General features: G+C 67.7%; 57 protein-coding genes, 2 tRNA genes and 2 pseudogenes (2 of these 61 cut by a window edge). 29 read left to right on the top strand and 32 right to left on the bottom strand.

What is annotated here, in order from left to right; all coding sequences use genetic code 11:
* From ABFX55_RS40915 to ABFX55_RS40905, 3 genes are all read left to right on the top strand, one after another.
* Positions 1 to 1,583, top strand: the 3' portion of a protein-coding gene (locus ABFX55_RS40915) for a dolichyl-phosphate-mannose--protein mannosyltransferase (protein WP_346128761.1). Its footprint begins 25 nt before the window's first position; the window shows 1,583 of its 1,608 coding nt (coding positions 26-1,608); the start codon falls outside the window, past its left edge; the stop codon is at positions 1,581 to 1,583.
* Between the two features lie 114 nt (positions 1,584 to 1,697).
* Positions 1,698 to 2,870 carry a hypothetical protein gene (locus ABFX55_RS40910; RefSeq protein WP_346128759.1) on the top strand — a complete coding sequence of 391 codons (1,173 nt, stop codon included), beginning with the start codon at positions 1,698 to 1,700 and terminating at the stop codon, positions 2,868 to 2,870.
* A 208-nt stretch (positions 2,871 to 3,078) separates the two neighbouring features.
* On the top strand, positions 3,079 to 4,056 hold the full coding sequence (locus tag ABFX55_RS40905) for an AI-2E family transporter (protein ID WP_346128757.1): 978 nt from the start codon (positions 3,079 to 3,081) through the stop codon (positions 4,054 to 4,056).
* Here ABFX55_RS40905 and ABFX55_RS40900 read toward each other — a convergent pair.
* Positions 4,016 to 4,669: a class F sortase gene (locus tag ABFX55_RS40900; RefSeq protein ID WP_346128756.1), complete on the bottom strand. Its 654-nt coding sequence runs from the start codon at positions 4,667 to 4,669 to the stop codon at positions 4,016 to 4,018. The two genes, ABFX55_RS40905 and ABFX55_RS40900, sit on opposite strands and share 41 nt — an antisense overlap.
* On the bottom strand, positions 4,656 to 5,129 hold the full coding sequence (locus ABFX55_RS40895) for a hypothetical protein (RefSeq protein ID WP_346128754.1): 474 nt from the start codon (positions 5,127 to 5,129) through the stop codon (positions 4,656 to 4,658). Before ABFX55_RS40895 ends, ABFX55_RS40900 begins: the two co-directional genes overlap by 14 nt.
* 187 nt (positions 5,130 to 5,316) lie before the next feature.
* Here ABFX55_RS40895 and ABFX55_RS40890 point away from each other — a divergent pair, with 187 nt between their 5' ends.
* Positions 5,317 to 5,895 carry a hypothetical protein gene (locus ABFX55_RS40890; protein ID WP_346128753.1) on the top strand — a complete coding sequence of 193 codons (579 nt, stop codon included), beginning with the start codon at positions 5,317 to 5,319 and terminating at the stop codon, positions 5,893 to 5,895.
* Here ABFX55_RS40890 and ABFX55_RS40885 read toward each other — a convergent pair.
* A complete protein-coding gene (locus ABFX55_RS40885) occupies positions 5,872 to 6,756 on the bottom strand; it encodes a DMT family transporter (RefSeq protein ID WP_346128752.1) in 885 nt (294 codons plus the stop codon). The two genes, ABFX55_RS40890 and ABFX55_RS40885, sit on opposite strands and share 24 nt — an antisense overlap.
* A 113-nt stretch (positions 6,757 to 6,869) precedes the next feature.
* On the opposite strand from ABFX55_RS40885, the gene ABFX55_RS40880 reads away from it, so the two are divergent.
* Positions 6,870 to 8,066, top strand: a complete 1,197-nt coding sequence (locus ABFX55_RS40880; RefSeq protein WP_346128750.1) for an FAD-dependent monooxygenase — start codon at positions 6,870 to 6,872, stop codon at positions 8,064 to 8,066.
* Here the strand turns inward: ABFX55_RS40880 and ABFX55_RS40875 are convergent.
* The 3 genes from ABFX55_RS40875 to ABFX55_RS40865 form a co-directional block, all read right to left on the bottom strand.
* A complete protein-coding gene (locus ABFX55_RS40875; protein ID WP_346128749.1) occupies positions 8,032 to 9,012 on the bottom strand; it encodes a class I SAM-dependent methyltransferase in 981 nt (326 codons plus the stop codon). The genes ABFX55_RS40880 and ABFX55_RS40875 overlap by 35 nt on opposite strands.
* An 80-nt stretch (positions 9,013 to 9,092) precedes the next feature.
* The gene (locus ABFX55_RS40870) at positions 9,093 to 11,528 is read right to left on the bottom strand and encodes a DUF4132 domain-containing protein (RefSeq protein WP_346128747.1); all 2,436 of its coding nucleotides are present in this window, start codon (positions 11,526 to 11,528) and stop codon (positions 9,093 to 9,095) included.
* A gap of 1 nt (position 11,529) precedes the next feature.
* Positions 11,530 to 11,922 carry a hypothetical protein gene (locus tag ABFX55_RS40865; RefSeq protein WP_346128745.1) on the bottom strand — a complete coding sequence of 131 codons (393 nt, stop codon included), beginning with the start codon at positions 11,920 to 11,922 and terminating at the stop codon, positions 11,530 to 11,532.
* Between the two features lie 257 nt (positions 11,923 to 12,179).
* Here ABFX55_RS40865 and ABFX55_RS40860 point away from each other — a divergent pair, with 257 nt between their 5' ends.
* On the top strand, positions 12,180 to 13,061 hold the full coding sequence (locus ABFX55_RS40860; protein WP_346128743.1) for a tetratricopeptide repeat protein: 882 nt from the start codon (positions 12,180 to 12,182) through the stop codon (positions 13,059 to 13,061).
* 26 nt (positions 13,062 to 13,087) lie between these two features.
* Positions 13,088 to 14,011, top strand: a complete 924-nt coding sequence (locus tag ABFX55_RS40855; protein ID WP_346128741.1) for a hypothetical protein — start codon at positions 13,088 to 13,090, stop codon at positions 14,009 to 14,011.
* A 336-nt stretch (positions 14,012 to 14,347) separates the two neighbouring features.
* Here ABFX55_RS40855 and ABFX55_RS40845 read toward each other — a convergent pair whose 3' ends face one another.
* The 4 genes from ABFX55_RS40845 to ABFX55_RS40830 all read right to left on the bottom strand — a co-directional run bounded on the left by ABFX55_RS40845 (position 14,348) and on the right by ABFX55_RS40830 (position 16,873).
* Positions 14,348 to 14,494 (bottom strand): hypothetical protein, encoded by a 147-nt coding sequence (locus ABFX55_RS40845; RefSeq protein WP_183654990.1) that lies wholly within the window; start codon positions 14,492 to 14,494, stop codon positions 14,348 to 14,350.
* A 236-nt stretch (positions 14,495 to 14,730) separates the two neighbouring features.
* Positions 14,731 to 15,225 (bottom strand): SMI1/KNR4 family protein, encoded by a 495-nt coding sequence (locus ABFX55_RS40840; protein WP_346128740.1) that lies wholly within the window; start codon positions 15,223 to 15,225, stop codon positions 14,731 to 14,733.
* Between the two features lie 101 nt (positions 15,226 to 15,326).
* Complete coding sequence (locus tag ABFX55_RS40835; RefSeq protein WP_346128739.1) at positions 15,327 to 16,214, bottom strand: NmrA family NAD(P)-binding protein; 888 nt, start codon at positions 16,212 to 16,214, stop codon at positions 15,327 to 15,329.
* Between the two features lie 50 nt (positions 16,215 to 16,264).
* The gene (locus ABFX55_RS40830) at positions 16,265 to 16,873 is read right to left on the bottom strand and encodes a TetR/AcrR family transcriptional regulator (protein WP_346128738.1); all 609 of its coding nucleotides are present in this window, start codon (positions 16,871 to 16,873) and stop codon (positions 16,265 to 16,267) included.
* 516 nt (positions 16,874 to 17,389) lie between these two features.
* Between ABFX55_RS40830 and ABFX55_RS40825 the strand changes: the two genes are divergently transcribed.
* Positions 17,390 to 18,463 (top strand): CAP domain-containing protein, encoded by a 1,074-nt coding sequence (locus ABFX55_RS40825; protein WP_346128736.1) that lies wholly within the window; start codon positions 17,390 to 17,392, stop codon positions 18,461 to 18,463.
* A gap of 505 nt (positions 18,464 to 18,968) precedes the next feature.
* Here ABFX55_RS40825 and ABFX55_RS40820 read toward each other — a convergent pair.
* Positions 18,969 to 19,542: pseudogene (locus ABFX55_RS40820) on the bottom strand (TetR/AcrR family transcriptional regulator).
* Positions 19,543 to 19,614: 72 nt separating this feature from the next.
* Here ABFX55_RS40820 and ABFX55_RS40815 point away from each other — a divergent pair.
* From ABFX55_RS40815 to ABFX55_RS40800, 4 genes are all read left to right on the top strand, one after another.
* A complete protein-coding gene (locus ABFX55_RS40815; protein WP_346128734.1) occupies positions 19,615 to 20,187 on the top strand; it encodes a dihydrofolate reductase family protein in 573 nt (190 codons plus the stop codon).
* Between the two features lie 17 nt (positions 20,188 to 20,204).
* Positions 20,205 to 20,363 (top strand): hypothetical protein, encoded by a 159-nt coding sequence (locus ABFX55_RS40810; protein WP_183654975.1) that lies wholly within the window; start codon positions 20,205 to 20,207, stop codon positions 20,361 to 20,363.
* A gap of 256 nt (positions 20,364 to 20,619) precedes the next feature.
* Positions 20,620 to 21,204, top strand: coding sequence for a hypothetical protein (locus tag ABFX55_RS40805; protein WP_346128732.1), 585 nt, complete (start codon positions 20,620 to 20,622; stop codon positions 21,202 to 21,204).
* A 430-nt stretch (positions 21,205 to 21,634) separates the two neighbouring features.
* A complete protein-coding gene (locus ABFX55_RS40800) occupies positions 21,635 to 22,297 on the top strand; it encodes a hypothetical protein (protein WP_346128731.1) in 663 nt (220 codons plus the stop codon).
* A gap of 945 nt (positions 22,298 to 23,242) precedes the next feature.
* Here the strand turns inward: ABFX55_RS40800 and ABFX55_RS50065 are convergent.
* From ABFX55_RS50065 to galU, 9 genes are all read right to left on the bottom strand, one after another.
* Positions 23,243 to 23,389, bottom strand: a complete 147-nt coding sequence (locus tag ABFX55_RS50065; protein ID WP_379479070.1) for a GntR family transcriptional regulator — start codon at positions 23,387 to 23,389, stop codon at positions 23,243 to 23,245.
* Positions 23,390 to 23,448: 59 nt separating this feature from the next.
* Positions 23,449 to 24,339 carry a hypothetical protein gene (locus ABFX55_RS40795; protein WP_346128729.1) on the bottom strand — a complete coding sequence of 297 codons (891 nt, stop codon included), beginning with the start codon at positions 24,337 to 24,339 and terminating at the stop codon, positions 23,449 to 23,451.
* Positions 24,340 to 24,723: 384 nt separating this feature from the next.
* Positions 24,724 to 24,800: transfer RNA gene (locus tag ABFX55_RS40790), tRNA-Ala, on the bottom strand.
* Between the two features lie 54 nt (positions 24,801 to 24,854).
* Complete coding sequence (gene sepX, locus ABFX55_RS40785; protein ID WP_346128728.1) at positions 24,855 to 25,481, bottom strand: divisome protein SepX/GlpR; 627 nt, start codon at positions 25,479 to 25,481, stop codon at positions 24,855 to 24,857.
* A 178-nt stretch (positions 25,482 to 25,659) separates the two neighbouring features.
* The gene (locus ABFX55_RS40780; RefSeq protein WP_183654962.1) at positions 25,660 to 26,283 is read right to left on the bottom strand and encodes a GNAT family N-acetyltransferase; all 624 of its coding nucleotides are present in this window, start codon (positions 26,281 to 26,283) and stop codon (positions 25,660 to 25,662) included.
* A 51-nt stretch (positions 26,284 to 26,334) separates the two neighbouring features.
* A complete protein-coding gene (locus ABFX55_RS40775) occupies positions 26,335 to 26,811 on the bottom strand; it encodes a MogA/MoaB family molybdenum cofactor biosynthesis protein (RefSeq protein WP_346128727.1) in 477 nt (158 codons plus the stop codon).
* A complete protein-coding gene (moaC, locus tag ABFX55_RS40770) occupies positions 26,808 to 27,278 on the bottom strand; it encodes a cyclic pyranopterin monophosphate synthase MoaC (RefSeq protein ID WP_346128726.1) in 471 nt (156 codons plus the stop codon). Before moaC ends, ABFX55_RS40775 begins: the two co-directional genes overlap by 4 nt.
* The gene (glp, locus tag ABFX55_RS40765; protein ID WP_346128724.1) at positions 27,275 to 28,462 is read right to left on the bottom strand and encodes a molybdotransferase-like divisome protein Glp; all 1,188 of its coding nucleotides are present in this window, start codon (positions 28,460 to 28,462) and stop codon (positions 27,275 to 27,277) included. Before glp ends, moaC begins: the two co-directional genes overlap by 4 nt.
* Positions 28,449 to 29,351 carry a UTP--glucose-1-phosphate uridylyltransferase GalU gene (gene galU / locus ABFX55_RS40760; RefSeq protein WP_346128723.1) on the bottom strand — a complete coding sequence of 301 codons (903 nt, stop codon included), beginning with the start codon at positions 29,349 to 29,351 and terminating at the stop codon, positions 28,449 to 28,451. Before galU ends, glp begins: the two co-directional genes overlap by 14 nt.
* Before the next feature lie 25 nt (positions 29,352 to 29,376).
* On the opposite strand from galU, the gene ABFX55_RS40755 reads away from it, so the two are divergent.
* Positions 29,377 to 29,964, top strand: coding sequence for a 5-formyltetrahydrofolate cyclo-ligase (locus ABFX55_RS40755; RefSeq protein WP_346128722.1), 588 nt, complete (start codon positions 29,377 to 29,379; stop codon positions 29,962 to 29,964).
* Here the strand turns inward: ABFX55_RS40755 and ABFX55_RS40750 are convergent.
* A complete protein-coding gene (locus ABFX55_RS40750) occupies positions 29,939 to 30,889 on the bottom strand; it encodes an LCP family protein (RefSeq protein ID WP_346128720.1) in 951 nt (316 codons plus the stop codon). The two genes, ABFX55_RS40755 and ABFX55_RS40750, sit on opposite strands and share 26 nt — an antisense overlap.
* A gap of 84 nt (positions 30,890 to 30,973) precedes the next feature.
* On the opposite strand from ABFX55_RS40750, the gene ABFX55_RS40745 reads away from it, so the two are divergent.
* Positions 30,974 to 32,479: a potassium/proton antiporter gene (locus ABFX55_RS40745; protein WP_346128719.1), complete on the top strand. Its 1,506-nt coding sequence runs from the start codon at positions 30,974 to 30,976 to the stop codon at positions 32,477 to 32,479.
* A 66-nt stretch (positions 32,480 to 32,545) separates the two neighbouring features.
* The gene (locus ABFX55_RS40740; RefSeq protein WP_346128717.1) at positions 32,546 to 32,842 is read left to right on the top strand and encodes an FmdB family zinc ribbon protein; all 297 of its coding nucleotides are present in this window, start codon (positions 32,546 to 32,548) and stop codon (positions 32,840 to 32,842) included.
* On the opposite strand, the gene ABFX55_RS40735 is transcribed toward ABFX55_RS40740, so the two are convergent.
* Positions 32,835 to 34,808, bottom strand: coding sequence for an MDR family MFS transporter (locus ABFX55_RS40735; RefSeq protein WP_346128716.1), 1,974 nt, complete (start codon positions 34,806 to 34,808; stop codon positions 32,835 to 32,837). The genes ABFX55_RS40740 and ABFX55_RS40735 overlap by 8 nt on opposite strands.
* Positions 34,809 to 34,972: 164 nt before the next feature.
* Between ABFX55_RS40735 and ABFX55_RS40730 the strand changes: the two genes are divergently transcribed.
* The 3 genes from ABFX55_RS40730 to mscL are packed head-to-tail and all read left to right on the top strand — an operon-like array spanning position 34,973 to position 36,834.
* On the top strand, positions 34,973 to 35,779 hold the full coding sequence (locus ABFX55_RS40730) for an S-methyl-5'-thioadenosine phosphorylase (RefSeq protein ID WP_346128715.1): 807 nt from the start codon (positions 34,973 to 34,975) through the stop codon (positions 35,777 to 35,779).
* 39 nt (positions 35,780 to 35,818) lie between these two features.
* Positions 35,819 to 36,406, top strand: a complete 588-nt coding sequence (locus tag ABFX55_RS40725; protein WP_346128714.1) for an SAF domain-containing protein — start codon at positions 35,819 to 35,821, stop codon at positions 36,404 to 36,406.
* A 29-nt stretch (positions 36,407 to 36,435) separates the two neighbouring features.
* Positions 36,436 to 36,834 carry a large conductance mechanosensitive channel protein MscL gene (gene mscL, locus ABFX55_RS40720; RefSeq protein ID WP_346128712.1) on the top strand — a complete coding sequence of 133 codons (399 nt, stop codon included), beginning with the start codon at positions 36,436 to 36,438 and terminating at the stop codon, positions 36,832 to 36,834.
* Position 36,835: 1 nt separating this feature from the next.
* On the opposite strand, the gene ABFX55_RS40715 is transcribed toward mscL, so the two are convergent.
* A complete protein-coding gene (locus ABFX55_RS40715; protein WP_346128711.1) occupies positions 36,836 to 37,906 on the bottom strand; it encodes a D-alanyl-D-alanine carboxypeptidase family protein in 1,071 nt (356 codons plus the stop codon).
* Positions 37,907 to 39,711: 1,805 nt separating this feature from the next.
* On the opposite strand from ABFX55_RS40715, the gene ABFX55_RS40710 reads away from it, so the two are divergent.
* Both ABFX55_RS40710 and ABFX55_RS40705 read left to right on the top strand, forming a co-directional pair.
* Positions 39,712 to 39,784, top strand: a tRNA-Arg gene (locus ABFX55_RS40710).
* Between the two features lie 171 nt (positions 39,785 to 39,955).
* Positions 39,956 to 40,615: an HAD family hydrolase gene (locus ABFX55_RS40705; protein WP_346128710.1), complete on the top strand. Its 660-nt coding sequence runs from the start codon at positions 39,956 to 39,958 to the stop codon at positions 40,613 to 40,615.
* Between the two features lie 30 nt (positions 40,616 to 40,645).
* On the opposite strand, the gene ABFX55_RS40700 is transcribed toward ABFX55_RS40705, so the two are convergent.
* The 8 genes from ABFX55_RS40700 to ABFX55_RS40665 all read right to left on the bottom strand — a co-directional run bounded on the left by ABFX55_RS40700 (position 40,646) and on the right by ABFX55_RS40665 (position 46,311).
* Positions 40,646 to 42,016, bottom strand: coding sequence for a tyrosine-type recombinase/integrase (locus ABFX55_RS40700; RefSeq protein WP_346128708.1), 1,371 nt, complete (start codon positions 42,014 to 42,016; stop codon positions 40,646 to 40,648).
* Positions 42,013 to 42,204 (bottom strand): helix-turn-helix transcriptional regulator, encoded by a 192-nt coding sequence (locus tag ABFX55_RS40695; RefSeq protein WP_346128706.1) that lies wholly within the window; start codon positions 42,202 to 42,204, stop codon positions 42,013 to 42,015. The genes ABFX55_RS40700 and ABFX55_RS40695 overlap by 4 nt, the downstream gene beginning before the upstream one ends.
* Positions 42,197 to 43,549, bottom strand: a complete 1,353-nt coding sequence (locus tag ABFX55_RS40690) for a replication initiator (protein WP_346128705.1) — start codon at positions 43,547 to 43,549, stop codon at positions 42,197 to 42,199. The genes ABFX55_RS40695 and ABFX55_RS40690 overlap by 8 nt, the downstream gene beginning before the upstream one ends.
* Positions 43,550 to 43,651: 102 nt before the next feature.
* The gene (locus tag ABFX55_RS40685) at positions 43,652 to 43,774 is read right to left on the bottom strand and encodes a hypothetical protein (protein ID WP_346128703.1); all 123 of its coding nucleotides are present in this window, start codon (positions 43,772 to 43,774) and stop codon (positions 43,652 to 43,654) included.
* On the bottom strand, positions 43,771 to 43,947 hold the full coding sequence (locus tag ABFX55_RS40680; RefSeq protein ID WP_346128702.1) for a hypothetical protein: 177 nt from the start codon (positions 43,945 to 43,947) through the stop codon (positions 43,771 to 43,773). Before ABFX55_RS40680 ends, ABFX55_RS40685 begins: the two co-directional genes overlap by 4 nt.
* Before the next feature lie 17 nt (positions 43,948 to 43,964).
* Positions 43,965 to 44,582, bottom strand: a complete 618-nt coding sequence (locus ABFX55_RS40675) for a DUF2637 domain-containing protein (protein WP_346128701.1) — start codon at positions 44,580 to 44,582, stop codon at positions 43,965 to 43,967.
* Between the two features lie 14 nt (positions 44,583 to 44,596).
* Positions 44,597 to 45,976 carry an FtsK/SpoIIIE domain-containing protein gene (locus ABFX55_RS40670; protein WP_346128699.1) on the bottom strand — a complete coding sequence of 460 codons (1,380 nt, stop codon included), beginning with the start codon at positions 45,974 to 45,976 and terminating at the stop codon, positions 44,597 to 44,599.
* Entirely contained in the window at positions 45,973 to 46,311 is a 339-nt protein-coding gene (locus tag ABFX55_RS40665) for an SCO3933 family regulatory protein (protein ID WP_183650181.1), read from the bottom strand. The genes ABFX55_RS40670 and ABFX55_RS40665 overlap by 4 nt, the downstream gene beginning before the upstream one ends.
* A gap of 123 nt (positions 46,312 to 46,434) precedes the next feature.
* Between ABFX55_RS40665 and ABFX55_RS40660 the strand changes: the two genes are divergently transcribed.
* From ABFX55_RS40660 to ABFX55_RS40640, 5 genes are all read left to right on the top strand, one after another.
* Positions 46,435 to 46,803, top strand: coding sequence for a GntR family transcriptional regulator (locus tag ABFX55_RS40660; protein ID WP_346128697.1), 369 nt, complete (start codon positions 46,435 to 46,437; stop codon positions 46,801 to 46,803).
* Between the two features lie 259 nt (positions 46,804 to 47,062).
* A complete protein-coding gene (locus tag ABFX55_RS40655; protein WP_346128695.1) occupies positions 47,063 to 48,100 on the top strand; it encodes a P-loop nucleotide/nucleoside kinase family protein in 1,038 nt (345 codons plus the stop codon).
* Positions 48,097 to 48,690, top strand: coding sequence for a nucleoside/nucleotide kinase family protein (locus tag ABFX55_RS40650; protein ID WP_346128694.1), 594 nt, complete (start codon positions 48,097 to 48,099; stop codon positions 48,688 to 48,690). The genes ABFX55_RS40655 and ABFX55_RS40650 overlap by 4 nt, the downstream gene beginning before the upstream one ends.
* 971 nt (positions 48,691 to 49,661) lie before the next feature.
* Positions 49,662 to 49,901 carry a GntR family transcriptional regulator gene (locus ABFX55_RS40645; protein WP_346128692.1) on the top strand — a complete coding sequence of 80 codons (240 nt, stop codon included), beginning with the start codon at positions 49,662 to 49,664 and terminating at the stop codon, positions 49,899 to 49,901.
* A gap of 11 nt (positions 49,902 to 49,912) precedes the next feature.
* Positions 49,913 to 50,386: an NUDIX hydrolase gene (locus ABFX55_RS40640; RefSeq protein ID WP_346128691.1), complete on the top strand. Its 474-nt coding sequence runs from the start codon at positions 49,913 to 49,915 to the stop codon at positions 50,384 to 50,386.
* A gap of 69 nt (positions 50,387 to 50,455) precedes the next feature.
* Here the strand turns inward: ABFX55_RS40640 and ABFX55_RS40635 are convergent.
* Positions 50,456 to 52,215 (bottom strand): annotated as a pseudogene (locus ABFX55_RS40635) (IS481 family transposase).
* Between the two features lie 145 nt (positions 52,216 to 52,360).
* On the opposite strand from ABFX55_RS40635, the gene ABFX55_RS40625 reads away from it, so the two are divergent.
* The 4 genes from ABFX55_RS40625 to ABFX55_RS40610 all read left to right on the top strand — a co-directional run.
* The gene (locus ABFX55_RS40625) at positions 52,361 to 52,489 is read left to right on the top strand and encodes a hypothetical protein (RefSeq protein ID WP_346128689.1); all 129 of its coding nucleotides are present in this window, start codon (positions 52,361 to 52,363) and stop codon (positions 52,487 to 52,489) included.
* An 885-nt stretch (positions 52,490 to 53,374) separates the two neighbouring features.
* Entirely contained in the window at positions 53,375 to 53,884 is a 510-nt protein-coding gene (locus ABFX55_RS40620) for a TIR domain-containing protein (RefSeq protein ID WP_346128688.1), read from the top strand.
* Positions 53,881 to 54,741, top strand: a complete 861-nt coding sequence (locus ABFX55_RS40615) for a macro domain-containing protein (RefSeq protein ID WP_346128686.1) — start codon at positions 53,881 to 53,883, stop codon at positions 54,739 to 54,741. Before ABFX55_RS40620 ends, ABFX55_RS40615 begins: the two co-directional genes overlap by 4 nt.
* On the top strand, positions 54,738 to 55,090 hold the 5' portion of the coding sequence (locus ABFX55_RS40610) for an HIT family protein (RefSeq protein WP_346128684.1). It continues 103 nt past the right edge of the window; only the first 353 of its 456 coding nucleotides appear in the window; the start codon lies at positions 54,738 to 54,740; its stop codon lies beyond the right edge, outside the window. Before ABFX55_RS40615 ends, ABFX55_RS40610 begins: the two co-directional genes overlap by 4 nt.

Raw genomic sequence — 55,090 nt, 5'->3', positions numbered from 1 at the left:
AGGCCTTCTCCGAGCCGGAGGGCGAGCCCGAGCGTTCCCTACGCGACAGGCTGATCCCCGCCATGCCCGGCAGCGCCCTGTGGGGATGGGTCGGACCGCTGCTCGTGGCCCTGTTCGGGGCGGTGCTGCGCTTCGTCGACCTCGGCAGGCCCAAGGCCGTGGTCTTCGACGAGACCTATTACATGAAGGACGCCTACTCCCTGCTCACCTGGGGGGTCGAGCGCGTCACGGTCAAGGACGCCGACAAGCTCATCCTCGCCGGCGACAGCGGCGGCATCTGGAAGCAGTGCGCGGCCGACAAGATCGGCGAGTGCGCCTCCTACGTCGTCCACCCGCCGCTGGGCAAGTGGATGATCGCGGCGGGCGAGTGGATGTTCGGGCTCAACCCGTTCGGCTGGCGGGCGGCCGCCGCCCTCGTCGGCGCGCTGTCCATCCTGATCATCGCCAGGGTCGCGCGCAGGATGACCCGCTCCACGCTCCTGGGCTGCTTCGCCGGGCTGATGCTCGCGCTCGACGGGCTGGCGTTCGTGCTCTCCCGTACAGCGCTGCTCGACATCTTCCTGATGTTCTGGGTGCTGGCCGGGTTCGCCTGCCTGATCGTCGACAGGGACAGAGCCAGGTCGCGACTGGTCGACTGGTACGAGACCTCGACGCTGTCCGCCAGGGGGCCCTATCTCGGCGCCAGGCCGTGGCGGCTGGCGGCGGGCCTGTGCCTGGGCGCGGCCTGCGCGGTCAAGTGGTCGGGCATCTTCTTCCTCGTCGCCTTCGCGATCATGTCGCTGGTCTGGGACATGGGCGCGCGCAAGGCGGTCGGGCTGCGCAAGCCGTACGCGGGGGCCTTCGAGAAGGACGTGCCCACCGGGCTGCTGGCGATGGCGCTGGTGCCCGCGATCACTTACGTCGCCTCGTGGACGGGCTGGTTCGCCACCGCCACCGGCTACGGCCGCAACTGGACCGAGGCGACCTCGCAGGGGCCCGCCTACTTCGTGGTCAACTCGATCGGCTCGTGGATCGACTACCACCTCCAGGTGCTGGGCTTCCACAACCAGCTCGACTCCACCCACCCCTACCTGTCCGAGCCGTGGTCGTGGCCGCTGCTGCTGCGGCCCGTCGCCTTCTTCTACGAGGGCAGGCAGAACGTCTGCGGCGTGAAGGACTGCTCGGAGGCGGTGCTCGGGGTCGGCACCCCCGTCATCTGGTACGGCGCGCTGGCCGCCCTGATCGCGATGGTGGCCTGGTACGTCTCGACCCGCGACTGGCGGGCGGGCGCCGTCCTGCTGGCCTACCTGATGGGCTGGCTCCCCTGGTTCTACTGGGCGATCGCCGACAACAGGACGATGTTCCTGTTCTATGCCGCCCCGATGGTGCCGTTCATGGTGCTCGCCCTTACGCTGGCGGCGGGGCTGATCATCGGCCCCTCGACCGCCTCGCCGTCCCGGCGGATGGTCGGGGCGGCCATCACCGGCGCCTTCGCACTGCTCGCACTGATCAACTTCGGCTGGCTGTACCCCGTCCTGGCGGGCGAGGTGATCCCCTATGTCGATTGGAACGCCCGCATGCTGTTCAAGTCACGGTGGATATGAGCCGGGTTACCGGCCGCTTAGCCACGGTTTCGTAGGGTAGGCGCTGTGCAAGACCCAATACGCACCGGTTTCGGTCATCGTCAGGGCTGGGGTCCATACGGCAAACTTCGAGGCATGCCTGCACCGGACGTGGCCGCACTCCTCCTGGAATTGGAGCGCTCCGAGCCCGAGGTGGCCGACGAGGCCAGAACCGCGGTGGAGTGGCTGACCGGCGGCGAGCCGCTGGAGACGGTCACTCAACTCGACGTGTGCGAATTCCTCTGGTACACCCTGCCGATCAAGGTCGACGGTTCGTGGGAACGGATCGCCGACGCGCTCGGGCGGCTGCTTCGCCTCGGCGGCCTCGACCGATATGCCGCTTTGTGCGTCTCCTCGACGACGCACGAGATCCTGCGCACCTACGAGCGCGAGGGCGAGGAGGCGGGCACCGCCGCCTACCAGCGGGCGCTCGAGGCCACGGGCGTACTCCCTCCTGACGTGCCCGAGCTGCAGTGGAGCACGATCATGGGCCCGGAGGAGCTGGGCGCGCACGTGGCCTGCTCCGCGGCGCTGGAGCTGGCCATGCTGACGGGCGCCGAGTTCGACGGCCAGGTCGGCCTCACCAGGCGCTGGCTGACCGAGGCCAGGCCGGAGCTGGGCGGCGACAGCTGGCTGCACAGGGTGCAGGGCGAGCGGCTCAACCGCTGGGTGCTGGGCAGGGGGCCGGCCAGGCGCGAGCTGGCCCAGCCCTTCGAGGTACGGCTGCACGCCCCCGTGCCCGCCGAGCCGCTGCCCGCGTTGCAGGGCCTGCTCGCGCTGGCGGCCTCCGAGGAGGGCGTGCCGCTGCGCCTGCCCCCTTCACCCGAGGCGGTCGCGCTGCGCGAGCTGGCCGAGCACTCACTGGGGGCGATCCGCGGGTTCGGCACCCGCCTGGTGATCACCGCCGAGGGCAGGAAACTGCTCGGCTCGCCCGATCTGCTGTGGGAGACGGCGACAGGGTTGCTCCTGGCACCAGGAGATCACGAGCTGTCGGTGTCGGCGGGCGAGGCGGCGCTGCTGCTGCTGGCCTCCGGCGACCCGATGCCGTGGCCCACGCTCTGCGCGCGGGTCTCCGAGGTGATCGGCGGCGAAGGATGGCGGCCCGACGACGTCGCGGGCACCCTGGCGACGCTCCTGCGCCAGATCACCGCGTTGGGGCTGGGCGTCAACCTCGAAGGAACCATCCGGTTGACGCCGGTCGGGCAGTCAGCGGCGCTGGCCGCCCTGAGGGCGCACGCGCTGCGCCCACGCAAGTACGTCAGCGTCTAAATGTCCTTTCTGCGGGCAGTGGGGTCCCGTGTCGGATCCCACTCCCCCAGGCGCTGGCGCCGCGTCCCTGCCGGACCCGCCCACCGCCGCCGCCCCCCGCCCGACGGACGGCGCGCCCCGTCTCCCCGCTTCGGCGGGTGCCCCGCGACGGGATCCCCGAACTCCATGGCCTAACCCGTTCGTCTTCGGGTTCGTCGGAGCCCTCGGCGTGCTCACCGCGTGGCTGCTGGTCCAGGCGATCGCCACGGCCGGCTCCATGCTGCTGCTGATCGTCGTGTCGCTGTTCCTGGCGATCGGGCTCAACCCTGCGGTGGAGTTCCTGATGGCGCACAGCTTCTCCAAGCCTCTGGCGATCACCGTCGTGTTCCTGGGCGTGATCCTGGTCTTCATCGGCTCGGGGGTCGCGCTGGTGCCTCCGCTGACCGAGCAGAGCGGCGAGTTCGCGCAGCGCATCCCCGGCTACGTCCGCCAGTTACAGTCCAACCCGACCATTCGCGACCTGGACGAACGCTTCCAGCTCCTCCAGCGGGTGGTGGAGTACGTCAGCAGCGGCGCGTTCGGCTCCCAGCTGTTCGGCGGGCTGCTCGGCTTCGGTCAGGTCGTCATCGGGGCGATCTTCAACGCGCTGACCGTGCTGGTCCTGGCCCTGTACTTCCTCGGGTCGATGGCGACGATGAAGGAGGCGGGCTACCGGCTGGTCCCCAGGTCACGCAGGGAGCGCACCAGGCTGCTTGGCGACGCGATCATCGAGAAGATCGGCGGGTACGTCGCGGGCAACCTGATCATCTCGCTGATCGCGGGACTCACCACGTTCTTCTTCCTGATGATGCTGCGCGTTCCCTACGCGCTCGCGCTGGCCATGATCGTGGCGGTGACGGACCTGATCCCCCTGGTCGGCGCGTTCATCGGCGCGGTGGTCGCCTCGGCGGTCGGCTTCTTCGTCTCCGTCCCCGTGGGCATCGGGTGTGTGATCTTCTTCATCGTCTACCAGCAGATCGAGAACTACGTGATCGCGCCGCGCATCATGCTGTCGTCGGTGGACGTGCCGCCTGTCGTCACCATCGTCGGCGCGCTCATCGGCGGCGCCCTGCTGGGTGTGATCGGGGCGCTGCTCGCCATCCCGCTCGCCGCGGCGCTGCTGATCATCATCCGCGAGGTGGTGCATCCCCGGCAGGAACGGGCCTGACGAAGCCGGCGAAGGCCACCACGTTGGCGAGGTAGCCGTCCGCGTCGGGGTCGAACTCCCCTCCGCAGGTGATCAGGCGGAGCTCGGGCGCGTCCGTCGGGCCGTACACCCTTCTGGTGGGGAAGGAGCGCTTGGCGAAGACCTCGACGCTGTCGACGGCGAAGACGGCGGCCGAGCCGTCGCTGCGGTGCAACCGGATCTCGTCGCCGGGCTTCAGCTCACCGAGACGGTAGAAGACGGCGGTGCCCTCCTTCGTGTCGACGTGGCCGTAGATCGTCGCAGGGCCGCGCTCGCCGGGGCTGACGCCGTCGGCGTACCAACCGGCCAGCTCGGGGCGGTCGAGTGGCGGGACCTCGACCTTGCCGTCGCTCTGCAGGTCGAGCCTGGTGAGTTGGGCGTCGACGCCGATGGCCGGAATCTGGATGCGCTCGGGGACGCTGCGCCGCATGATGACGTTCGACTGCCTCGACCGCGACCCCACGCCTTCGGCCGCGCTCTCGTCGGGCGCGGGCGGAGGCGCGTAGCGCCTGTTGGCGCAGGAGTCGAAGGCCAGCGCCACGGCGACCGCCAGGAACACGTAGGCGATCGTCCTCGCCGGGCTAGAGGCCCGCACGGCGGCGACGAAGGAACAGCGCGCCCCCGCCGATGGCGGCGGCGGCCAGCACGCCCACGCCCGCGCTCACCGCGGGGCTCACCGCGCGCATCGCGGTGCCTCCCGCTCCCGTCTCCACCCCGCCGTAGGGGTAGTCGTCCTCGACGACCAGCCAGGTGTCGTTGAGCGGGGGCCCGTCGGGGCCGCACTGCCCGTGGACGGCGTACCTGCCAGGCTCCTCGTCGACCAGCAGGTCGACGTCCTCCTCCCCGTCCAGCTCCACCTCGCCGAACGCCTCCGACTCGACGAAGGCGTGATCGTGGTCGTCGCAGTCGAGGGTGATGCTGACCTCGCCGCCCGGCTCCACCCACTGCGGCGTGACGGTGATGTCGCCGCCGAAGGGCAGGATGGGTGTGGCCGTCGCGGGCGCGGCCAGGAGAAGGGCACCGGCGCACACGGCCGTCGCGAGTACCGAACGCACGTCTTTCCGCCTCCTTGATCAAATACGCCCGGTACGTTCCCCGTGATCTTTCAGCCCAGCGCCAACGTTCGCCCATGCTTGCTTGCCCCAGGGCCGCGCGAGGGAGGCGGATCCCTCTCAAGAGTGAGTCGGAGGATCGCCCGCTCCGGCGATCACACAGAGGCGCCGTTTCGCGAGGATTCTCGGCATGAAGAAGTTCGCGTTCATCGCCGCCCCCCTGTTCGTTCTCGCCTACGGCATCTTCCGCTTCCTCGACGGCCTGGACGGCGAGCGCGGCCCAGGATTCGCCTGGACCGCCGGCCACCTGGCCTTCCTCGCCGCCCTTGCGCTGTTCGTCCCGATCTTTCTGGAGCTGCGCCGCATGGCGGGCAAGGGAGCGCTCGCCACGACCGGCGTCGTGTTCGGCTTCGTCGGAATCACCGCCGTGGCCACCCAGTTCGTCATCGACATCGTCGTCGGCTTCGTCTCCGCCGACCACGCGGCGATGGGCGAGCACTTCGACAGGATCCAGTCGATCCCTGGCATCGAGATCGCGATCTACACCGGCCTGCCGTTCCTGTTCTACCTCGCCCAGATCTCCCTGATCGTTCAGCTGGCCGCGCAGCGCAAGGTCAGGGCCTGGACCCCCGTGCTCGTCGTGCTCGACTTCGCCCTGCCGACCATCGAGCGTGACTTCATCCCGCTCGGCGCCATCTGCCTGCTGATCTCCTTCTACCCGCTGGCCCGCCAGGCCGGCCGCAGGTCAGCCCACGCTCTGGCCGCTTAGCCGCCTGGGCCTCATCCGTGAGACGCCCACCCCGACCAGGCAGAGCAGGCCGCCCAGCAGGGTCAGCCACCCAGGCACCTCCCCCAGCGCCACCCATGACATCAGCACCACGAGTGCGGGAGTCACGTACGTGGTGGCGCCCATCTTCCCCGACGTCGTCCTGGCCAGGGCATAGGCCCAGGTGGTGAAGGCCAGGGCGGTCGGGAAGACACCCAGGTAGACCACGTTCAGCGTGGCTCCCAGCGAGGCCGTGGAGGCCTCCGCGACCAGCTGGCCGGCGAACGGCAGGCACGCCACCGTGCCGACCACGCAGCCGAACGTCGTCACCTGCAGGGCGCTGGCGTGACGCAGAGCGGGCTTCTGGAAGACGACGCCGACGCCGTACGAGACGGCCGCCAGCAGGCACAGCAGCACCCCCGCCACCGACGAGCTCCCTCCCTCGGACATCGACAGCCCGACGACCGCCGCGCCCGCGAACGACACCGCGAGGCCGGCGAAGAGCGCACGAGGGAAACCCTCCTTGAGCAGCCAGCCGCCGAGGAGGGCGATGACGACGGGGCCGATGTTGACCACCATGGCCGCGGTGCCCGCGTCGACGAGCTGCTCACCCCAGTTGAGGGCCACCATGTAGAGCCCGAACCACAGCACGCCTGAGCCGAGGATGCCCGGCCAGGCCGCTCTCGGCGGGAACCCTCCGCCTCGCGCCAGCCAGATGACCACGAGGACGGCCGACCCGGCCAGGAGCCGCCCGAGCGCGAGCGCGCCAGGACTGTATTCCGCCCCCGCGCTGCGGATCGCCACGAAGGCCGAAGCCCAGAGCACCACCGTGATTCCGGCTGCCGCCAGAGCCTTCGTTTCCATGCCGCCCACCTTAGTGTCCAGCACCGACACTCCACACCACCGTCTCAGACAGATGTATTGCACATGTGTGTGAGACGCGTGTATGGTCGAGGAAACCTCACCAAGGAGTCCGCATGAACGTCCTGATCTCCGGCGCCGGCATCGCAGGCACCGCCCTGGCCTACTGGCTGCGCCGTCACGGCTGCACCCCGACCGTCGTCGAGCGGGCGCCCGCGATCCGCGAAGGCGGCTACAAGATCGACATTCGAGGAGCGGCGCTGGAGGTCATCACGCGCATGGGCCTCCTCGAGGCGGTCCGCCGCGAGCGCACCGACGTGCGGGGCGGCTCGATCGTCAACGCGGCGGGCAGGCGGGTGGCCAGCATGGACGGCGACACCTTCGGCGGCAGGACGGGCGAGGACGCGGAGATCCTGCGGGGCGACCTCAACCGCCTCATCTACGACCTCACCAGGGACGAGGTCGACTACCTCTTCGACGACGCCATCGCCTCGCTCGCCGACGGCCCCGACGGGGTCGACGTCGTCTTCGACAGCGGCAGGAAGGCCCGCTACGACGTGGTGGTCGGCGCGGACGGGCTGCACTCCCACACCCGCGCGCTGGCCTTCGGGCCCGAGGAGCGGTTCGTCCACGACATGGGGTACCACGTCTCGATCTTCAGCGTCCCGAACCACCTCGGCCTCGACCGGTGGGAGCTCACCTACGTGGGCGCCGGCCGTACGGCCCTGACCTACAGCACCGCCAAGGACACGGGGGCGAAGGCGATGTTCCTGTTCGCCGCGGACGGCGACGCCTTCGACCGCCGTGACCGCGCCCAGCAGCAGCGGCGGCTGGCCGACGCCTACAAGGACGAAGGGTGGGAGGTCCCCGAGCTGCTGCGCGGCATGGCCGACGCCGAGGACTTCTACTTCGACACGCTCAGCCAGGTGCGCATGGACCGCTGGTCCACCGGCAGGGTCACCCTGGTCGGCGACGCCGCCTACTGCGCCTCACCGGCATCGGGGCAGGGCACCAGCCTGGCGCTGGTCGGCGCGTACGTCCTGGCGGGCGAGCTCGCCTCGGCGGACGGCGACCACGCGAAGGGCTTCGACCGATACGAGAGCGAGCTGCGGCACTTCGCCGAGGAGAACCAGAAGCTCGGCCCCAAGAACATCAGGCAGATGGTGATGGGAAGCAGGGCGCAGGTCTGGTTCGCGATGACGATGCTGTCGCTCATGGCGCGCCTGCCCGGCAAGGACCGCTTGGCCGCCAAGGTCGTCGAGCCGATCCACCGAGCCGCTACCGCGATCTCCCTGAAGAGCTACGAGCGATGACGAAGGCGGCCGGCACAGCCCTGCGGGCCGACTCGCGCCCGAAGGTGCGGTGCTCCACCAGCGTCAGGCCGCACGACTCGAGGAAGGCCGCGGCCCTGGTCCGCGCCGGCGGGGTGGTGTCGATCCCGAACGTGAACGGCTCGCCGACGATCTTGACCGCGGTCCTGGCGTAGCGCATGATCAGCGCGCCGTCCCCGAGCACCGCCGAGGAGAAGTAGTCGAGGGCGACGGTGCCGCCGACCCCCGCGATCCCCCGCAACGTGCTCTCGACCGCCTGCCTGTCCAGGTACATCGTCACCGACTCCCACAGGAAGAAGCTCGGCCTGCCCGGGTCGAAGCCCGCCTCGACCAACTGCTCGAGCCAGTCGTCCTTCTCGAAGTCCGCGGGCACGAACACGACGCCCGCCGTGTCGACCCCCGCCCTCCTCAGCGCCTCCCGCTTGAACGCCTGGGACCTCGGCGTGTCGATCTCGAAGCACCGCATCGGCCGCAGGTACCCGCGGGTGTCGAGCCCCGCGCCGAGAACGACCACCTGATCGCCGAGACGCGGTGCGAGCGCCTGGTCGAAGAAGGTCGTCCTGGCGGCGGGCTGGTGATGGATCGGCGGCACGCCGGGGTAGGGATAGCGATAGATCCTCGGGACGTACCCCGTCAGCCGGTGCCCGACCAGCGTGGGGTTGGTCGCCAGCCTGAGCCCCCACGGAGAGACGTTGGGCAGCACGGCCATCAACCTGTCGCACGGCTCGTCGCGCCTGGTGCCCAGCCTGTGCTGCATCCACCGGGTGTAGAAGGAGGCGAGCACCGTGGCCGACACGCCGGTCCTGCGGGTGTGGAGCAGCAGCCTGACCACCCAGAGCAGGTAGCCGAGGACCGCGGGCGGCAGCAGGACCACCTGCACCAGGCGGAAGACGACGGGTGCGAGCGCGCCACGCGCGAACTCGCCCATGTGCATGACACCTCCAGAGACCGCGCTCCTGCCAGGCTAACCCCCGCCCCTGCGGGTGTACCGGCCATCGCCGTCACCGGCTAGTGGTGGAGCTGGCGGGTGATGGAGGGGTCGCTGATGGCGGCGTCCGCGGCCAGCAGGAACGCCTTGGACAGGATGACCGAGAGCATGCCGCCACCCTCCTCGAACGGCAGCAGGACGTGGTCCGCGCCTCTGCGCGGGACGATGCACAGGTAGGCGTCGTTCGGCTCCATCAGGATGTTGCCCGAGCCGAGGTGGATCCTGTACGTGCGAAGGTCGCCTCTCACTCGGAGGAAGCGGTCGGTCAGTTCGAGCCGGTCGGCGATGGCCAGGCGGGGTGCCAGCCTGGCCAGGGCGTCACGGCGGACCTGAGCGGTCTCGGTGAGGTCGCCGAAGCCGTAGGACAGCCAGTAGTCGCCCCGGCCTTCGGGATCAAGGCCGGTGGAGGTCACGCCGACGGCCAGGTCGGCGTCGCGCATCGCCTCCGACAGCACCAGCGGCGGCACCTCCGTCAGCGGAATGGCGCGCCCCCGCTCGTCGGCGAAGCGGATGTCTCCGCTGACGCAGAGCGAGGCGGTGCCGTAGCCGTCGCGCTCGGCGGCATCCGGGTCGAGGTGGAACTGCCAGCGAGCGCTCAGACCCGGGAGCTCCTTGACGGCCTCGCCGTAGTGGTGGCCGCCCTCGCCGGACCAGTGGCCCAGGGACGGTCCGGTCCAGCCGCGTTCGGTGAGCAGCGCCTTGGCCTGGCCGTACTTGAGCATGTGGGCGGCGAAGCGCAGCGAATGGTCGCCGGTGCGCTCCTCCGCGGGCGTGAGCAGGTAGACCTCGCGGAAGGCCTGCTTGAACGGCTGCCGCAGGCCGATCGCGAGGACGTGGTCGCGCCAGGCCCGCACGTCGTCCACGGCGGCGAAGAGGGGATGCCACAGCTTCACCCGGGTGTCGGGGAGGGGCTGGACGCGCCGTCCCGTCGGGTCCGTGAGCTCCCAGCCGTCGGCGGCCTGGGCGGGGAGTCCGGCGGGGCCGTCCAGGATCTCCCAGATCAGCGCCCTACCGTACGTGCCGGTCACCGGGTGGTCGAGGTAGTAGGCGCAGATGTCGCGCCAGCGCCAGATCCGCTCGGCGGCCAGGGCGCGCTCGACCCTGAAGCGCTCGGCGGGCAGCGCCTTCTTCAACTCCTTGGCGGTGGCCTTGAGCTCGGCCAGCAGCTCGCCATGGGCGGAGCTCACGGCCTTGGGTATCGTCTTGCGGACCCTGCCGCCCTCGTCGACGAAGGCGATGACGCCGTCGGCGGTCAGGCGCAGGCCGTGCTCGGTGCGGGTGCCGTCGGGGCCGAGGCCGAAGGACGGGACTGTCCTGTCCAGGAGCTGCTCGGGCGACAGGCCGGCCTGCTCGGCCACCGTGTCCAGGGTCCTGGCCACGAGCGCGAGGATGCTCTTCCTTCTGACCTTCGCCTGCACCTTGGCGAGCTGGGCGACCACCTCCAGGCCGCCGCGCCTGGCCAGCACGCCGATGGCGGCGTTGGCCGTCCGCTCGTTGCGCGAGTTGGGGCCCGAGCCGCCCATGCCGATGCCGGTGGCGACGGCCACGTCGCCGAGCAGCGCCGTCACCCACGGCTCGTCGACCAGCTCGCAGGTCCACACCATGCCGCGCACCAGGACGGCGGTGCACTCGTGGAAGTAGGTGAGCGCCGAGTACCCGTGGTGATGCCCCGCGACCTGCTCGCGGTAGCCGGGGACACGACCCAGCACGTCTCTGAGGAGGGTGACGGCGTCGGGCGTGACGAGCGCCGCGGCCTGCTCGAGCCAGGCCGCGTCGGGCCTGGGCTTCGTGGCCGTGGTCCAGTGCCTCAGCAGGGGCAGCGCTTCGGGAGCGCCGAGCCTGGCCGCGTACTCCTGGCGCAGGAGCGCGGCGAACGCGTCGAAGTCCTCGATGAGGCTGAGAGCGGCGGCCTCCGGGGTGTCCGCGTGGTCGGCCAGCAGGTGGTCGATGAGGCGTTTGACCGACTCGGTCACCCGCCACGGCTCCTTGGTCAGATCGGCCTTGGCCTGTCGTAACGGAGCGACGTAAGGCTCGCGCTCGGCGACCGTCAGCTGTCTGGTCGCGGCGAGGGGCAGCCGGTAGAGGTCCGAGGGCGGGCCGTGGACGCCCGTCGGGGTGACGGCAACGCGCCACAGCAGCTCCAGCTCCGCGGCGCTCCAGCGGGGATCGCGCCTGAGCACCGGGGTGAAGACGCTGGTCAGCGCCCGGTGATACTGGCCCTTTGCCAGGCCGAGGTGCAGGCGGAGCTGGCCCCACAAGCCGAGGGCGCGCCACTCGGCACCGGTGAACCCCTTCGCCAGCCGCCCCATCGGCGTGTCGGCCAGCTTCACCTCCCACGGCACGTGGGCGTCAGGGTCGAAGACCGCGTCGAGCCGCTCGAACACGTCGAACGCCGCCTCGTCGAGGCAGTCGAGCCAGGCTCGCTGTGCGGGAGGCAGCTCGTCGAGAATCGCCACGTCAGCCTCCCACCAGCGCCACGAGCTTGACGAAGGAGACCACGGGATCGCCCGTCAGCTCGATCTCCTCGTCGAGATCGTCCACCTGGCGATCGGCGACCAGCAGGATGAACCCGTTGCGGGCGAACGCGGCCTCCGCGGCGTCGGCCTGCCTCTCCCAGTCGAGCTTGCGCGCCGTACGCATGCGGTAGCCGTTCAGCTCGACCTCGGCTTCGTTGGGGCGAACCAGGCCGCGGAAGTGGTGGGAGGGGGCGGCGTTGTGGCGAGCGACCTCCTCACGCACGCGCAGCCGTACGAGCTCCCTTGCGGAGATCCGCTCGGGCAGCACGGGCAGGGCGAATTCCTCCAATGCCCTGCCTGTCGCGGTCTCGTCGCGAAAGGTGACCAACGCCATCGGTACGTCCCTTGATCGTCGGGGGGTGACCGCGCCATCTATAGCAACCCGAACCGACAGAACCTCAGGCTCCCGGTCTCAGGGCCAGATGTACGGACAAGAGGATTTTGAGCCCTCACGAGAGTGGCTCAGGTCCCAACGCGGTATGACCTGGGCATGTGTCCGCGAGGCGGCAGCACGACACCGCCTCGGCCACGCGGGTCGTGCCGGACGCGTGGTGGGCGCGTGGTGGGCGCGACGACGAAGGTCGGCGGGCGATGACCACCGGCCCGTCTGCGGCCACGAGCACGTGCGATGCGGACAGGTATCAGGGGGAGTCCATGGGGAGGGCCTTGTCAGCGGCCGTCGTGATGCTCACAGCCGGCATGGCGCTGGTGAGTGGGTGCGCGGGCCGTCCGGACCAGTCGCCGTCATCGCGACCGTCGGCCAAGCCGGCCATCAAGCCGGAGGGTGAGATCGTGCCGCCGACGGGAGGTGGAGACGTTCCCGAGGCGACCCTCGCAGTGTGCAGGGAATGCCAGAAGCTGCTCGCTAGCGGTCAGTACCAGGTGGCGGCGGAAAGGATGGATCAGCTCGCACACCGGCAACCGACCCATGGAGACGGTGAAGGCGACTCCAGCGCGACGGCCGTCGCACTGGTGTGCGCAGGAGCGGCCAAAGCCAGCCTCGGACAGTACAAACAAGCGCTCAAAAGCCTCGCCGCAGCCGACCGGAAGAGCGAAGACCTTCCCGCGGAGACGCGCCCCCAGCTGCTCGAGCTCATGTACCACGCCAAGTTGATCAGCTATACGGCGACCGGGGAGCACGACAAGGCTCGAGAGACCCTCGCCCTGCTCTCGAAGCTCGGGAAGAACCCGGATCGCTACCTCAAGGAGGCATGCGCGACGGCACCAGCGCCCGAATCCATCCCGGAGTGCGTGGGTGCGACGCCCGGCTCCTCGACCGGCTCGACCGTGTCCCCGTCCGACGAGAGAGAAACGCCGACGACTCCTCCGAGCACCAGCCTCGAACCCGCCCCGACCGACACCCCACCCACTGACGACGAGACGGGGCCGGATCCCAACGATACGGACGACCCCGAGCCCGAGCCGGAGCCCGAGGAGAACGATACTGACCAGCCCGCGCCGGACGAATCGTAGACGTCGCTCGCCCGGAGCCGCCGATCATGAAGAAGTTCGACTCTCGCGACAACAGCGCCGACGTCGGCCAGGACGTGTCCGGCCTGTGGGGCCTCCTCGCCCATGTCGTCACACCGACCACGATCATCGCGGCGCTCCTGGTCTATTTCGGATCGGTGCGCACCAACATCACCTACAGCAGCCTCGGCGTGGATCAGAGCGTGCTCGGGCTGTCCATCCAGGACTACGCGCTGCGCAGCGTGGGATCGACCATCGAGCCGCTGGCCATGGTCCTCCTGGCACTTTTGATCGCGCTCCCGGCGCACGCGTTGCTGGTTCGCCATATGGCCGGTCATCAGGCCGTCATTCGGTGGCTCGTGATCGAGCTGGGTCTGTTCGGGTTCGCCGCCGTTCTGGTCGGTGTCCTCGGAATGATGGGCTGGGTGGAGCTGAAGGTGCGAGCCCCCGTCGCTCCGATCTGCGTGGCGCTTGGTGTGCTGGCGCTCGGCTACAGCGCCTCCCTCCACATGATGATCAACGCCAGGCCTGCGGGACACACCGCTGAGCCCGCCACCGTCCGAGCCGTCCGGCGGGCCGTCTTCGTGGCTCTTCTCGCCCTCCTGCTGCTGTGGTCGGTCGCCGGATACGCCCAGCTTCGCGGAGCGGCAGCGGTCGAGCAGCTTCGAAGCGATCCGACACGTCTACCCGGCGTGGTCATCTACGCGCCACAACGCCTGTACCTGGAGGGGCTCGGCATCACGGAGAGCCCACTCCCCGACGCGGACGCGAAGTTCCACTATCGCTACGCAGGGCTGCGCTTGCTGATCCGTTCCAACCAGCGCTACTTCCTCCTGCCCGCCTGCTGGGCAACGACCCCGCAGGCCAGGGCGATAGCCCTTCCGGACGACCCCTCGATCCGTCTGGAATTCTTCCGGGTCACCACACACCCGGCCTGCCCTCCCGCACAGTGATTCCAGCGAGTGACCACCCGGGGTACCGGCGTCGGACAACGTGGCGGATGGCTGCTCCGCTCGGGCCCTCGCTGTGCGGGCGCCGCTGCGGGCCGCCGGGACGCTGGAGCGGGTGGGGCTCGGGCATCGGCTCGGCCACCGTCCGCACGAGATGTCGGGCGGCGAGCGGCAGCGCGTCGCCACCGCCCGCCCCGTCGTCGGCGACCCGCGGCTCCTGCCGGTCGACTCCGGCGCCGGAGCGGGCGTGATGGAACTGCTGCGCGCGCTCGCACAACGGCCGCGTCGAGCTCGACACCGCACCCAACGCGGGCGCCACCTTCCGCGTGCTCCTACCGGTTACAGCTCCCCGATCTTCGGGATGATCTCGGTGAGGACCCATAGGGCCAGGCCCAGTGCGATCAGGTTGACGCGGCCTCCGCCGACGTTGAGGGCGGCGAGGACGAAGCAGACCAGCGCGAAGATGAGCAGAATGAGGGTGATCACTGAGCTTCCCTTCCATCGGGGGTGTGGGATGGTTGCTCAGCGCTACCCGTGATCACGGGGTCTAGGCGTAGGCAGGGATCATGCGTCCCTGATTGTGATCTGCCGTGTCGCACCGGTCTCGGTGCGCTCCTGACGTCCAGGAGCTCAGATGGCCTTCCATCGGAGCTCGCCGGCGACTGCCTCGGGCTTCCGGTAGCCGATGGTGCCGCCGTCCTCGATGGCGTCGGCGGTGGCCTTCAACAGGGCGTAGTACGAGCGGATCCGTGCCCCTCCGGGCGTGAACTCATGATGCCCTCGTGATCGGTGCCGCCGACATCGCGCTTCACCGAGTCGACCACGAGGTGGTTGCCCACCCCGTCGGAGCCGAAGGGCAGCATGCGCCCGTCCCACCATTCCGTTCGCGGATCGGTGAATCCCTGGGTGCCGTCGTCCTGACCGTCGATCAGGCACAGCTGTCGCCACGTGTCCTGGATCTCCCGGACGCTCGCGTTCGAGTTGCCCAGGAAGCCGAAAGCCCCGATGTCGTTCAGGTGGACGACCTCATCGTGCCGCAGCAGCGAGGCCCGCAGGTCATCGGGGAACAGTGAGCCCATCTCCGCCGGACGAGCCGGTCGCATGGGTCCTGAACCAACGAGAAGGCCCGGCTCCATGTCCGGAGCCAGGCCTTCCGACGTGTTTTCCCGGGCGAAGGTGCTCGGGGCAAGGCTGCCGTAGCCCCGTGGGCGCCTCACCAGCGTCCTCAGTCGGCACGGCCAAGGCGTCGTTGTGTCACCCTGACCGAGTCGAGCTCGCCGACGACGATGCCGTGCGCGACCAGCACATCGAGAAGGGTTCAGCCCCGGCCAGGCTGCTGAGCGAGCACCTGGTCCCAGTCGACCGTCCGCGCCCAGCCCAGGTAGGAGTGCCAACCCACCTCCGGGAACTCCGCGTGCAGCGCGGCGGTGTCGGCGTGCACCCGGTTGTCCTCGAAACTCTGGAACATGTCGGCGATCTCGTCCCCAGCCCAATGGCCAATCATCGGGATGGGAATGTTCTCGTACGGCAGGTCCGAGCCGATGGCTTCGGACAGGAACCGCGCCGCCTCCAGGGTGGTCACGCTGTCGGAGACGACGTCGATCGCTCGACCGGACAGCTTGGCGGGGTTCTCGATCGCGTGGACGGCCATGCCTGCGATGTCCAGCACAGTGACCTGGTCGAGCTTGCGCTCCGGAGAGAGAGGGAAGGCATAGACGCCCTGGTTCAGCCGGGTCAGGCCCACGTTGAGGGCGTTCTCCATGAAGTAGGCCGGCTGAACGCCGGTGAAAGTGGTGCCCTGCTCGACGAGGTGGCGGTGCACGACCTGCTTGGCGGAGGCGTGCTCGACCGTGAAGTCGGCCTCGCTCGCCGCCCCCTTGACCGAGGAGTACACCAGGTGGGCGTCCACCGCGCTCGCCGCGTCGGCGAGGGCGCGGCCCTGGGCGATCTCCTCGGCGGCGCCGTTCTCGCCGAAGGGGACGGTCAGCCCGAAGATCGCATCCAGGCCCTTCGCCGCCTTGGTGAGAGCCTCGCGGTCGGCGAGATCGCCGGTCACGAGACGGACGCCCTGTGCGGCGAGCGCGTCCGCCGTCGGTGTCGCGGGGTCGCGGACGTAGGCGACAGGCTCATGGCCGTGCTTGAGCAGGCGTGCGACGACGGCTCCGCCCTGCCGGCCGGTGGCTCCTGTGACGAGAACGCGGACCATGGATACTCCCTAATCAATCGATTGAATGATTTCACGCATGAGGACGAGCCTCATGCGTGCCGTACATCCAGAAAAGCGGCGAGAGCCTCGCTCACGCGTTGCCGGTACTCATCTGACAGCGGGTCCACGTCGTAGATCCCCTCGATCACCTGCGGAAGCGCAACCGGGGCGAAGGCGAGCAGGAACGAAAGCAGCGTCACGAACTCGGGCGGGTGACCATCGCCGATCTCTCCCGCCGCCTGCCGGGCGCGCGTCTGCTCGACGGCGGCGGCGGCCACTGTGCGCCACTCTCGCGCCAGCGCTTCAGTGTCGCCGGGATAGTCACCCAGCGCCTGCCACACCACTAGACGGGCTCGCCGGGGATCACGCAAGGTGGCGTTCAACACCATGCGGAAGCTCTCCAGGAACGGCTCGGCCTTGCTGGCCGGCACCAACTTCGAGCGCCGCTCCTGCCAGCTCGACAACAGCTCCTCCAGCAGGCCTTCCTTGCCGCCGAAGTAGTAAGAGATCAGCTGCACGTTGACGCCGGCACGCTTGGCGATGGCCGCGGTGCGAGCGCCGCTGTATCCCTTGGCAGAGAACTCGTCGAGGGCCGCATCAAGGATGCGCTCCCTGGTACGTGCCGCTTTGCTCGTCGCCTGAGACTGATCTGCTGGCATGGACACATCTTATCAATCAATCACATGATTACAAGTGGGGATGAAGGTCCGTTCCAGCTCGCACTAGGGCCCGAGGGTGCAGGCCGCGAGCGAAGCCGCCGGCAGTCCATCATCTTGCATCCGAGCGATCCCGGATCCGCCACCGAGCTGGACGACACCATCGCCGACCTCGACGGCGCTGCATTCACACCCGGGGTGTCCATCGCGCACCGGTTCGACACCGTTGTGGATCTGCGGCGTCCCCCCCAAGAGGCCGTGGCGTCATTCGTAACAGCGTTCGGAGAACTCAGTGGGTTGGCGAATTTCTTTCCAATCTCAAGGTTTTGTAAACCGTAAATTACTTGAAGCGCAGAAGAGGTGAAGCAAAAAGCGATATACTTCATTGTGCGCTCCAAGTAGGCCCGGACGTCGCCGGAAACCCTATGCGCCGACGATTCCCGATACGCGAATACAAATATCGTGGCACTTCTTCCACAGAGTCGAAGAGTATCGCCAACTCGAAAGAGGGGGACCGCCATGACAAAACGCATGCCCAACCCAGGGAAGCGCGCCTCGCACCTGATCGTGTCGGTACTGTTCGTCACCACGCAGGGCGTCTCGGTGCCCGACGTCACCAGCACTGTCAAGCACCAGGCCCTCCAGCCCGTGTCCGCCTCCATCAGAAACGTTGCCAGCAACCTGACCATGCAAATCGGGCGAGCATCCGTCGACGGCCCACCTATTCTGTGGTACCCCGCCGCAGGAGATTCCTTCACGTTCATACCTGTCGGTGATCCGCAAGGCTGGAACGGCTCCTTCCAAATCAAGGTATCAAGCTCAGGAAAATGCCTCCATCTCGATGGCGCCCACAACAACGGCGACAGGGTGATCCAACGAGACTGTTTCGCGCACCCCCTGCAATACTGGCGCCGGGAGCCTCTTACAGCAGGGCACTGTTCGGCCGCGTCCCTCTTCTGTCAGGGCCCCGTAACGATCCGCAGCGTGTACGGCGGCAAATGCGTCGACTCGGGCAACCCGCATTTTCCGAACCCGCCGCGGATAGGTGCCCCCATACAGCAATGGCAATGCATCCGCTCCGGCTCCGACCGATGGGCCGTCAACCAAACCTGGACCATAGGAAAGCGCATAGGGAGACGCTTTCCCACTACGGAGATCCAGCAAATGGTCGACCAGGTCATCCAGGTACGGCGGGACCTGGGTAAGTGCGCAGATCCGAGCGTGCGTCTCGACCGCGCGCTCAGCGATATGGCACGTGCCCATAGCGCAGATCTAGCTACCAACTACGCCCGACTCATCGACTCGTTCCCGCGCAGTGACGGCAAACGGGGCCACATCGGCTCTGACGGAACGATGCCCGCAGACAGGATGACCTCGGGGGGATTCACCCCTGCACAGCGCCCGGAGAACTGGTACTACGGCACCAACGCGACCCTCGCTCAGGCGATGGACAGCTGGTTGTATCACGATGAAGCGTCTAATTGGGGACACCGCGATGCCATCCTCAACTGTGAGTACAGAGTGATCGGAGTCGGCTCGGCCTCCGGCCACAATAACCGCGTCTACTGGACGCAGAACTTCGCACTCAGGTGACTCCTCGTCGACGAGCCAGAACGGCGTAAGCGTCTCTAGCGTGCCTTGTCGCTGCCCTGATGCACGTTGCCAAGCCTCGTCGCCGCAGGGTCAAGCCCTGGTCCGTGGACGAAGCCCGCCAGTTCCTGAAGTCAGCTCGCACCCGCCATGACCCGCTCTTCGCCGCATATGTCCTCATCCTGGCAGCCGGCCTGCGCCGTGGAGAGGTCCTCGGGCTCCGCTGGTAGGACGTGGATCTGGACAACGCCGAGATGACGATCGGCCGACGGCTACAGCGCGTCCGAGGGCAGCTCCATCACCGCGAGACCAAGACCGAAGCGAGTGACGCGTCCTGCCTCTCCGTGAGGTGGCTCCCCTATTGGCTCCCATCGGCCTTCAGACAGCGAAAAGGGGCCTCGGATCAACTCCGAAACCCCTTGTCACCTAGTACTTGTTGGTGGGGTGTTCACGAGAGCGTAGGAGCGCCCGAAGATCGTTTCCCGGAAGCCTCGGGTGGCCGTACAGGTCAGGCATTCAGCGATCTTCGTACGGCGGCGTCCACCAGCTCGTGGATCTCCTGCTCGGTGAAGATGTCGGGCAGTGTCAGCCGCTCCACGATGAGCCAGTTCAGAGTGAGGTAGAGGAGCACCACCGAGGTCGAGTCGCCGGGCAGGCCCGAAGTGGCGTGGTAGCCGATGTTGGCGTCGATGTCCTCGCGGATGCGCTTGGTCAGCACCGCGCGCAGCTCAGGGCGCCGGGTGGACTCCAGCCGGAGCTCGAGCAGGGCCAGGTAGCCGGAGTTGAAAGCGGAGACCCGATCCACCAGTTCGTGCATGAGCTCGGCATAGCGGGTCTCGTCCTGCACGCCCTCCCGGCTGCGGGCAATCGCGGCCTCGTCGGGCAGCAACCGCTCATAGATGCGTCCGCCGACCTGGGTGAACAGGTCGTCGCGGTTGGCGAAGTAGTTGGAGGCCGTGCCCGGGGGGCACAGCCGCCTCCGCATCGACGGCCCGGAAGGTCAGCCCCCGCGCTCCCTCCCTGGCCAGCACCTCGATGGCCGCGTCGATCAGTGCCTGCCGCCGCTCGGGATTACTCCGCACTTGACACCACTCCGTCTGTAGTACTACGTTTTGACCACTCCAAACAGAGTACTACATCGGGAGTTGATCGATATGCGAAAGCTTGTCTACTACGTCGCCGTCTCGCTCGACGGCTACATCGCGGGCCCCAACGCCGAGTTCGACTTCTACCCCGTGTCGGACCAGATGGCCGCCTGGATCAACGACCGTTACCCCGAGACGCTCCCCACCCACGTCCGCAAGCTTGTCGGCCTCGAGGGCGTGCCCAACAAGGTCTTCGACACGCTGGTGATGGGCCGCGGCACGTACGAGCCGGCCCTGGACGTCCCCACCACCAGCCCGTACTCCCACCTGCGCCAGTACGTCGTCTCCAGCACGCTGACGATCGACGACCCCACGGTGCAGGTGGAGGCCGGCGACCCGATCGAGCTCGTCCGGCGGCTGAAGGCCGAGGACACCGGCATGGACATCTACCTCTGCGGCGGCGGCAGACTCGCCGCCTCCCTGCTCCCGGAGATCGACGAGATCATCCTCAAGAGCTACCCCGTGGTGGCGGGCGCGGGCATCCCCATGTTCGCCGGACAGTTCCGCCCCACCCTGTTCACTCCCACCCGGCGCGAGTCCTTCGACAACGGCGCCCAGGTCACCTGGCTCACCAGGGCTTAGCACCCCAAGGAGGAAGCATGCATATCAAACTCCCCGCCACGATCACCCAGGCCAAGACCGAGCACCAGGCCCGATCGCCGCACCGGCACGACCAGCCGGCGCGCGACCTCAAGCCCACGGGCCGGACCAATCTCTCCCGCCGCCCGACCGCCGCCCCTCGCCGCAGCGGGTACTGAGCGAGCCGGCGCGCCCTCACTCCCTGAGAGGCGCGCCGGCTGACCGAGATGCAGGTTCAGGGCGCCGGTCCCGGCCCGAGCACCACGGCGCCGGCGATCACAGAGCTGGCCGGCCTGACGGAGCGGCCGCTGCGGCCGTTCGTCAGCTGATCGGTCGGGTCGTCCTCGAGTGCCGGACAAACGGTCCAGTCCCGCTGCCAGGAGAGTTGCCCAGCGCGGTCTGGCGCGCCGGCATCGCGATCTCAACCCCCTCGACGTGAACAAAGACGATGAGGTCGCACTGGCTGGAGTGCCTGTCAAACGACCGCCTTCTTCCCCTCTCCCGCCGACGTCGGTACGGCCATGGCCGTCATCTTCAGCTACAACGGCATACTCCGTCACCCACGCCGCCGACCTGACCGAGGCGCATCTGGAACGGCATCTCGCCGAAGCGGAAGGCCTGATCGCTCCGGGCGAGCTACGCTTCCGCGACACCATCACGCGCGTCAGCGTCTCGCCCGGTTGCTGCTTCGGCTTGGAGAACTGGCGGGACTGGTGGGACGTGACTCGGGGGCAGGAACCCTGGCTCGGCCACGCCCCCACCCCACACATCACACAGGTGGCTCACGTCATCCGACTCCGGCAGCACGACGGGGATCCTCCGTCCATCGAGATCACTCGCGGCGAGCTGTCCCGCCTGCTCACCACCGCCCAACAGCACTTCTCCGGGTTCCTCGACCTCGCCCGGCAATGGGCGGCGACCACTACGCGAGGGCTGGCCGACCGGCTCATCTCAGCCCTCGACCACTACTTCATGATCACTGAAGCCTTTTCATCCTCAGGCGGCCTTGCGGCGCGGTGATTCTGGACGCTTCCACACAAGGCGGGACGTTGTGCCACCATAATCGCGTCGTTCCGACGAAGGAGGCTGCTTGGTCGTTTTCGCCTGTGCGGGGTGCGGCGCCGTGATGACCGCGAGGGTGGCGCGGGTGGCGCTTCCCGACCACTCTGGCCAGAAGTACGGCCATGGTCTGCTCCCCAGTCTTCTGGAGCCAGGAACGTACGTGGTGGACCCTGGAGACGGCCAGCCTTGGAGCCCATTGAAGCCCGAGCCGGAAACGCATGGCGTCCGACTGCTGACGTACTGCATCTCGGGCCCCCCGAAGAGAATCGGGATCGCGCCGGGCGACGTCCGCGGAACCGTCTTCATCCCGGAGCGGTTAGGCGGCTGCTGTTGTGGCTGGGACGGCCAGTACGGTCCCAACCTGGCGTGCGCGAGGTGCGGCTGTCCGGTGGCGACTCGCGTCGACGACTGTGGGTTCTGGCAGGTGGTGTGGCTGGAGCCGGAAGCCGTGCGTCCTGTCGCCGTCGATGGCCCCGTCCAGCGGGTGATCGACTGGGCGGAGCTGCCGAGCACGCCGCCCGTTGATCCGCGTGGTTTCTGGAGCCCACTGTGGGAGGCCGCGGTCGCGGTGGCGCTGGCCCACCTGCTGGCAGTATCGGGTGGTATGCGGGTGTCCGTCCCTGAGGGGCCTGTCGCAGAGGCGTTTCGCCGGGCGATCGACAGTCTGCTTCCTCCGGGACCACCGGAACGCCACCTCGTCCTGGCCGGACCCGGCCTGTCTGCCGCGATCACGGACATCGCCCTGGCGCCGCGGCATTCGCAGACCGGTGAGGTATGGCCCTGCGACGCGGGAGCGGTGGTACCGCTGGCCGCGAACGTGTGGACATACATGGCGTTCAACGATGATCGTCGGCTCGTGCCAGCGGCGTACGGGATGCCTGCCGTCGTTCGCCGTGATGATCCGCCCCCGCTGCTGCCGCACAGTCTTTTCCGTCCCGATGGGCGAGTGTTCCTCAGCACGCTGGAGCGGCTGGCGGCGGTTCGGCAGCCGTGGTTGCGCCGCATCTATGACCGGGTGAAAGACCACCCCTACATGGACCCGTTCGCGTAGATGCGCGAGCAGGGCGATGGCCTCGCGGATGTATCGCCCAGGCGGTGCCACTCTGACGCCGAAGCCGCACCGAAGTGGGCGATAGTCACGGCGTGCGCCCACCGCCCGTCGCCAGTACTCCACATCAGAAGGCGCCACCCCCTGATCTCGATAACTGACCCGCCCACACCTAGGCCGACCAGCAAAAAAGGCCCGATCCTGAAACAGGATCGGGCCTTTGATCTTGTGGACCTAATATGCGCTTACTCGAACACCGCGCCGCAGATAGAAGCGCTGACGCTGGCACTCAGCGAGTCACTGTGATCACAGGGCACCCACCGTCATGGTCATCACGTGACTGCCCCCGCCTGGCAGCAAATCGAAGACGAACGCTACGAAAATGGCTGGACTCCATTCGACGCACGTTTCGCCTTCCGACCGGCAGTCGCGCTGCCAACGCCCTATCAAGGGAGTTCGTAGCGCACCAGAGCCTTAGCGAACGGCTCCCCGTTCGTGCGGGCGTATGCCATCCGAGCGCGTGCTTCGCTGAGCGTGCGCGGGCGGTAGCCCGGGCCACCGCAACAACTCTTGTGGAAGCGGACACCCGAGTGCAGCAACAGCGAGAGCACCCGCCAGGCCGCATTGTCCCGCCGACGCGGGGCCGCAAAGGCTGAACCGACGTGGATCAGCGGCTCGGCGCAACGCGGGCAGGACCGGTCGTAGTGGCCAGCGCCGGGATAAGGCTGCTTGTACGACGCGCGGCAAGGCAGACAGACAAAGGATGTCTTTGCATGGGCCATGCGATCAGCGTAGGCCTGTCACGGGCCGAGATCGACAGGTTTCCTGTCGGGCAAGATCCAAAGGACAGGCCCTAACGAAGCATGGAGCTCCCTGTCAGCTATTGCCGGTCGAGAGCTTCCCCGTCTCGCTTTGCCACGAACGAACCCAGTCCCGGTTCGGTGTAGATCAAGCCGTCTTCGCGCAGCTCGTGGCCACGGCAAGCCCGAACTCGTCCATGAGAGCCATGACTGAGAGCAGGCGATCACCTGGGGCGTACTCACCCGTCCTGATGCGCTCTGCGAGGATTTCGTAGAGCTGCTTCCACCTGGGGATACTCGGCTTCCAAACTGATCACCTAAGCACGATAGGCATACTACGTGCACCACGGGCCGTCAGCGCCTGTTCAGTCCCCGCAGCACCGGCAGCCCAGTGCCGGAGTCAAGTACGAGGCGGTCGCCGAGCGGTCGGGTGAGCGTGACGGTAGTCGTCGCCGTCTTGAGAATCGCCGGGCAAGGATTGTCAGAGCTGGAGTCCTCCTCGTCCATGTCGATCACCACCAGTTGGTCGGTCTCGTAAGCGCGCGGCCCGTGAACGGTGTCGCAGGCGCCGAACCCGTAGCGGATAAGCAGCTCGTCAGGCTTGCCGGCGACGAGGTCGAACGCCATCACCTCTTCGAACCCTCCCTGTATCCGTTCGGGACGGGCGGTGACGGCCGAGGGGTCTACCGCCACGTGGACCTTCTTCTGCTCGACTCCCTCGACGGTGAACACCCAGGCGGGCACCTGGATTGTGCCGCGGCTGGTCTCCAGCGGGACCTTGCCCGATCTGGCGCCGGTGACCCGGAGCGGGCGGCATCCCTTGGCCGGGCACTCCTCTTCGATGAGGTCCGCCGGTTTGCTGAACTCCTCGTACGCGCTAGCCGCCGAGATGAGCGGCACCTGCGAGACCTCGCCGTCCGGCCATCGCACGTCGGCGCGGTGAGGGGAGTTCGCAGGCAGCTTGGCGGCCAGCCGCCAGGCACCGTTGTGCGAGCTTCTGTTCACCCAGGCCGGGATTTGGCTCACGTGGTTCCATCCCTGCGGGTTCAGGACTTCCAGCGCAACGAACCCATTGCGCCAGGCGTGGTCGTCGGCAGAGCCCTGCCAGCGCTCTGCTACCGCCCGGGCACGCGTCTCGAACTCGTCACGCGATGCGCCATGGGACCCGCCGGGCGAGGCCTCATGGTCCCCGCCGCAGGACGACAGGAGAAGCACCAAAGACAGGCAGGTGATCATTCTTCGCATGAGGCCTCCTCCGTCCTATGATCAGCCAACGTCCGACGCCTCCGCTTGGCTTTCCGGGTTCTGACGATCTCCCCTGGGGACGCACTCGACCAGCCTGCTCATCGGGTGGCGGGATCGACGAAGTAGGTCGGCGAGATAGGCCATCCGGATCGGCCTGTCGGGGAGCCTGAACGCAGGTACCCGGGTCACGGAAGCTGTGTACCGCAAGCAGCTCAAGCCCGTGATCACCAAGGGTGCCGAGACCATGAACGCCGTCTTCGGCGATAGGAAGAGAAGGAAGCGAAAGTCCGCGTGAGGTGGCTCCCCGTTTGGCTCCCATCGGCCCTCAGACAGCGAAAAGGGGCCTCGGATCAGCTCCGAAACCCCTTGTCACCTGGTACTTCGTGGTGGAGATGAGGGGATTCGAACCCCTGACCCCTTCGATGCGAACGAAGTGCGCTACCGGACTGCGCTACATCCCCAACGACCTCGATTAGATTAGCAAACTTCCAGGAGTCCTTGCGCCACAGTCTCGCTCAGTCCCCCACCGCGCGCCGAGGTGGGTCGGCGTACTGGTCGAACAGGACGTCCGGCGGCCTGAACTCCAGGATCTCCGCCTCCGCCTGCTCGGCCGCCAGCGCCTCCGCCCGCTGCCGCTCCCTCAGCCTGCGCAGGCGGGCCGCGCGAGCCTCCACGGCGCGCTGCCTGCGCTCCCTGTCCACCCGTACGGCCATGCGCAGCACGGTGAGGTAGCCCGTCATGAGCACCCCCGCGGGGGCCACGCCCCACCAGGGGATGACCTGGACGGCGGCGGTCACCACGGAGGCGAGCACCAGCAGGATGGAGAAGAACAACATCCGCCTGCGGCGCGCTACGATGATCGCCCGGCGCCGGCCCTTGAGCCTGCGCAGGTCCACCGACTGCCGGTTGAGCTCGCTGATCGTGTCGTCGGAGAGCGGCGCGTAGTCCGTCTCGACGGGCTCGGCGACCTCGTGCGGCTCGGCGGGAGTGGCGACCGACAGCACGGGGACGGGCCCCGTCACCTCGGCCGCGTAGAACTCCTCCAGCTCGGCCAGGTTGCTGCGGTCCCTGCGCAACCACATCGGCACCAGGACGCACAACCACATGACCACGATGGCGAGGTAAAGCAACACGCTGCTCACGGCCACCTCCGAGCGCCGAGCAGAGCCGCACGAAGCGCCCCGGAGATCGCGGGAGCCGCCCTGAGGGCAGCACGAAGACGCATACGTGCTCTTGGCGTCTTCGATGTGCTCACGTCACGCACCGTAAGACCGCGTGTCACTAATTGACGAGCATTCGGTGCGGTGTGTCGCGAGATCGTCAAACCTCTTCATGTGATGAACCGGCGCGACGCCACTGGACGAGCAGCCCGCGAGGGACGTCCTCCACGGTCAACGCGTAGCAGATGTGGTCCCGCCAGGCCCCGTCGATGTGGAGTTGACGCCGACGGATGCCTTCTTCCCTGAACCCCAGCTTCTCAACCACTCTGCGGCTGGCGTGGTTCTCGGGACGGATGTTGGCCTCGAGTCTGTGGAGGCCGGTGGTGAAGAAACAGTGGTCCACCGCCATGGCCAGGGCGGTGGGGGTGATGCCGCGTCCGGCCAGCGCGCCGTCGATCCAGTAGCCGACCTGCGCGGAGCGCGCCGAGCCCCAGACGATGGCGCCGACGGTGAGCTGGCCGGCGAAGCGGCCTTCGTGGGTGACGACCCACGGCATGGACAGCCCCTGACGGGCCTCTCTGCGCAGGGTGGTCACCATCGACAGGTACGGCCCGAGCCCGGTCCTGAACAGCGGCGTCTCGGGATTGCTCGGCTCCCATGGACGTAGCCAGTCGGCGTTGCGCAGGCGGGTGTCGCGCCAGACGCGCACGTCGCCAAGGCGTAGCGGGCGCAACCCCACCGGCCCCTCTGTCAGGGTCACCGGCCAGCCACGAAGTCGATCCACATCCTCATCATCCCCCCAAGACGCAGGAAGCCGCCATGGATCGGCAGGAGGTCAGCGCGGGTGGTCGCCGCCGCGGATCTGGTCGACGGCGTGCGCCAGGATGGGCGCGAGGACGGCGACGCCGTCCCTCACGCCTCCCGACGAGCCGGGCAGATTGACGATGAGCGTGCCGCCCGCCTGTCCCGCCAGTCCGCGAGACAGGACCGAGGTCGGCACTTGGGCCCTGTTCTCCTGTCTGATGGCCTCGGCGATGCCAGGAATTTCCCGAGAAATGACCTTGGCCGTCATCTCCGGGGTGAGGTCCTGGGGCGTCAGCCCCGTGCCGCCGGTGGTGACGATCACCTCGTAGCCCCTGGCGACCCCTGCCCGCAGCTCCTCCTCCACCGGCGGCCCGTCGGGCACCACGACGGGCCCCGTCACCGCGCAGCCCGCGTCGGACAGGAGCGAGGCGAGGAGCGGCCCCGACTTGTCGGCGTAGACGCCCGCCGAGGCGCGGTTCGAGACGGTGATGACGAGCGCGCGGATCAAGGACGTCTCCAGAGTCCGGTCTTGCCGCCGGTCTTCTCCTCCACGCGTACGTCGGTGATCACGGCCGCGGGGTCCACCGCCTTCACCATGTCGATGAGCGCGAGGCCCGCCACGGTGACCGCGGTCAGCGCCTCCATCTCGACGCCGGTCCTGTCGGCGGTCTTCACCACGCAGGTGATCTCCACCCCGGAGTCGACCACGTCGAGCGTCACCGACACGCCGTGCAGCGCGATCGGGTGGCACAGCGGGATGAGGTCGGGCGTGCGCTTGGCTCCCATGATGCCCGCGATGCGGGCCACGCCGAGGGCGTCGCCCTTGGGGACCTCGCCCGAGCGCAGCAGCGCGACGACCTCCGCCGAGAGCACGACCCGTCCCGTGGCGGTGGCCGTACGGACGGAGACGTCCTTGCCCGCGACGTCGACCATGCGCGCCGCGCCTGTCTCGTCGAGATGCGTGAAACCACTCATATCCGAATCACCTGTACAGAAGCTCCTGAAGGCACCTCGGTGACCTGCTCGGGCACCATGATGAGGCAGTTGGCCAGGGCGAGCGCGGCCAGCTGGTGCGAGCCCTGCCCGCGGACCGGCGTGACCGTGCCGTCGTCGGCCAGGACCCCGCGGAGGAACGACCGCTTGCCCTCGGGCGAGTGCAGGGGCGCGAGGAGGTGCGCCGACCGCGTGATGGGAGGTCCTGCGGGCAGACCGCGCATCTTGCGCAGCGCCGGCCGTACGAACAGCTGGAAGGAGACGTAGGACGACACCGGGTTGCCGGGCAGGGTGAAGATCGGGACCTGGTCGTCGCCGACCACGCCGAAGCCCTGCGGCATGCCCGGCTGCATGGCGACCTTCTCGAACCTGACGGTGCCGAGCGGGCCGAGCGCCTCCTTGACCGGCTCGTAGGCGCCCATGGAGACCCCGCCGCTGGTGATGACGGCGTCGGCGCGCACGAGCTGGGCGTCGAGCTGGTCGAGGAAGGCGGCGGGGTCGTCGGTCACCGTGCCCGCGCGGAAGCCGTCGCCACCGGCCTCGCGGACGGCGGCGGTGAGAGTGAAGCTGTTGGAGTCCCAGATCTGGCCCGGGCCCAGCTGCGTGCCGGGCTCGACGAGCTCGGCGCCCGTCGAGAGCACGACGACGCGCGGACGCGGGCGCACCCAGACGCGACGGCGTCCGGTGCCCGCGATGATGCCGAGCTGGGCGGCGCCGATCGTGGTGCCGGGCTTGAGCACGACCTCGCCGGCCTGCACGTCCTCCCCCGCCCGCCGTACGGCGTTGCCCTCCCGCACGGGGCGGTCGATGCGCACGGTGACGGTGCCGCCGTCGGTCCACTCCACGGGCACGACCGCGTCGGCGCCCGCAGGCAGCGGCGCGCCGGTCATGATGCGTACGGCATGCCCCTGGCCGATCGCCCTGAGCTCGCCTGACCCCGCCGCGATGTCGTCGATGACGGGAAGTGACACCGGCGCGGCGGCGACGTCGGCCGCCCTGACGGCGTAGCCGTCCATCGCGGAGTTGTCGAAGGGCGGCAGCGGCACCGGCGAGGAGACCTCCTCGGCCAGCGTCGTGCCGAGCGCCCGCTCGAGCTCGAGCTCGAGCGGGGCCAGCGTGCGAACCGTGGCAAGGATGTCGGCCAGGTGCGCGTCAACTGATTTCATCGAGGAACTCACGCAGCCACGGTACAAAGTCCGGGGCGAGATCCTCACGATCCGCGGCGAACTTCACCACCGTGCGCAGGTAGTCGAGCTTGTCGCCCGTGTCGTAGCGGCGGCCGCGGAACAGCACGCCGTGCACGGGGCCGCCCTCGTCGCTCCCGCGCGTCGCCAGCGTGCGCAGCGCGTCGGTGAGCTGGATCTCGCCGCCTCTGCCCGGCGGGGTGTTCTCCAGCACCTCGAAGACGGCGGGGTCGATCACGTAGCGCCCGATGACCGCCCAGTTGGACGGCGCCTCGTCGACAGCCGGCTTCTCCACCAGGTCGGTGACGCGCACGACGTCGTCCTCGGAGGTCTGCGAGATGGTGGCCACGCCGTACAGGGAGACCTGCTCCTTGGGCACCTCCATCAGCGCCACGACGCTGCCGCCGTAGGTGTCACGCACCTTGATCATGCGCTTGAGCAGGTGGTCGCGATAGTCGATCAGGTCGTCGCCGAGCAGGCAGGCGAAGGGATGGTCACCGACGTGCTGCTTGGCGCAGAGCACGGCGTGCCCGAGGCCCTTGGGCTCGCCCTGCCGCACGTAGTGCAGGGTGGCCAGCGAGGCGGGCTCGAGGACCTGGGAGAGCCGTTCCTCGTCGCCCTTGGCCTCAAGGGCGCCTTCGAGCTCGAACGCGCGGTCGAAGTGGTCTTCGATGGAGCGCTTGTTCTTGCCGGTCACCATCAGCAGGTCGAGGAGCCCGGCGGAGGCGGCCTCTTCGACGACATACTGGATCGCGGGCTTGTCGACGATCGGCAGCATCTCCTTGGGAGTTGCCTTGGTCGCCGGGAGGAACCGGGTGCCCAGACCCGCGGCGGGCACGACGGCTTTCGTCACAGGGTCGAAGTCAGCCATACAGGCGACCCTACTGGAGGTATCTGTGGACAAGCTGAACCTGCGCCTCAAGCTGACGAGGCAGCGCGCCGCCATGCCCGAGCAGAAGAGGCGGGAGAACGCGCGGCGGATCCGCGAAACGCTGCTCGACCAGCCATGGGTCCAGATGGCCGGGCTGGTCGCCTGCTACTGGTCGATCGGCGACGAACCCGAGACACACGGACTGGTGTTCGCCCTGTGGAAGCACGGCGCGACCGTGATGCTGCCGGTGCTGCGCGACGACAATGATCTCGACTGGGCGGTCTACGACGGCCCGGACACGCTCGCGCCGGGGCGCTTCGGGATCATGGAGCCGGTCGACACGCGCAGGGGCGTCGAGACGATCCGCACCGCCGCGCTGGTGATCGTCCCGGCCCTGGCCGTCGACAGAACCTCGGGCGTACGGCTGGGCCGCGGCGGCGGCTCCTACGACCGCGCGCTGGCCAGGGTGGGCCCCAACGTGCCGACCGTCGCCCTCCTGCACGACGACGAGCTGATCGACGGCGTCCCCTCCGAGCCCCACGACCAGCCGGTCCGCTGGGCGGTCCACCCCGGCGGCCTGGTCAACCTCAGTACAGCAACTCCGTATCGTTGATCCCGCCGTTCGCCTCCACGTAGTCGGCGAGGGCGTCCTGCCTCACGGCCGCGAACAGCTTCTCCGCCTTCTTTTTGTCGATCTTCACCACGCTGGCGCCCCTGATGGTCGCCGAGCCGAGGTGCGGCGTGGTGAGCGCGGTCAGGTCCTCGACCCCTCGAAGGTCGAACGCCAGGCCGCGAAGGAGGCTCATGGTCACGCCCGGGTCCACGCTGAGCGACTTGGTCGACTCCTGCAGGAACTCGTCGATGGCGAACAGGCTGCTGTCACGCAGCTTCTGCCCCATGGCCTTGATCACGGCCTGCTGCCGCCTGATCCTGTCGAAGTCGCCGCCCGGCAGGTTGTAGCGCTGCCGTACGAACAGGAGGCTCTGCTCGCCGTCCAGATGGACCTTGCCCTGCTTCCAGGTCACCTTGTTCATCGGATCGTAGGTCGTGCGGGCCACGTACACGTCCACGCCGCCGAGCGCTCTTGTCATGGCGACGAACCCGGCGAAGTCGACGGCGGCGAAGTGGTCGATCCGCACGCCCGTGAAACGTTCCACCGTCGAGATCAGCAATGGGGGGCCGCCATAGGCGTAACTGGCGTTGATCTTGTCGTTGCCGTGGCCCTTGATCGGGACGTAGGCGTCGCGCGGGATGCCGACGACGTAGATCCGCCGTCTGTCGGCGGGCAGATGGAGAATCATGATCGTGTCGGCGCGTTGCGCGCCCTGCTCGCCCGGACGCCGGTCCGAGCCGATGAGCAGCCAGTTCTGCGCCTCGCCCACCGTCTTGCGGGGGCGCTCCGACTCGACGGGAAAGGGCTCGGCGATCCGCCGGATGTTCCCGTCATAGACGTACTGGCGCTGCATCAGCAGGGCGAATCCACCTGCGAGCACCATCGCGACCAGCATACCGCCGATGATCATAAAACGGCGTAACATCGCGCGAGCATAGCGCTGCCCGGCAGTCCGGACTAGCGGCTTATGTACGCGACAATAGCCCTCAGGAAACAGAGAGGGGGCCGGATGAAGCTCGACGTCTGGCTTCTTCTCGGGGCGGTCGTCGTCATCGCGGCCATCGCCTCGGTCAGGGTCGCGCACCGCAGTGGTCTGCCCAGCCTCCTGCTCTTCCTCGGCTTCGGTTTCCTGCTCGGCGAGAGCGGCTTCGGCATCCCCTTCGACGATCCGATGGTCGCTCAGCAGGTCGGCCTCGGCGCGCTGGCGTTGATCCTGGCCGAAGGTGGTCTGACCACGACATGGAGCCACGTCCGAAGATCCGTGCCCACCGCGCTGGCCCTGGCCACGCTCGGGGTGGCCGTCAGCATCGTGGTGGTGGCGCTTGCCGTACAGGGGCTGCTCGGAGCCGACTGGCGCACCGCGCTGATACTCGGCGCGGTCCTCGCCTCCACCGACGCCGCCGCGGTCTTCTCCGTGCTGCGTCGCCTCCCGCTGCCCACCAGGCTGTCGGGGATCCTCGAGGCGGAGTCCGGGTTCAACGACGCGCCCACGGTCATCGTGGTGGTGCTGCTCAGCCAGGCGGGCAAGCCCGTGCCGAGCGTGGGCGAGTTCGTCATGCACGCGGCGATGGAGCTGGCCATCGGCGCGGCGGTGGCGGGACTTCTGGGCCCCGCGGGCGCCTACGCTCTGCGCCGCGTGGCCCTGCCGGCCTCGGGCCTGTACCCGATCGCGGTGCTGGCGCTCACCTTCGTCGCGTACGGCGGCGCCGTGCTCCTGCACGGTTCGGGTTTCCTGGCCGTCTACCTGACAGCGCTGATCCTCGGCAACGCCAGGCTCCCGCACAGGGCGGCCACCCGCGGTTTCGCCGAGGGCGCGGCGTGGCTGGCGCAGATCGGCCTGTTCGTGATGCTCGGCCTGCTGGCCAGTCCACTCGAGATGCCGGTGGACGTCGTGCCGGGGCTCATCGCGGGAACGGTCCTGGTCCTGCTGGCCAGACCGCTGTCGGTGATCGCCTGCGCCTTCCTGGTCAGGCTGGCCCGCCTCGACGACATCAACTGGCGAGAACAGGCGTTCCTGTCGTGGGCGGGGCTGCGCGGCGCGGTGCCGATCGTGCTGGCCACGATTCCGTGGGCCGCGGGCGTGGGCCATGCCGAGCACCTGTTCAACCAGGTCTTCGTCATCGTGATCGTGTTCACCCTGCTGCAGGGCCCCACGCTGCCCTACGTCGCCAGGGTGCTCGGCGTTGCCGCCGAGGGCGAGGCGCGCGACCTCGACGTGGAGTCCGCGCCGCTGGAGCAGCTGAACGCCGACCTGCTCCAGGTCAAGGTGCCTCAGGGCTCGCTCCTGCACGGCGTGGAGGTCTTCGAGCTGAGGCTGCCCGTCGACGCGGCCGTCACGCTGATCGTCCGCGAGGGCCGTACGTTCGTGCCGACGGGCACCACCAGGCTGAGGTCCGAGGACCAACTGCTGGTCGTCACCACCGCCTCCTGCCGGGAGCAGGTCGAACGGCGGCTGCGGGCGGTCAGCCGCAGGGGCAAGCTGGCCGGATGGTACGGCGAGCGCGGTATGGAATGAGTCGCACCCAAGGAGCGTTTATGATTAGCAGTCGCGTGCGTCGAGTGCCAACCTGAGGAGGAGCGCGTGCCCACGTACCAGTACGTCTGCAACGACTGCGGTCAACCGCTCGAGGTCGTCCAGAAGTTCTCGGACGACGCTTTGACCATCTGCCCCAACTGCGAGGGACAGCTGCGCAAGGTTTTCTCGGCCGTCGGCATCGTTTTCAAGGGCTCGGGCTTCTACCGCACCGACAACCGGTCCTCGTCCGCGACCAGCACGCCGACGACGACCCCCGCCAAGCCCGCTGAGAGCACCTCCGCCCCCGCTGCGGCCGCGGCCCCCTCGCCCGCTCCCGCCGCCTCCAACGCCGCCTCTAGCTAGGCCTGTCCACCTCTGCGCCCAGCAGTTCGGGGCACAGGCGGTCCAGCAGGTGCTGGAGCTCGGGGTGCGGGCCCCAGTCGTCGATGAGTTCCTTGAGTCCCTGCCTTGCGTGCGCGAGCAGGGTCTCAGCCATGTGGTCGCCGTAGGCCGTCAGCCGCAGCGACTCTCCGTCCGGCGACCGCCTGACCAGTCCGGCCTCGATCAGCTGCTCGGCGTACGGCCTGCCCTCCGCCCTGGTGACCCTGCCCCTGTCGGCCAGCTCCTGGGCGCGGACCCAGCCTTCGCCGCCGAGCCTGGCGATGATCCATACCCCGGCGGGGGGCACGTCGTCGAGCCCCGCGAGCGCGCCGAGCCTGGCGTAGTAGTCCTTACGCAGGTCGCTGTCGGCCAGCCGTACCAGACCTCGCTCGACCTCGGCCAGCGACGAGCGCTCTGCGGACGTGGCTCCCAGGCCTTCGCCGAGGTCGACCGCCTTCACGGTCTTCCTGAGCGGCTGCTCGGGGATGAACCATGACAGCACGAACGCCACGAACATGATCGGGGCCGCCACGGCGAACACCCTGGAGATCGCGTCGGCGTAGACGTGCAGGAACTCGGCGCCGAGCGCGGGGGGAAGCCTCCTGATGACGGTCGGGTCCTCCTGCACCCGCGCGGGGTCGAACCCGGCAGGCAGCCGTACGGTGGCGACCACCGCCCGCAGGTCGTCGTTGAGCCGACCGGTGAAGACCGCCCCGAGTACGGCGACGCCGAACGAGCCGCCGATCGAACGGAAGAAGATCGCGCCCGAGGTGGCGACGCCGAGGTCCTCGTAGCCCACGGCGTTCTGCACGACGATGACGAGCACCTGCATCACCATGCCGAGCCCGGCCCCCAGCACGAGCAGGTCGATGCTCATCGTGAGGGTGGAGCTGTGCTCGGTCAGGCGGGACAGCAGGAACATCCCCAGCGTCGCCACGGCCGTGCCGAGGATCGGGAAGAACCTGTAGCGACCCGTGCGCGAGACGACCTGGCCGCTCACGATGGACATGGTGAGCATTCCCGCCATCATGGGCAGCAGGTGAACCCCTGACAGGGTGGCGCTCACGCCGTACACGACCTGGATGAACAGCGGCAGGTACGTCAGCGCTCCGAGCATGCCGAAGCCGACGACGAAGCCCACCAGGGACGACATGTTGAAGCTACGCAGCGCGAACAGCCGCAGCGGCATGACGGGCTCGTCCGCCGCCCTCGCCACGAACCACCAGCCCACCAGCATGGCCAGCGCCGCCAGGCCCAGCCCCCAGATCATCGGGTCGGACCACGGGTAGACGGTGCCGCCCCAGGTCGCCAGCAGGACCAGGCAGGAGGTCGCGCTGCCGAGCAGCGCCATTCCCGCGTAGTCGATCGTGTGGCGGGTGCGGGTGGACCTGCCTGGCAGCACCGCGACGATCACGATCAGCGCGACGGCGGCGATGGGCAGGTTGATGTAGAAGACCCAGTGCCAGGAGAGGTTGTCGACGAAGAAGCCGCCGAGGAGCGGGCCGACGATGCTGGAGACGGCGAAGACGGCGCCGAAGAAGCCCTGGTACTTGCCGCGCTCGCGGGGCGGGACCACGTCGCCGACGATGGCCTGCGCGAGGACCATCAGGCCGCCGCCGCCGAGCCCCTGCAGGGAGCGGAAGGCGATGAGCTGGCCCATCGACTGGCTGAGGCCGCAGAGGGCCGAGCCGATGAGGAAGACGACGATCGCGGCGATGAAGAGGCTCTTGCGGCCGTACTGGTCGCCCAGTTTGCCCCAGAGCGGGGTGGAGACCGTGGAGGCCAGCAGGTAGCCGGTGACGACCCAGGAGAGCTGCTCGAGGCCGCCGAGGTCGCTGACGATGGTGGGCAAAGCGGTGGAGACGATGGTCTGGTCGAGGGCGGCCAGGAGCATGCCGAGCATGAGCGCGACGAGGATCAGGCCGAGGCCTTTCTGCCGCTCTTGCATCGAATCAGCTCCTTCTCGGACGTACTGGTCCGAGCATACCCATCGCGATCATTTGACTACTCTTCGGAGTGGTGCCCACAGGCTCTTACTCCCCCGCCACCGTTGTCCACAGAACCGCGTTCTGCTCCTGCTCCGATCCGGCCCTTGCCGCTAATCTCTCGCCCATGGCCAATCGCGCAGATATCGGCGTCATCGGCGGGTCAGGGCTCTACTCCCTGCTCGACGACGCCCAGGAAGTCGAGCTCACGACGCCCTACGGGCCGCCCAGCGACGTGGTCACGGTCGGGCGCATCGGCGCGCGATCCGTGGCCTTCCTCCCCAGGCACGGCCGTGACCACCGCTACCCCCCTCACCGCATCCCCTACCGCGCCAACCTTTGGGCGCTGCGTTCGCTCGGGGTGCGCCAGGTCCTGGCACCCAGCGCGGTCGGCTCCCTGAGGGCCGAGCACGGGCCCGGCGCCATCGTCGTCCCCGACCAGCTCGTCGACCGCACCTCCGGCCGCGTGCAGACCTACTACGACGCGGGCGGCGCCGTCCATGTCTCCTTCGCCGACCCCTACTGCCCCACCGGGCGCGCGGTGGCCGTCTCCGCAGCCCGCTCGGGCGGCTGGGACATCGTCGACGGCGGCACCCTCGTCGTCATCGAAGGCCCGCGCTTCTCCACCCGCGCCGAGTCGCAGTGGTTCGCCCGCAACGGCTGGACGATCGTCGGCATGACCGGCTTCCCCGAGGCCGTGCTGGCCAGGGAGCTGACCCTCTGCTACACCTCGCTCTCCCTGGTCACCGACCACGACGCCGGGGTCGAGGCGGGCGAGGGCGTCACCCACGAAGAGGTCCTGCGGTTCTTCGCGACCAACGTGACCAAGATGCGCTCACTGGTGGCCGACGCCGTCGAGGCCCTGCCCGAGGAGCGCACCTGCGCCTGCAGCTCGGCGCTCGACGGCATCAAGCTCCCCTTCGACCTCCCCTGACGTACGGCCCGGCCGACCACGCACCCCCTGGAGTCCTCAATGCGTGCCTGGATCCGAGCCTTCAGGCGGCGACGCCGTCTCCTCGCCGCGGCGCTGGCCGCCCTGGCGTTGGCGTGCGGGCTCACCGTCCTGCGCCCGGGTCCCGGCCCGACGACCACCGTTCTGGTCGCCGCCAAGGATCTCAAGCCTGGGCCGCTCAGGCCCGGTGACCTGCGGGTCGTCCGGCTTCCTTCGCAGGCCGTACCCGACGGGGCACTGCGCACGGGCGCGACAGGAAAGATCCTCGCTTCTCCACTGCGCAGAGGCGAGCCCGTCACCGACGTACGGCTGCTCGGCCCCGGCCTGCTGGCCGCCCTTCCACCGGGCACGGTCGCGACCCCGGTGCGCATCGCCGATCCCGACGCCGCCCGCCTGCTCGCTCCCGGCGACGCCATCGGCGTGCTCGCCGCGTGGGACGGCGGCCAGCCCGCGCTGACGGTCGCCGAGCGCGTGCCCGTCATCGCCATCCCCTCGAGCCACAGCGAGGCGGGCGCCCTCGTCGTGCTCGCCACCAGCCCCGACCAGGCCAGGATGCTCGCGGCCGCCCAGGCAGGTGGACGCCTGTCGGTCACTCTTCATCCGCACTGACCGTATGCGCTTCGCTACCCTTTGTGTCCATGAGCGGATTCAAGAAGTTTCTCGTCCAGGGAAACGTCATCGACCTGGCCGTCGCGGTCGTCATCGGCGCGGCGTTCGGCGCCATCGTCACGTCCTTCGTCGCCGACCTGCTGACGCCGCTGATCTCCGCGTTCGGCGGGCTGCCCGACTTCAGCTCGCTGACGCTCACGGTGGGCGAGGCGCAGTTCAAGTACGGCAACTTCCTCAACACGCTGGTGTCGTTCCTGATCATCGCCGCGGTGATGTACTTCCTGGTCATCAGGCCCTACACCCGCTACAAGGAGACGCGTGAGGCCAGGGCGGAGGTCACCCACCGCGAGTGCCCGGCGTGCCTGTCGGAGATCCCCAGGGCCGCCTCCCGCTGCGGCCACTGCTGCGTCGAAGTCGTGCCGGTCTAGCTCAGCGCAGGGAGTCGATCTCCGGGTCGTACTCCCAGTGCCACGGCTCGTAGGGGTTGCTGTAGGCCCAGTCGGGATGGAACCAGCCGTACCTCTTGGAGTTGGCCTCCATCCACCGGAACTGCGGCGTCCCTCCCGACTGCACCCCTCCACACAGGTCCACGGCCATCCCGAGCCCGTGGTTGCTGCGCCCCGGCACCGCCGCGAAGCCGGGCCTGCGGTAGTAGACCGACTGCTGCTCCCCCAGCGTCCTGTAGGCGTCCGTGACGCAGATCGGCTTACCGAAGTGCCGCGTGTACGCCTCGTTGAGCGAGACGAACGCGATGGCCGCGTCGGCCCTCAGCAGGTGGCCGCGCTGCTGGATCGGGCAGAGGATGTTCTTGGGGATGAGGCCGTTGGGATAGTCCTTGGTCGAGTTGATCCTCAGCGGGTTGCACGCGAAGGCGGCCCGTCCCACCTTGTCGATCTTGATGCCGAGCTTCACCAGCGCCTTGGTCAGCGACTGCACGACCTTCTCCGAGCGCTTGGTCAGCGTACTGACCTCGGCCTCCACCTGGGCCGCCGCCAGCAGGTTCGTGGCCCTCAGCTCCTGCGCCTCGGCGGCCAGGCGCTGCTTGTCGGCGTAGACCTTGGCGACGGCGTCCATCTGGATCTGATTGGCCTGGGCCAGCACGCTCGCGTCGCTCTGCGCGCGCAGCATCTCCGAGGTCACGTCCCCCGTCAGATACGAGATCACGCCGTCGCCCACGGGCTGCTGGTACACCATCTCGACCAGGTCCGAGATGGGCCGCCGCATGCGCGCGAGCTCCGTCTCGGCCGCGGCCAGGTCCTTGAGCTTCTTGGTGAGCGCGTCGTTGGAGGCCTTGAGGTCGCTGGTCCTCTTGTCGAGCACCTTCTGCGCGGCGGCCAGCTCGCTGGCCGACTTCTCGGCCTCCTTGCGCAGCGCCGTGAGCCCAGCGGGATCGGGCACGACCGCCGCTGCGGCGCCGTTGGCCTCGGCGGGAGGCTCCACGGTCGAGACGAGCTCGTCGACGGTGGCGTCGGGGTCGACGGCACCGGTGAGCTCGTCCACGGGCGATCCGGCTCGGGCGACTTGGGCTACGAACTGACGAGCGTAAACGGCAGCGGCCACCTTGACCGTGGACCCGCTTGCGGAGCCGCCTGCGTCCACGGCGGGCGTGGTGTGCTTGGGCAGGGACGACCCGGCGGGAGCGCCAGCGGACAACCTTCCGTGAGCCGTCGTGGTGACCTGAGTGGTAGAGGAGCGGTCGCGGGCCGTAGCAGCGGGACCGGACTCAGACGACTCGGCGGGGGCGCCGGCAACCTGCGCCGCAAACGACCTTGCGCGGGCTGTCGCGGTGACCTGAGTCGTCGACGAGCGGTAGGGAGCCGTAGCAGCGGGGCCGGACTCAGACGACCCGGCACCAACGATGGCAACTTCGGACGCGTGCGACTTCACCCGGACCGCCGGAGCAACGTCGGCCCTTGACGAGCGGTAGGGGGCCATCACAGCGGGCTCGAAGTCGGACGACGTTGCAGGGGCAGCCTCACGCGCGGACGATCCCGCGCGGACCGGCGCGATGGCCTCAGCCGCTGACATACGGTCGTGAGCCGTCGCGGTGTCGGCCATCGACGAGCGATCACGGACCGTCGCGGCGACGTCGGCCGTTGACGAATGGTCGTGGACGGCCGATGCGGACAGGCCCACCAGCATCGAAGAGATCGTCGTGACGACCGCGATCAGACCCGCTGATCGAGGGGCTGACACGTTCGATTCCTCCGTTTGCGAACTCGTTACCTGGGTCAGGCACGCACGTTACTACAGCCCTCTCGGTGCCCGGACCGAACTCCCGAGAGCCGTTATGTTCCCAACGCGCCGTTTGCGGGATTTGCGGGGCCGGTTTCTACGCGAGCCTCCGCTGATGCTCCTGACACACCTCCCAGAGCCAGGTCTCCTCCCACTCCCCCGGACACCCCTCCGGTTCCGACGGCCGCTCCCACCTCGACTCCCCCGGCGCTGTCGGCTCTCTCGGCTCCCGCGACTCCCCCGGCTCACCCGGCTCCCGCGACTCCCACCCGTGCCGCCGCTCCTCAACGTCCGCCTTGGGCGTGCTCACCCGCTCCACCTCCCGCGGCACGGCCACCACCACCCGCCCGGGCACCCTCGCCTGGGGCGCGGACGGAATCGGCCCTCCGTACCTGGCGTCCGGATGAGGCGGCGCCGGCGCCCACACCGGCGCGAACGACATCCCACGCTCAGCCCCTGCCAGGTAACCCACCCGTGCGCCGTCCCCCTCAGACAGGCGGTGCCCGAGGGTCGCACTGTGGCTCAGGTATGCACCGTGGCCCGGATCCGCGCTTCCGCCCTGGTGCGCACCTTCGCCCAGATGCGCACCCATGCCCTGGCCAGCACTCCCACCCGAGCTAGCATTCCCACCCCGGCTCGCACTTTCGCCCTGGCTTGCGCCCTGGCCCTGGTTTGCACTCTCGCCCACCGGCGCGTTCTGGCCCGCCCCCGCGTATTGGCCAGCCCTCGCCCGGCGGACGGAGTCACCGTCGACCGCCCCGTCCGGGGCGCCAGCCGCCAGCGTGGCGGCGTCGTACCCGGTGAGCTGCGCGGCCAGGAGCCCCCCGGCCAGAATCGCGGGCGCGAGCAACGCCCCGCACAGCACCACCGGACGTCCTGCCCCTCGCCTACGCAACTGTTTACGTCGACTTCTCTTCACGGGGGCGACGTTAGCCAGGGGGCTGGAGTGAGGAGGCGATCGCTTGTCATGCCTTTACCGCAGCTCACAGCAGCCATGACCGACACCACAAAACTCACACCCGCCCAGCGGCACACGCACTGCCAGAACTTCGCTAGGCTTATGCGTGTCCGCCTCCGTAGCTCAGGGGATAGAGCACCGCTCTCCTAAAGCGGGTGTCGCATGTTCGAATCATGCCGGGGGCACACAGTAGATCAGGCATTACGCATCCGACCTGCGGCTTTCCGGCCGCGGGTCTTTTGCTTGTTAGGCAGCCGTATGCCACCGTAGGCAGCCGTAGGACAGTGATCGCGGGATATATGCGGGATGATCTTGAGCGTGTTTCAGCAGCTCGCGCCCCTGATTGTGAGGCGCCTGTGCAGCGCCTAGCCCTCTTCGATCTTGACAACACACTCATCGATCTAGACGCGGCGTTCGTGGTCTGGGCGACGGAGTTCGCCGCCGAACGTGGCCTCGAAGCGGAAGCCGTCGACTGGCTGATCGCTCTGGACCAGGAAGGCTTGCCACATCGAGAGGCCTTCTTCGCCCGGACGCGGGAACGGTTCGAGCTGCCCGATCCCGTCGAGGAGCTGTGGGCCGCCTACCGCGCTCGCATGCCGCTCCTCGTCCACTGCCGTACTGAAGTACTGACCGGGCTGTCGGAGCTGCGGGAGGCGGGTTGGCGGGTGGCCATCGTCACCAACGGAACCGCCGACAACCAGCTCGGAAAGATCGAGCACACCGGCTTGGCCGACGTAGTGGACGGCTATGCGCTGTCCGGCGCCGAGGGCATTCGAAAGCCTGAGACTGGACTGTTCGATGTCGCGGCGCGGCGCTGTGGGCTGACACTCGCCGCCGGCGGATGGATGATCGGCGACCGCCTTGGGGCGGACGTCGCGGGCGGGCGTGCAGCAGGCTTGCGAACTATCTGGGTCAACCGCGGCGGACAGCCGAAACCAGAGCACGGAGCCGACCACGTGGTCTCCGACGTCGTCGAGGCGATGAGCATTCTCCGCACGCAGGAAGGGCCCCGGTGAGACACCGAGGCCCTGTGCACACTGCTGTGGTCACTCTTCGAGAGCGTTGTTGATCTTTCCATTGATGGTTTCTCGCTGGCCGTCCAGGCACTTGGCGTAGACCCTGTTGAGGATCTCAACACTGTTGCCCGCGCGAAGGGCGACCTCCGCGGCTGGCACACCCGCGTTCAGCCACAGAGAAAGGGCCGCGTGCCTAAGGTCGTACGGCCGAGCGGCCAACGGGGAGTTCACCTGCGCTTCGGTGAATACGAGGGCACGAGCCTCCTGCCAGACGTAGGAGTACGCCGAACTGGAGTAGGAACCGCCCTTTGATGTTCGGAAGAGCCTCCCGTCTTCCGCCGTGCCGTACGCCTTGATGTGTTCGCGAAGGATGGCGACCAGCGCAGGTGGGATCGGGATCTCTCGTGTTTCCTTCTTCGCCCGGTGCTTGAGGCTGCGGGACTCGTGGGTCTGGCCCGAGTTCGTCCATCGCTTGGTGCCCTGCGGCCTCGCCTTCTCAAGCACGATCAGCCCCCATCCGGACGCCGGCAGGGTGCAGTTTTTCACCCGTAGGTCCGCTGCCTCCTCAGGTCGAAGACCCGCGTAATAGATGCAGGCGAACATTGCCTTGAGCCGGACACCACGAGTGCGGCCGACCCGAGGAACAGCGTTCAACAGCTCCTTCGCTTGCATGGGATTGACGACGGTCCGAGGGTCGACAGCAGTAACCGCCTTCGGCGGCTTCCACTTGATCGTGTCCAGAGGGTTGGACGCGAAGACCTTCTTTTCCACGGCTCGTTCCAGCAAGTGATGAAAGATCGCCCGCTTGCGCCGTACCGTGTTGGCCGCCGCTTCCTCCCCCGCGAACGTGACCGAGATGGCATCAAGGGCGCGGCGGAGTACAGACGGGTCTTGAAGGTCCACCAACGGGAGGGACGCCTTCTGCAGCCAGCCCAGAGCGAGCGTTCCCGAGCGGTTCAAGTCGGTGCGCCTGTCCTTGGGCAGGAGTGCGTGAGACCGGAGAACCTCGCGCAGCTCGTCATCGTCCGGATGCCCTGACACATCGTCGACGAGGGCGGGAATGAGCGACAGCAGCGCGTACACCTCCGTCTCCCGTGTCCGCGGCGCTGTCCCTTGCCATCTAGTGATCACGTATGTTTGCGCGAACTCCAGGAAAGAGGGCCCTGCTGGTTCTGGCTCAGTGTTGAGCATCGAGACCGGCAGACCCGTCGCGATGTCGAAGAGCTCGCCAGCCTTCGCCGCCTGCCTGAGGTCGGAGAGGAAGCTGTCGGCCAAACCCTTCGTGCGGAAACTCTTCGACTTGGACTTGCGGGCCACGGTCCAGCGGACTACGAAGGAGATCGCCTTGCCTTGGGTCTTGCGCTGGGTCTCCCAGAACTTCACGTCATAGCTGGTCGTCATGACGCCTCCCGAAGTCCGTCGAGCCAGGCGTCCAGGTCGCTCCTCCAGACGCGCAGTTCCTCGTTGGGGTACTGGACGCAGACCGGCGCCTTGCCCAGCTCCCGCCAGCGGTAGAAGGTCCGGCGCGAGACGCCGTTCAGCTCCTCCAGGACTTCAGGGAGGGTCAGAAGCTTGTCCTTGTTACGCATCCGGGCTCACCTCCAGCCGGAGGGAGGCGAGGAGCGCGTCTACGGGCGACAGACCCTTGCCGACGTACTCCCAGTGGGCGATGACGAGGACGGTGTCCTCGTCGAAGAGGGGCAGGCGACCGGTGGTGATCGCTTCGGCGCGGACGTGCTCGGTGCGGTCGGCGCGGATGTCGCCCATGGTGGTGGAGAAGTGGCGCGATTTGGTGGAGAAGTGTCCGCGGAAGCCGAGCATGTGTGCCCATTGGATCAGCCGGAGGTCGGCCAGCTTGTCGAGAGCGCCCAGGCGCATGCAGGCGGCGATGAGGCGGCGGGCGTGGTCGCGGATCGGGAGGGTGTCGAGGTCGGTGAGTGGGTTGATGCGCTGGTCGAGGGCGCCAACGCATTCGGCCGCCTTGGTGGCGTACTTGGCGATGTAGGAGGCGACGGCCTGCTCGGTGAGGTCGCCGTCCATGGCGATGCGCCGGATATCGAGCTGTGTCCCCCACTTCAAAACCCGCGCCGGTTCACCACCCGCGGCCGGAATCGTAACGGTCACGGCTGACGCAGCGTGCTGTACGGCTTGCGCCAGCGCTTCGGCGCTCGCCCATCCCGGCGGTGGGGATGAGGGACCGTCTGGGCCGTCGAGGCGGATGACGGCGTGCAGGTGGACGACTCCGCGCCGCTGGTACTCGGCCACCTTGGCGAAGGAGATCGTCACTCTTTCCTTGAGCGCCTTGAGGGTCAGGCCGGACAGCTTGGCGAAGCGCCGGCGCAGGGCTTCGGTGAAGCGGCGCCATAGCTCGGGCGCTACGGAGTTGAACAGCACCGAGCCGGAGTAGTCGTAGCAGTCGGCGCACAGCGGTTCGCCGAGGCGGGAATCGTCGGCACCGTGCTTGGCCGTACACGAAAGGACGCGGCCGTGCGGGCAGGTGCGGGCGTTGCGGCGCGGGTGGCACGGCAGGAGCTTGGCGCCGCGCTCGCGGCGGGTGTGAACGAGCCCGAAGGAGGGGGCGGTGAGAGTCACGAACAGGCACGGGTGCGTGGCCACCGTCGGAGGCACCCCCTTGCCGCCGACGAGTCCGGCGCGGATCAGGTGGTAGGTGTCGGCGCGGTAGGTGTCGGCGCAGGACGGGCAGCGGGAGGCGCGGCGGGTCTTGCAGGGGACGCGCAGGATGCCGCCGGGTTCGGTGGCGGTGGTGTAGGTGTGCAGGCGGCGTCCGGTGGCGGGGTCGACGTGCAGCACGTGGCCGCGCAGGTGGATGGGCTGCCGGCAGCCGCCGGTACGGCGGAGCTGGGCGACCCAGCGGTCATGGTGGGGGTCGTCGAGCCGGGCGATGAGCTCGGCTACGGTGTCGGGGCTTGCCATGATGGGGCTGTCCCTTCCGGGCTTCGCGGTTCGGTTCGGGATGGCCCCCGACGTGACGGACGTCTTGGCGGATGTGTGGTCACGCCGGGGGCGCCGAAGGCTTCAGCAGTAGCCGTAGCCCTCGCAGTGCGGGCAGGTGTCGCCGTAGCTGTCGATGCCGGTTCCGCCGCAGGTGCAGCACTGGTGTCGGGGCGGCGCGGCGGGCGGGATGGCCTCTTCGCTCATGTGATCCACCCCCCTCCCGTGGAGCGGTTCGGGGCGGTGTTGATGAACACGCGCCAGGTGTACGGGCGACCGGTCTGGAGCAGCGTGGAGACGGAGCCGACCGGTAGGACGGTGCGGATCTGGCGGATGGCGTGGGCGAGTTCGGCGTGGGTGCCGTCGATGCGGATGCGCATGGCTGTCGTCCTTCTGGTTAGGCGGGGCTGTCACGCAGGGTGCGCAGCAGGTCTGAGGCGAGTTGACTGGATACGCCCAGCCGGGCGCGCAGGGTGTCGCGGGTGATGGGCTTGCCGTGGCGTGCCTGGTGTTCGTGGGCGACGCGGCGGGCGTAGTCGAGGAGCTCGCCGACCGGCCCGTTCTGATCCGGTACGGCCAGCGCGGTCGTCTCCGGTACGGCGGGGACGAGGTCTGAGGACGGTTCGGGACGGGGTTCGGAGGCGCGGCGCTCCAGCATCGAGACCGCGACGAGGAAGGCGCCGGCCGGTGTGGCGGCGGTGATCCATCCCCAGGGCGACGGTTCGGCTTGGGCGAGGTTGGCGGCCAGTGACAGGACGATCCCGCTCGTCAGGACGAGGGTTGGCCAGGAGATCCGGCCGTTTCGTTCCCGTCCGTTCTTGCGGTCGCGCTGCCGTTCTCGGGCGGCCATGACGCAGGTGAGGTCGACGCAGACCGCTACCGCCCAGGCCATCCAGCCCGTCTGTCCGTGCTCGGTGGCGGTGTCGCGGATGTGGGTGAAGCTGCCCGCTCCAGCGATCAGGGCGAGGATCAGCACCGGCGCGGTGTCGGCCAGGCGGGCGGCTTTGGGGGTCATCGGGAACGCTCCTTTCAGGCGGCCAGTTCGGGGTTGCCGTTGGCGGGCAGTTCGTGGCCGAGTCCGCTGGCGGCGACCTGGGCCCAGGAGGGGGTGAGGTCGGCGAAGGTGTGGGCGGCGCGTTCGGCGGCTTCGGTGGAGACGTAGCCGGAGCGGGCCCGGTACCAGCGGCCGTCCGCGCCGGTGATCACGGCGACGCCGGGCATCTCGGGGGCGATGGAGCGGGCGGCGACCAGGGCGTCGGGGTCGAGATCGCCGAGGGTCATCACCGCGGTTTCGGGGTCGTTGACGCGGTGGCAGACGCGCCCGCCGATCTGGGCGCGCAGCGCGGTGACGCCGGGGCCGAGGTCGGAGCCGATGCGCTGACCGGACAACAGGAGGTGGATGCCGAAGGCGCGGCCGAGCTGGGCGATGCGCAGCAGGGCGGTGGCCGTCCGGGTGACTTGGTCTTTTTCGGCTTTGTCGGCGGTCAGGAAGAGTTCGGCCAGCTCGTCGATCAGGATGATGACGGGGATGGGGCGAAGGGTGTCGGGAAGCTGCCAGATGTCGCGTACGCCGTGCCGCCGGCAGGCCAGCATCCGCGAGCCCATGACGGTGATGAGGTCGGCCAGCAGATCGAGGCACTGTTCGCGGGTGGTGGCCAGTGCGGACAGCCGAGGGCCGTAGACCGACAGTTCGACGCCGCCTTTGAGGTCGAAGCCGACCATGGCGACCGGCTGCGGAGACAGGCTCACAATGAGGGCGTTGAGCAGGTTGGACTTGCCGGATTGGGTGGCACCTACGTTGATCCAGTGCGGGATGAGCCGGAAGTCCATCCGCCAGGCGGCGCCGGTTTCCAGCACGCCGACGACGGGACGCAGCAGGTCGTCAGCAGACCAGCCGGCCGAAGGCTCAGTTGGAGGTTCGGCAGGCGCGACGTGAGTCAACGGGTCTTGGGTGATGCCTTGCAGGGTGACGCGGCCGGGTCGGGAGCCGACGACGCGGACGGCTTCGATGCGCCAGGCGTGCGCGAGCCGTTCGCAGACCTTGGCGTAGTCGTCGGGGACTTGGCCGTCGAGCAGGTGGAAGGTGATGCGGAAGCCGTTCCGCGTGGGCTTGGGCAGGCCCATCCATGGCTTGGTGTCGACCGCGACCCGCTGGAAGCGCCGTTTGACGCGGACGACGCCGGTGGAGGCGACCAGGCCGGGGATGGTGGTGAACCACCAGCGCTGCCGCTTCTTGGTGAGCCCGCAGCCGGAGGCGACGTGCCGCCAGGACCAGCGCAGCCACACGGCCTTGCGCGGGAAGACGAACAGGTACCAGTAGGAGACTGGCGCCCAGCGCCGCCACAGGATCAGCAGGAGCAGTGCGGCGAGGGCCTTGATGACGGGATGGTGAATGTCGATGTCGATCACTGGCCCGCCGCCGTTCTTCCGGCACCGGCCGGGATGAACGCCTGCGCTCGGTAGGAGATGCCCCACCGGCCGCCGGTCTCCCAGACGTAGCCGAGCAGGCCCACGGGGACGACCTCGTCGCCGACGTTGATCTGCGGTTCGGGGGTCGTGCTGACCTTGACGAGTTCCATGCGGCTGGACTCGTCCTCGAACAGCAGCGTCAGTTCGTACATGACGTTGCCGTCCTTGTCGCGCTTGATCTCGCCGGTGTCCTTGCTGACCAGGCGGGGCTTGGGGGCCTTGACGCAGGTGATCTGGAGCTTGGTGACGTCGACGGGGATGGGGATGGCTCGCATGATCTTTCCTTTGATCGGGGGATGCCTAGAAGACATGGAACGCTTGGAATTCTAAGTTGTCAAGGAGTTCTTTGACCGCTTGGTTGCGGTGTGCTCAACTTGGGGTGGACGAGGAGGGCGCAGATGGTGGAGAAGTCGGGCCGGCCGGCCTATTTGCAGATCGTCGACGACCTGAGCGAGCAGATCCGCCGGGGAACGTTGGCGCCTGGTGACGCGCTCCCCTCCATCGCCCAGCTCGGCGAGCGCTACGACGTCTCGGCCAGCGTGATCAAGTCAGCCGTCAGCGTGCTTCGCACCCAGGGGTTGGTCGTCGGCCAGCAAGGCAAGGGCGTGTTCGTCAGCGAAACACCGCCTGCGGCCGGCCCCGCCGATGACATCGACAACGAGGTCCTGGCCCAGTTGGCGGATATGCGCCGCACTCTCAAGGAACTGGGGGATCGGCTTGCGGCTCTGGAGTCGACGGTGTTCCCAAAGCCGAAGCGATCTCGCTGACCCGGCAGGTCAACTCCTCCAGTTCTGCCCTGATCTCCGCCAGTTCCCTGATGACTCGGTGCCGGTTCGTCTCCATCGCCATCTCCTTGTGCTGCGTTTCTTCGGAGTGGCTTAAGTTCACCGTGACCTGGGGATTTCCGGTATCACGCGGATGTAGTTAAGCTTCTTCAGTTCGGCTCAACAGCATTTACACGTCTGTTTTCACATGCACGACCCGCACACCGCGCACCGCCCCCCAGTGTGAAGGCGAAGGTATGCAATGAAGACGACCCAGCGAACTGGCTGGACCCCCTCCCGCCTGCGCGAACACCGCGAGGCGCACGGACTTACCTTGGAAGCCGCAGGCGAGCGGCTACGCCAGGCGGCGGCGCGGCATGGCTTGACCGTTCCTGCGGCTAACTTCCAGACCCTCTGGGGCCACGAACAGGGCACAGTTTTTCCTGGCCCGCACTACCGGCGCGCTTACTGCCTGCTTTACCAAGCCACCGAACCCGAACTTGGCTTTCGCCCAGCTTTGCCCGGTGAATCACAGAAAGCGGAAATCGTGATTTCTGATTTGCCTCCGCCTGCTGACCCTGTCGCCGACAACGCCGCCGCCCAGGTCATCGAAGAAGCATTCACCAAGGTCTCCATCGGCGGCATCGAGCCGGGCGACTCACCACAGGCTCTCCTGCGCAATCGCGTGGTGGACGCCTGGCGCCGGCGACACGGCGGAGGCAGCCCCAAGCCGATCCTGGTCCTGGTCGGCGGATACGCCGGATCAGGCAAGACCGAGTTCTCCCGCTTCCTGTCGGACATCACAGGGTGGGCCTTCCTGGACAAGGACTCCCTCACGCGGTGCATCGTCGAGCGTCTCCTGGTCTCACTCGGCGGCGACCCCAACGACCGCCACACCGACCTGTATCTCAAGGAGGTCCGGCCGCTGGAGTACCGATGCCTGATGGAGACCGCATGGGACAACCTCAACATCGGCACCTCCACCATCCTCTCGGCGCCGTTCATCGCGGAGCTGAAGGACGAGGCATGGTTCACGCGGCTGGAGAATCGGTGCGCGGCGAAGGGCATCGACGTTGCGGCCATTTGGGTCCGCTGTGACCCCGAGTCCATGCGCGAGTACATCGAGTTCCGCGGCGCCGCTCGTGACGCGTGGAAGCTGGACAACTGGGACCAGTACGCCGAAGGACTAGCCGTAGACACCAGTCCGCCCACCGCGCACATCACTGTCGACAACAGGCTCGGCGCCGCCATCAGTCTCGCCGACCAGACCCGCGAGGCGCTCAAGCGGATCCTGGCGTGAGCACGCAAGGGATCGTCCTGTACGGCCCTCCTGCCAGCGGCAAGGACACCGTCACCGCCGCCCTGCACAGTCTCGACCCGCGGTTCGTCCTGCTGCCCAAACTCAAGGTCGGCGCCGGTCGAGCGGCGGGATACGAGTTCGTCACGAGTGAGCACCTGGGCAAGCTCCGCGACGAAGGCCGGCTGCTGGTCGAGACGCGCCGCTACGGCAACGTCTACGCCATCGACCGCCAAGCCATCGAGATACGGCACGCCGCCGGCTACGTGCCCGTCGTCCACATGGGCAACATTCCAGACCTCCGCCGGCTCATCGGCCGCGTCCCCGACTCGTGGCTTCGCGTCCTGCTGTGGGTCCCGCGTGAGGTCACCGAGCGGCGCTCGCAGGCTCGCGGGGATGTCGACACCGGCAAGCGCCTGACGGCATGGGATGAGACGGTCGACGACCTCGAAGCCAACACCGACGCAGGATTCTTTCATCTGCGGCTCCACACCAACCGGCTCAGTCCGGAAGCAGCGGCGAAAGGAATCACGAGCGCGTACGACCGTCTGCGGGTGGCCGGATGTCCTCACGAGGAGGGTTCCCACCGTTGAGTCGCGCCGCGACCTGGTCAGGAATCAGGTCGAGGCGCCACCACGTATCGCAATCCTGACAACGGGCCCCGTCCACGACAGGACGCTGATAGGTCCACTCGACGTCGCCGTGAGGACAGTCGGGCTCGCTATAGCTCTCGACGCATCGCTCGGCGGTAACAGACGACTCGTCAACTGTGATGATGAGCGGCGCGTCACCCTGACCTTGGCGACAGGTCGGGCATGTGATCGCTAGCGAGCGCGCGAACGCCTCTTCAAGTCGCCCCTGGTCCTCGATGAGCGAGACCAGCGCCGACCAAGAATCGGCGGTCAGATGCCGCGTAGGACCCCCTCGTAGCTCGGCACGGGTGAGCGACCGATCGGGATCACGACGGGCCGAGAAGACGCCCCGCTCGTCCACAGTGGTGCGCCAGCCATCGACGTGCGGGCCGTTCGCCAGAACGATTCCGGAGTCTGCGGCTGACGGCACGGGGGTACCTCCGTCCGCGTCGAGATGCCGGGCCCTCAACGCGCACGCCCGTCGAGGATCGCCGCCCAAAGTCGCTCCGCCTCGGACGTACGCAGCCAGTGGGACTCACGTACGGTCAGTGGACTGTCTCGGCGATCAAGACGCCGCACGAACAGCACTCCTGCCGCTGCGCACAGCTCGTATACGACGTTTCGGCAGCCGCAGGTGTGTTCCCGTACGCGAACGCGCTCGGCGCGCGCGGTGCTCTCGTACCAGGTGACCGGCTCGCAGTCCGGCTTTCTGGGCGCCGGATGTGTCCCGTGATACGTCGCGAGTTCCACATCTGGTCTGAGCATGGCTTCACCCCGGCGGCTCGTCTGCGCTGCTATGCCTGAGCCGCCTCGAAGGGAACTGGGACGGCACGTCATGCAGGCAGCGTAGCTCGCCTGTACACCCCTGTCTATGCCATGGCATGCCATGAGCTGCCTGATAGTGCCTGAACAGGGCTTTCTATGGTTAGAAAGTGATCGACTTCGAGCCAGATCGCTCCAGGTGGGAGCAGATAGCCGACGTGCTACGCGCACGGATCGTTGACGGCGCCTACCCACCCAAGCATCTGCTATCCGAAGTCCAACTCATGCAGGAGTTCGGGGTTGCACGTGGGACCATCCGCAAGGCCATGCAGCGACTTCGCGATGAGAGCCTGATCTACACCGTGCCCAATCTCGGCAGCTTCGTAGGCCAGCCGCGGCCCACCGAGTAGCGTCACGGGTTGTGTCACGCCGCATCGACTTCTACGACGATCCCGACGCGCCAGCCCCCAACAGCCTCGTTCCGTCCGTGAACGTCATCGTCCGCAACGACGCTGGCGACATCCTCATGATTCGCCGCTCCGACAACGGCAACTGGGCCCTTCCAGGCGGAGCGATTGACCTAGGCGAGTCCCTGTCACAGGCCGCGGTCCGGGAGACCTACGAAGAGACTGGCATCACCTGTGCGATCACAGGTCTGGTCGGCATCTACACGGATCCCAGACACGTGATCCTCTACACCAGCAACGGCGAGGCTCGACAGGAGTTCTCCATTGTGCTGACCGCACACCCAATCGCAGGAGAGCCACGGCCCAGCGATGAGTCCTGCGAAGTCCAATGGCTCAGCCCAGACGCGATCACTGGCTACCAGATGCACCCATCCATGCGCCTGCGCCTCACTCACTACCTGCAAGGAAAGCCTCCCCACATCGGCTAGGCGCCTGTCTAGACCCACCTGATGCTTGACGGTTCAGTCCCACCACATCCTTGACAGTTGCCCTTGAATTCATAGGACGGCCTTGCGGGGCCGGTGGGCTTTGATACTCCGGACGGGCTGGTCAGTGGTCCGCCGGAAGGTGCGCCTGTCGTCGCCGAGTTCGACCGTGATGACGGTGTCGGTGACATGAGCGGTGACGACGGTCCGGGCATGCAGACGTCCCAACGACACGACCTGTCCGGCGATCATGATGCGGCCGTTGTCGCTGGCCCGCCGCTGCACCGTGATCGGGGCGGCGGAGGCGTGTGGGGGCGGCCCGGCCGGACGGGCTCCGCGTAGCCTGCGGGCCTGCTCATAGGTGAGCGGGTTGGATCGCGAGCGCAGCAGCTCGCGGGTGCCGGGGTCGAAGAACATCAGGGTGTTGCCGTCGATCCGGATGCCGACCCGGCGCCCGTTCAGGATCTCCGCAGCCAGCACGGCCTGTCCGGCCAGGCCGACCAGCCCGGATCGGTTGACGGTCCGCTCCACCTCGATCGCCGTGCCCTCCTCGACCGGGGGCAGTGGCGAGGGCCCGGCCTTGCGGGCTCCCCGAGCGGCCAGCACCGTCAGGTCGGCGGTGGAGAAGTGCGAACGGACGCTCTTGATCCGAACCCCGGCATTCAGCAGGTGGACCACCTGGCAGTCAGCCCAGAACGTGATGTTCACCCCGGCCAGGCCGGTGCCGAGCCAGAACTGACGACCACTCACCCACAGGTTCCCCGATGGCGGGACGACCCGCTCGAACTCGATCGCCTCCCCGTCCCACACCCAACCAGACACCGGCTCAACGGCGGGCTCGCCGAGCTGCTCAGGCACTGGATCCGGGTCAGGCACCGCGGCCAGCCGCACCACCGACGGCAACCGCAACGGCAACAGCTCCCGCTCATCTGGGGCCCGGCAGGTGAACCGGTCGGCCGGCACCGCCATATCGAGCGCCTGATGCGGCCGGATCGCGTTGTAGTCGGCCACCCACCGACTGACCGCGGCCTGCGCCGCCGCCAGGTCCGCGAACGGCATCGCGTCGTTGAGGAACTCCCGCCGCAACGTGCCATGGAACCGCTCGATCTTCCCCGTCGTGGTCGGAGAGCGCGGCTGGGTCAGCCGATGGGTGATCCCGTTGTCTCGGCAGATCCGGTCGAACAACACCTCGCCGCCCTTGCCGAACCGGTCGGTGAATTGCTTGCCGTTGTCAGTGAGCACCTCATCGGGACGCCGAAGGCCCTCAGCGCAGCAGCAAAAGCCAGACACACCGCCCGGCCCGACGCCCGCGGCACCACCGCCGCGATCACGCAGAACCGGGAATGGTCATCGACGCCGGTCACGACCTTGCACTCGGTCCCATCGGCCAGCAACACCCCGCCGACGATGTCCATCTGCCACAACGCCATCGGAGCATCACGCTCCCACCGCTTATAGTCCTGGCGTTTGCGCCGCCGCCGGCCCGGCTCGACCAGGCCGTGCCGCACCAGCGCCCGATAGACACTCATCCGCGACGGCACCGGCTCGATCCCCAACCTGTCGATCTCATGAACGATCCGGATCGGCCCCCACCGGGGATGCTTGCGCCGCAACTCGCACACCACGACCTCGACCTGGGCAGGGATCTGATCCGGAGACGACACCGGACGCTTGGACCGGTCGACCAACCCGGCCAGGCCCGACTCCCGATACCGGACCAGCCAGGTATGCACGCTCTGCCGTGACACCCCGAACTTGGCCGCAACCTCGGTCACCGGGACACCTGCCTGAACTTCCAGCACCGCGCGATACCGCTGCTCGACAACAGACAAATCCACCAGCGCCAATCCCGGCCTCCCGCAACGCGACGCCCGCAAACGACGCACCACGGCATAGCCGAAACCAGCAACCGTCAAGCATGTGGTGGGACAGCAGTGTCAAGCATCTCCCGGGACAGGACACATCGGCTAGGCGCCCATGAATGAGAACTTTCTCTACGTCTTTAAAGGCGGTCCGCTGCGCGGCCCGCCGGGCGCGCTGGTCGGCAAGCGTGCCCGGCTGCGGCTCTTCGGCCGGTCCGGGCACGCACCGCCCTACGCGCCCTGATGCTGTCAGACGTGACGAACTAAGACGGGCACGATTCGTCACTTCAATCTTCGCTGTGAGGGGCGGGGTGATCGATCGCCGCGGCCCTTCCATACTGGCCTTGCCATCAGCATGCGTGGAACTCTCCCAGGCTCGCGAGTCTCACCGGCACCAGCAACTAAAGGGGGCACCCCTACGTTGGCCGTCCAGTGCATCCGAGGGCAGTTGTCAACCACCCTATGACGACCCGAGCCTCCGACAGGGCGCAGCGCACTACTGGGAAGAGCCCTGCCTAGCGCTTGTTCCGGCTGAGAAGCGAAAACCGGCTGCCGCGCCGCTTCCGGTGCTCGGGCCTGGCGGCCCTGCGCTCCGGGTCAGCTTGCCACTGAACATGAGAGCTGAGGACCGCTGCCCTATCGGCATTGCAACAACGGTCCTGGACGATTGTGCTGCCGGACATGACGTCAGATACGCACTCGGCGATACTCCGGTGACTGCGGCCGACCTCGGCAAGCTGAGCACTCGACGTGTCGAATAGGTGGGCGCGATGGTCGAGCGCAAGTTCCTTGAAGACATGGAGCGTGGCACGATAGGGGATCATGTCAGGCTTTCGGCCGGACTTGTGGTGAGAACTGCTCCACCAAGGGCCCACGCTGACTCCCGTGCCTGGCCGCTCGTCCGCGCCCCATCTTGCCGATGCCGTCTGTGTCACTGAAACGCTTCCTTTAGATATATTTCTTCAAGACCTAGCCACTGAAAGCGGTCAAACCCGACAAAACCCCCGAGCTTCTCGAATTGGCATTAGTAGGAACAAACATCCTCTCACGGTACGGAGGGTTGAAATTATCTAACAGCCAGTCTATTGCTGGTGCTAATATATAAAATATAGAATAGCGAGGTCCTCCCGTGAGTTACCGCAACAAAACGTATGTAGCCTTCGCCAGCGAAGACATTAGGTCCTATAGACTAATGGAAGCATGGCGCGAAAATAGGAATATCGATTTCAACTTCTATGATGCGCATGACCTGTACGTCTCGCGCGACACCAGTAGTCGGGAGACGATCAAGCGTAACCTGCGAGAGCGGATGAAAAATGCCAAGCAGTTCGTATTGCTCGGCAGTGCTAACGCCAAGAAAAAAGGCGGAGACGGCTATTCATTCTTGGCATATGAGATCGAGGCGATAGTCAACCTCGACCTGCCGGTAGTGATCGCCAACCTTGATGGTGGGCGGACAGTTAATCGGAACTTCATTCCCAAACCGCTATTGGACGTCGACTACTACACCATGTCAGTGTCGTTCCAACCGGCGATCATCAAGTACGCCTTGGACGAATACGCCGAGGCGTACGCCCGCAGCTCCAATACCGGGTGCTACCAGTACAAGCCAAGCGTCTACGAACAGCTCGGTCTATGAGCGGGGCACTGCTTAATGACCTAAAGGGTCAGCGCTTCTGGCAACACTTCGCGGTCCATGCCCTGTCGGCAGTTGGTCTTATAGCGGTGCTCGCTGGCCTCTACGATGTTTTCTTCCCTGACGTGGCTGAAGGTGTCGGGGCATGGATGACCATCATAACGGTCGGAATCGCACTGATTTACGCTGCCGTCAGGTCTTGGCCTCGGCCGATCGAGCAGCAATACGAGGCGCCGAATGTGAAAATAAGCCTAGTCCGGGGAAACATCCTTGAGCAGGACGCGGATCACCTGGTGATCGGTATGCAGACAACTTTCGATACGGAAATGCCGCGAATCATCGCTCGGACGAGCCTCCAGGCCCAGTTCGTTAACAAGATCTACGGTGGAGACGTGAAGCGCCTAGATGGTGAGCTGGATCAGGCGCTCAGTGATAAGGTCCCAGTGGGCACGATCACAAAACCGGGGAAGACGAAGGTTTACGAAGTGGGAACAGTGGCAGTACTGGAGCAGGCCACTCGGAGCTTCTTCTGTGTCGCGTACTCAGAGATGGACGCGAAGAACGTTGCTCGAAGCTCAATCGAGAATCTCTGGCGAGGTCTCGATCAGCTCTGGCGCGAGGTCGCCGATCGCGCGAATGGCGGTACGGTTGCTGTCCCGGTTCTTGGTGGCGGACTAGCGAGACTGTCGCAAATTCTGCCCGCCCAGGATTCGGTCCGGTTCATTATTTTGTCATTCATGTTCGCCTCTCGCCGGGAGCGGGTATGCGATGAGCTAAAGATCGTGGTGCAATCAGAGCAGTACGACCGGCTCGACCGCTTGGAGATCCAAGCCTTCCTTATGTCGCTGAGGGCGTCGTGATAGCGGATTCAATTCAGCTCCCAGACGATGGTTCTTGTGCCTTCTGCGCTTACCTCAATGGCACGCGCCCGTACACCATCCTGGCTCGCGATGAGGTCACGGCCTTGTTGATTACACGGGAACAGCGCGGTGTAGCCCACTTGCTCGTCATCCCCGTCCGCCATGTCGAGACCATCCTCGATTTGAGTGACGAGGAGGCAGGTGCTCTAATGATCGCCGTGCGTGAGGCGGCTCGCGTGATCGACCGCGCCGAAAGACGGCCGGGCATTGCGGTCTGGCAGAACAACGGAGTGCCTGCGGGGCAGTCGATCGGCCATGTTCACTTCCATGTGGCTGGCACACTGCCCGG

The organism is Nonomuraea roseola, from assembly GCF_039535395.1.
Lineage (GTDB): Bacteria > Actinomycetota > Actinomycetes > Streptosporangiales > Streptosporangiaceae > Nonomuraea > Nonomuraea roseola.
The sequence above is the reverse complement of the archived record's forward strand: the minus strand, read 5'-3'. Positions and strand labels throughout refer to the sequence as shown.

Excerpts from the sequence above, each read along its gene's own strand:
- ABFX55_RS40910 (WP_346128759.1), top strand. The coding sequence starts at position 1,698 with ATGCCTGCACCGGACGTGGCCGCACTCCTCCTGGAATTGGAGCGCTCC.
- ABFX55_RS40890 (WP_346128753.1), top strand. The coding sequence starts at position 5,317 with ATGAAGAAGTTCGCGTTCATCGCCGCCCCCCTGTTCGTTCTCGCCTAC.
- ABFX55_RS40885 (WP_346128752.1), bottom strand. The coding sequence starts at position 6,756 with ATGGAAACGAAGGCTCTGGCGGCAGCCGGAATCACGGTGGTGCTCTGG.
- ABFX55_RS40880 (WP_346128750.1), top strand. The coding sequence starts at position 6,870 with ATGAACGTCCTGATCTCCGGCGCCGGCATCGCAGGCACCGCCCTGGCC.
- ABFX55_RS40875 (WP_346128749.1), bottom strand. The coding sequence starts at position 9,012 with ATGGGCGAGTTCGCGCGTGGCGCGCTCGCACCCGTCGTCTTCCGCCTG.
- ABFX55_RS40865 (WP_346128745.1), bottom strand. The coding sequence starts at position 11,922 with ATGGCGTTGGTCACCTTTCGCGACGAGACCGCGACAGGCAGGGCATTG.
- ABFX55_RS40860 (WP_346128743.1), top strand. The coding sequence starts at position 12,180 with ATGACCACCGGCCCGTCTGCGGCCACGAGCACGTGCGATGCGGACAGG.
- ABFX55_RS40855 (WP_346128741.1), top strand. The coding sequence starts at position 13,088 with ATGAAGAAGTTCGACTCTCGCGACAACAGCGCCGACGTCGGCCAGGAC.
- ABFX55_RS40835 (WP_346128739.1), bottom strand. The coding sequence starts at position 16,214 with ATGGTCCGCGTTCTCGTCACAGGAGCCACCGGCCGGCAGGGCGGAGCC.
- ABFX55_RS40830 (WP_346128738.1), bottom strand. The coding sequence starts at position 16,873 with ATGCCAGCAGATCAGTCTCAGGCGACGAGCAAAGCGGCACGTACCAGG.
- ABFX55_RS40825 (WP_346128736.1), top strand. The coding sequence starts at position 17,390 with ATGACAAAACGCATGCCCAACCCAGGGAAGCGCGCCTCGCACCTGATC.
- ABFX55_RS40815 (WP_346128734.1), top strand. The coding sequence starts at position 19,615 with ATGCGAAAGCTTGTCTACTACGTCGCCGTCTCGCTCGACGGCTACATC.
- ABFX55_RS40810 (WP_183654975.1), top strand. The coding sequence starts at position 20,205 with ATGCATATCAAACTCCCCGCCACGATCACCCAGGCCAAGACCGAGCAC.
- ABFX55_RS40795 (WP_346128729.1), bottom strand. The coding sequence starts at position 24,339 with ATGCGAAGAATGATCACCTGCCTGTCTTTGGTGCTTCTCCTGTCGTCC.
- moaC (WP_346128726.1), bottom strand. The coding sequence starts at position 27,278 with ATGAGTGGTTTCACGCATCTCGACGAGACAGGCGCGGCGCGCATGGTC.
- glp (WP_346128724.1), bottom strand. The coding sequence starts at position 28,462 with ATGAAATCAGTTGACGCGCACCTGGCCGACATCCTTGCCACGGTTCGC.
- galU (WP_346128723.1), bottom strand. The coding sequence starts at position 29,351 with ATGGCTGACTTCGACCCTGTGACGAAAGCCGTCGTGCCCGCCGCGGGT.
- ABFX55_RS40750 (WP_346128720.1), bottom strand. The coding sequence starts at position 30,889 with ATGTTACGCCGTTTTATGATCATCGGCGGTATGCTGGTCGCGATGGTG.
- ABFX55_RS40745 (WP_346128719.1), top strand. The coding sequence starts at position 30,974 with ATGAAGCTCGACGTCTGGCTTCTTCTCGGGGCGGTCGTCGTCATCGCG.
- ABFX55_RS40735 (WP_346128716.1), bottom strand. The coding sequence starts at position 34,808 with ATGCAAGAGCGGCAGAAAGGCCTCGGCCTGATCCTCGTCGCGCTCATG.
- ABFX55_RS40730 (WP_346128715.1), top strand. The coding sequence starts at position 34,973 with ATGGCCAATCGCGCAGATATCGGCGTCATCGGCGGGTCAGGGCTCTAC.
- ABFX55_RS40725 (WP_346128714.1), top strand. The coding sequence starts at position 35,819 with ATGCGTGCCTGGATCCGAGCCTTCAGGCGGCGACGCCGTCTCCTCGCC.
- mscL (WP_346128712.1), top strand. The coding sequence starts at position 36,436 with ATGAGCGGATTCAAGAAGTTTCTCGTCCAGGGAAACGTCATCGACCTG.
- ABFX55_RS40700 (WP_346128708.1), bottom strand. The coding sequence starts at position 42,016 with ATGACGACCAGCTATGACGTGAAGTTCTGGGAGACCCAGCGCAAGACC.
- ABFX55_RS40695 (WP_346128706.1), bottom strand. The coding sequence starts at position 42,204 with ATGCGTAACAAGGACAAGCTTCTGACCCTCCCTGAAGTCCTGGAGGAG.
- ABFX55_RS40690 (WP_346128705.1), bottom strand. The coding sequence starts at position 43,549 with ATGGCAAGCCCCGACACCGTAGCCGAGCTCATCGCCCGGCTCGACGAC.
- ABFX55_RS40685 (WP_346128703.1), bottom strand. The coding sequence starts at position 43,774 with ATGAGCGAAGAGGCCATCCCGCCCGCCGCGCCGCCCCGACACCAGTGC.
- ABFX55_RS40680 (WP_346128702.1), bottom strand. The coding sequence starts at position 43,947 with ATGCGCATCCGCATCGACGGCACCCACGCCGAACTCGCCCACGCCATC.
- ABFX55_RS40675 (WP_346128701.1), bottom strand. The coding sequence starts at position 44,582 with ATGACCCCCAAAGCCGCCCGCCTGGCCGACACCGCGCCGGTGCTGATC.
- ABFX55_RS40665 (WP_183650181.1), bottom strand. The coding sequence starts at position 46,311 with ATGCGAGCCATCCCCATCCCCGTCGACGTCACCAAGCTCCAGATCACC.
- ABFX55_RS40660 (WP_346128697.1), top strand. The coding sequence starts at position 46,435 with ATGGTGGAGAAGTCGGGCCGGCCGGCCTATTTGCAGATCGTCGACGAC.
- ABFX55_RS40655 (WP_346128695.1), top strand. The coding sequence starts at position 47,063 with ATGAAGACGACCCAGCGAACTGGCTGGACCCCCTCCCGCCTGCGCGAA.
- ABFX55_RS40625 (WP_346128689.1), top strand. The coding sequence starts at position 52,361 with ATGAATGAGAACTTTCTCTACGTCTTTAAAGGCGGTCCGCTGCGCGGC.
- ABFX55_RS40615 (WP_346128686.1), top strand. The coding sequence starts at position 53,881 with ATGAGCGGGGCACTGCTTAATGACCTAAAGGGTCAGCGCTTCTGGCAA.